General features: G+C 63.0%; 49 protein-coding genes and 2 pseudogenes (1 of these 51 running past the window's edge). 23 read left to right on the top strand and 28 right to left on the bottom strand.

The window, feature by feature from the left end; all coding sequences use genetic code 11:
- The 3 genes and pseudogenes from P0D70_RS15145 to P0D70_RS15135 form a co-directional block, all read right to left on the bottom strand.
- On the bottom strand, positions 1–775 hold a 775-nt coding region (locus tag P0D70_RS15145), incomplete at its 3' end, for an OmpA family protein (protein WP_408185090.1).
- 71 nt (positions 776–846) lie between these two features.
- Positions 847–2,064: pseudogene (locus tag P0D70_RS37105) on the bottom strand (YadA family autotransporter adhesin); the annotation flags it as partial.
- Between the two features lie 138 nt (positions 2,065–2,202).
- Positions 2,203–4,647: pseudogene (locus P0D70_RS15135) on the bottom strand (ESPR-type extended signal peptide-containing protein); the annotation flags it as partial.
- Between the two features lie 515 nt (positions 4,648–5,162).
- Here P0D70_RS15135 and P0D70_RS15130 point away from each other — a divergent pair.
- The 13 genes from P0D70_RS15130 to P0D70_RS15070 all read left to right on the top strand — a co-directional run bounded on the left by P0D70_RS15130 (position 5,163) and on the right by P0D70_RS15070 (position 17,418).
- Complete coding sequence (locus P0D70_RS15130; protein ID WP_091809009.1) at positions 5,163–5,444, top strand: Flp family type IVb pilin; 282 nt, start codon at positions 5,163–5,165, stop codon at positions 5,442–5,444.
- Between the two features lie 25 nt (positions 5,445–5,469).
- A complete protein-coding gene (locus tag P0D70_RS15125) occupies positions 5,470–7,002 on the top strand; it encodes a pilus assembly protein TadG-related protein (RefSeq protein WP_408185095.1) in 1,533 nt (510 codons plus the stop codon).
- Complete coding sequence (locus P0D70_RS15120) at positions 6,999–7,883, top strand: hypothetical protein (protein ID WP_091804930.1); 885 nt, start codon at positions 6,999–7,001, stop codon at positions 7,881–7,883. The genes P0D70_RS15125 and P0D70_RS15120 overlap by 4 nt, the downstream gene beginning before the upstream one ends.
- Positions 7,884–7,930: 47 nt before the next feature.
- Positions 7,931–8,599, top strand: a complete 669-nt coding sequence (locus tag P0D70_RS15115; protein ID WP_408185089.1) for a hypothetical protein — start codon at positions 7,931–7,933, stop codon at positions 8,597–8,599.
- Between the two features lies 1 nt (position 8,600).
- Positions 8,601–8,807 carry a hypothetical protein gene (locus P0D70_RS15110; protein ID WP_091804936.1) on the top strand — a complete coding sequence of 69 codons (207 nt, stop codon included), beginning with the start codon at positions 8,601–8,603 and terminating at the stop codon, positions 8,805–8,807.
- Positions 8,808–8,827: 20 nt separating this feature from the next.
- A complete protein-coding gene (gene cpaB, locus P0D70_RS15105) occupies positions 8,828–9,919 on the top strand; it encodes a Flp pilus assembly protein CpaB (protein WP_408185088.1) in 1,092 nt (363 codons plus the stop codon).
- 24 nt (positions 9,920–9,943) lie between these two features.
- The gene (locus tag P0D70_RS15100) at positions 9,944–11,731 is read left to right on the top strand and encodes a type II and III secretion system protein family protein (protein ID WP_408185087.1); all 1,788 of its coding nucleotides are present in this window, start codon (positions 9,944–9,946) and stop codon (positions 11,729–11,731) included.
- 22 nt (positions 11,732–11,753) lie between these two features.
- Complete coding sequence (locus tag P0D70_RS15095; RefSeq protein ID WP_408185086.1) at positions 11,754–13,655, top strand: TadA family conjugal transfer-associated ATPase; 1,902 nt, start codon at positions 11,754–11,756, stop codon at positions 13,653–13,655.
- A 10-nt stretch (positions 13,656–13,665) separates the two neighbouring features.
- Positions 13,666–14,514, top strand: coding sequence for a type II secretion system F family protein (locus P0D70_RS15090; RefSeq protein ID WP_091804949.1), 849 nt, complete (start codon positions 13,666–13,668; stop codon positions 14,512–14,514).
- Between the two features lie 3 nt (positions 14,515–14,517).
- On the top strand, positions 14,518–15,399 hold the full coding sequence (locus P0D70_RS15085; protein WP_408185085.1) for a type II secretion system F family protein: 882 nt from the start codon (positions 14,518–14,520) through the stop codon (positions 15,397–15,399).
- Positions 15,396–15,746: a DUF192 domain-containing protein gene (locus P0D70_RS15080; protein ID WP_408185084.1), complete on the top strand. Its 351-nt coding sequence runs from the start codon at positions 15,396–15,398 to the stop codon at positions 15,744–15,746. The genes P0D70_RS15085 and P0D70_RS15080 overlap by 4 nt, the downstream gene beginning before the upstream one ends.
- An 89-nt stretch (positions 15,747–15,835) precedes the next feature.
- On the top strand, positions 15,836–16,579 hold the full coding sequence (locus tag P0D70_RS15075) for a TadE family protein (protein WP_408185083.1): 744 nt from the start codon (positions 15,836–15,838) through the stop codon (positions 16,577–16,579).
- A 62-nt stretch (positions 16,580–16,641) separates the two neighbouring features.
- Positions 16,642–17,418: a lytic transglycosylase domain-containing protein gene (locus P0D70_RS15070; RefSeq protein WP_408185082.1), complete on the top strand. Its 777-nt coding sequence runs from the start codon at positions 16,642–16,644 to the stop codon at positions 17,416–17,418.
- A gap of 35 nt (positions 17,419–17,453) precedes the next feature.
- Here P0D70_RS15070 and P0D70_RS15065 read toward each other — a convergent pair whose 3' ends face one another.
- The 7 genes from P0D70_RS15065 to P0D70_RS15035 form a co-directional block, all read right to left on the bottom strand.
- Positions 17,454–17,840 (bottom strand): Hpt domain-containing protein, encoded by a 387-nt coding sequence (locus P0D70_RS15065; protein WP_408185081.1) that lies wholly within the window; start codon positions 17,838–17,840, stop codon positions 17,454–17,456.
- Positions 17,837–18,478: a response regulator gene (locus P0D70_RS15060; protein ID WP_408185080.1), complete on the bottom strand. Its 642-nt coding sequence runs from the start codon at positions 18,476–18,478 to the stop codon at positions 17,837–17,839. Before P0D70_RS15060 ends, P0D70_RS15065 begins: the two co-directional genes overlap by 4 nt.
- Positions 18,479–18,669: 191 nt before the next feature.
- The gene (locus P0D70_RS15055) at positions 18,670–19,737 is read right to left on the bottom strand and encodes an OmpA family protein (RefSeq protein ID WP_408185079.1); all 1,068 of its coding nucleotides are present in this window, start codon (positions 19,735–19,737) and stop codon (positions 18,670–18,672) included.
- 152 nt (positions 19,738–19,889) lie between these two features.
- Entirely contained in the window at positions 19,890–20,729 is an 840-nt protein-coding gene (locus P0D70_RS15050; protein WP_091805049.1) for an ABC transporter permease, read from the bottom strand.
- A 15-nt stretch (positions 20,730–20,744) separates the two neighbouring features.
- Complete coding sequence (locus tag P0D70_RS15045; protein ID WP_408185094.1) at positions 20,745–22,013, bottom strand: ABC transporter permease; 1,269 nt, start codon at positions 22,011–22,013, stop codon at positions 20,745–20,747.
- 127 nt (positions 22,014–22,140) lie between these two features.
- Complete coding sequence (locus P0D70_RS15040; protein WP_408185078.1) at positions 22,141–23,190, bottom strand: ABC transporter substrate-binding protein; 1,050 nt, start codon at positions 23,188–23,190, stop codon at positions 22,141–22,143.
- A 110-nt stretch (positions 23,191–23,300) separates the two neighbouring features.
- Positions 23,301–24,398 carry an ABC transporter ATP-binding protein gene (locus P0D70_RS15035; RefSeq protein ID WP_091805058.1) on the bottom strand — a complete coding sequence of 366 codons (1,098 nt, stop codon included), beginning with the start codon at positions 24,396–24,398 and terminating at the stop codon, positions 23,301–23,303.
- 129 nt (positions 24,399–24,527) lie between these two features.
- On the opposite strand from P0D70_RS15035, the gene pdxR reads away from it, so the two are divergent.
- A complete protein-coding gene (gene pdxR, locus P0D70_RS15030) occupies positions 24,528–26,078 on the top strand; it encodes a MocR-like pyridoxine biosynthesis transcription factor PdxR (RefSeq protein WP_408185077.1) in 1,551 nt (516 codons plus the stop codon).
- A 19-nt stretch (positions 26,079–26,097) separates the two neighbouring features.
- On the opposite strand, the gene P0D70_RS15025 is transcribed toward pdxR, so the two are convergent.
- Both P0D70_RS15025 and P0D70_RS15020 read right to left on the bottom strand, forming a co-directional pair.
- A complete protein-coding gene (locus P0D70_RS15025) occupies positions 26,098–29,844 on the bottom strand; it encodes a DUF748 domain-containing protein (protein ID WP_408185076.1) in 3,747 nt (1,248 codons plus the stop codon).
- Positions 29,845–30,108: 264 nt separating this feature from the next.
- The gene (locus P0D70_RS15020) at positions 30,109–31,527 is read right to left on the bottom strand and encodes a DUF1254 domain-containing protein (protein ID WP_408185075.1); all 1,419 of its coding nucleotides are present in this window, start codon (positions 31,525–31,527) and stop codon (positions 30,109–30,111) included.
- Between the two features lie 297 nt (positions 31,528–31,824).
- Here P0D70_RS15020 and P0D70_RS15015 point away from each other — a divergent pair, with 297 nt between their 5' ends.
- The 3 genes from P0D70_RS15015 (at position 31,825) to P0D70_RS15005 (ending at position 37,109) form a co-directional block, all read left to right on the top strand.
- Positions 31,825–32,496 (top strand): FMN-binding negative transcriptional regulator, encoded by a 672-nt coding sequence (locus P0D70_RS15015; RefSeq protein ID WP_408185074.1) that lies wholly within the window; start codon positions 31,825–31,827, stop codon positions 32,494–32,496.
- 139 nt (positions 32,497–32,635) lie between these two features.
- Complete coding sequence (locus P0D70_RS15010; RefSeq protein ID WP_408185073.1) at positions 32,636–34,972, top strand: heavy metal translocating P-type ATPase; 2,337 nt, start codon at positions 32,636–32,638, stop codon at positions 34,970–34,972.
- A 163-nt stretch (positions 34,973–35,135) separates the two neighbouring features.
- Positions 35,136–37,109 (top strand): methyl-accepting chemotaxis protein, encoded by a 1,974-nt coding sequence (locus P0D70_RS15005; protein ID WP_408185072.1) that lies wholly within the window; start codon positions 35,136–35,138, stop codon positions 37,107–37,109.
- A gap of 85 nt (positions 37,110–37,194) precedes the next feature.
- On the opposite strand, the gene P0D70_RS15000 is transcribed toward P0D70_RS15005, so the two are convergent.
- Positions 37,195–37,848, bottom strand: a complete 654-nt coding sequence (locus tag P0D70_RS15000) for a glutathione S-transferase family protein (protein WP_091805076.1) — start codon at positions 37,846–37,848, stop codon at positions 37,195–37,197.
- Between the two features lie 218 nt (positions 37,849–38,066).
- On the opposite strand from P0D70_RS15000, the gene P0D70_RS14995 reads away from it, so the two are divergent.
- The gene (locus P0D70_RS14995) at positions 38,067–39,527 is read left to right on the top strand and encodes a polyhydroxyalkanoate depolymerase (RefSeq protein WP_408185071.1); all 1,461 of its coding nucleotides are present in this window, start codon (positions 38,067–38,069) and stop codon (positions 39,525–39,527) included.
- A gap of 122 nt (positions 39,528–39,649) precedes the next feature.
- Here P0D70_RS14995 and P0D70_RS14990 read toward each other — a convergent pair whose 3' ends face one another.
- The 7 genes from P0D70_RS14990 to P0D70_RS14960 form a co-directional block, all read right to left on the bottom strand.
- Positions 39,650–40,084, bottom strand: a complete 435-nt coding sequence (locus P0D70_RS14990) for a cupin domain-containing protein (protein WP_091805079.1) — start codon at positions 40,082–40,084, stop codon at positions 39,650–39,652.
- A 169-nt stretch (positions 40,085–40,253) separates the two neighbouring features.
- Positions 40,254–40,865 (bottom strand): flavin reductase family protein, encoded by a 612-nt coding sequence (locus P0D70_RS14985; protein ID WP_091805081.1) that lies wholly within the window; start codon positions 40,863–40,865, stop codon positions 40,254–40,256.
- 190 nt (positions 40,866–41,055) lie between these two features.
- Positions 41,056–42,009, bottom strand: coding sequence for a 3-hydroxyacyl-CoA dehydrogenase family protein (locus P0D70_RS14980; protein WP_177205135.1), 954 nt, complete (start codon positions 42,007–42,009; stop codon positions 41,056–41,058).
- Positions 42,010–42,118: 109 nt separating this feature from the next.
- Positions 42,119–42,421: a hypothetical protein gene (locus tag P0D70_RS14975; protein WP_408185070.1), complete on the bottom strand. Its 303-nt coding sequence runs from the start codon at positions 42,419–42,421 to the stop codon at positions 42,119–42,121.
- 438 nt (positions 42,422–42,859) lie between these two features.
- A complete protein-coding gene (locus P0D70_RS14970) occupies positions 42,860–43,018 on the bottom strand; it encodes a hypothetical protein (RefSeq protein ID WP_177205136.1) in 159 nt (52 codons plus the stop codon).
- Positions 43,019–43,346: 328 nt separating this feature from the next.
- Entirely contained in the window at positions 43,347–44,657 is a 1,311-nt protein-coding gene (locus P0D70_RS14965) for a hypothetical protein (protein WP_408185069.1), read from the bottom strand.
- Between the two features lie 132 nt (positions 44,658–44,789).
- Complete coding sequence (locus P0D70_RS14960; protein ID WP_408185068.1) at positions 44,790–45,476, bottom strand: MgtC/SapB family protein; 687 nt, start codon at positions 45,474–45,476, stop codon at positions 44,790–44,792.
- A gap of 309 nt (positions 45,477–45,785) precedes the next feature.
- On the opposite strand from P0D70_RS14960, the gene P0D70_RS14955 reads away from it, so the two are divergent.
- Positions 45,786–46,895 (top strand): AGE family epimerase/isomerase, encoded by a 1,110-nt coding sequence (locus tag P0D70_RS14955; protein ID WP_408185093.1) that lies wholly within the window; start codon positions 45,786–45,788, stop codon positions 46,893–46,895.
- Between the two features lie 201 nt (positions 46,896–47,096).
- On the opposite strand, the gene P0D70_RS14950 is transcribed toward P0D70_RS14955, so the two are convergent.
- Positions 47,097–47,372 (bottom strand): hypothetical protein, encoded by a 276-nt coding sequence (locus tag P0D70_RS14950; RefSeq protein ID WP_408185067.1) that lies wholly within the window; start codon positions 47,370–47,372, stop codon positions 47,097–47,099.
- A 218-nt stretch (positions 47,373–47,590) separates the two neighbouring features.
- Here P0D70_RS14950 and P0D70_RS14945 point away from each other — a divergent pair, with 218 nt between their 5' ends.
- Positions 47,591–47,794, top strand: coding sequence for a cold-shock protein (locus P0D70_RS14945; protein WP_007178724.1), 204 nt, complete (start codon positions 47,591–47,593; stop codon positions 47,792–47,794).
- Between the two features lie 112 nt (positions 47,795–47,906).
- Here P0D70_RS14945 and P0D70_RS14940 read toward each other — a convergent pair whose 3' ends face one another.
- Positions 47,907–49,529, bottom strand: a complete 1,623-nt coding sequence (locus P0D70_RS14940) for a methyl-accepting chemotaxis protein (protein ID WP_408185066.1) — start codon at positions 49,527–49,529, stop codon at positions 47,907–47,909.
- A 269-nt stretch (positions 49,530–49,798) separates the two neighbouring features.
- Between P0D70_RS14940 and P0D70_RS14935 the strand changes: the two genes are divergently transcribed.
- The 3 genes from P0D70_RS14935 (at position 49,799) to P0D70_RS14925 (ending at position 52,059) form a co-directional block, all read left to right on the top strand.
- Positions 49,799–50,233, top strand: coding sequence for a PaaI family thioesterase (locus tag P0D70_RS14935; protein WP_091805101.1), 435 nt, complete (start codon positions 49,799–49,801; stop codon positions 50,231–50,233).
- 116 nt (positions 50,234–50,349) lie between these two features.
- Positions 50,350–50,652 (top strand): ArsR/SmtB family transcription factor, encoded by a 303-nt coding sequence (locus tag P0D70_RS14930; RefSeq protein WP_091805103.1) that lies wholly within the window; start codon positions 50,350–50,352, stop codon positions 50,650–50,652.
- A 54-nt stretch (positions 50,653–50,706) separates the two neighbouring features.
- Entirely contained in the window at positions 50,707–52,059 is a 1,353-nt protein-coding gene (locus P0D70_RS14925; RefSeq protein ID WP_408185065.1) for a pyridoxal phosphate-dependent decarboxylase family protein, read from the top strand.
- A gap of 160 nt (positions 52,060–52,219) precedes the next feature.
- Here P0D70_RS14925 and P0D70_RS14920 read toward each other — a convergent pair whose 3' ends face one another.
- The 6 genes from P0D70_RS14920 to P0D70_RS14895 all read right to left on the bottom strand — a co-directional run.
- Positions 52,220–53,068 (bottom strand): ureidoglycolate lyase, encoded by an 849-nt coding sequence (locus tag P0D70_RS14920; protein ID WP_091805109.1) that lies wholly within the window; start codon positions 53,066–53,068, stop codon positions 52,220–52,222.
- Between the two features lie 56 nt (positions 53,069–53,124).
- Entirely contained in the window at positions 53,125–53,868 is a 744-nt protein-coding gene (locus P0D70_RS14915) for an SDR family oxidoreductase (RefSeq protein WP_408185064.1), read from the bottom strand.
- Positions 53,869–53,932: 64 nt separating this feature from the next.
- Positions 53,933–54,763, bottom strand: coding sequence for an amidohydrolase family protein (locus tag P0D70_RS14910; protein ID WP_408185092.1), 831 nt, complete (start codon positions 54,761–54,763; stop codon positions 53,933–53,935).
- A 7-nt stretch (positions 54,764–54,770) separates the two neighbouring features.
- The gene (locus P0D70_RS14905; RefSeq protein ID WP_091805115.1) at positions 54,771–55,811 is read right to left on the bottom strand and encodes an aldo/keto reductase; all 1,041 of its coding nucleotides are present in this window, start codon (positions 55,809–55,811) and stop codon (positions 54,771–54,773) included.
- Positions 55,812–55,946: 135 nt separating this feature from the next.
- Positions 55,947–57,266, bottom strand: a complete 1,320-nt coding sequence (locus P0D70_RS14900; protein ID WP_408185063.1) for a UxaA family hydrolase — start codon at positions 57,264–57,266, stop codon at positions 55,947–55,949.
- A gap of 43 nt (positions 57,267–57,309) precedes the next feature.
- Positions 57,310–57,544, bottom strand: partial view of a UxaA family hydrolase gene (locus P0D70_RS14895; RefSeq protein ID WP_408185062.1) — the 3' portion only. It continues 92 nt past the right edge of the window; the window shows 235 of its 327 coding nt (coding positions 93–327); the start codon falls outside the window, past its right edge; the stop codon is at positions 57,310–57,312.

The following is a 57,544-nucleotide window of genomic DNA, read 5'->3' as shown; positions in this document are numbered from 1 at the left end:
TGCGGATCAGTTCGTCGAGCTTGGCCTTACCGGCCGGCAGCATGCCGGCGAGGTCGCCCCGATCGAATCTGAAAGTCGCGTCGGCTTGCAGCGTCATCTTCTGCGGAATCGCCGCGATTGGTGCGGCGGCCGGCGGCGGCGTGCAGGCCTCGAGCGCGGCACCGACGCCGGGCATGCTCTTTTCCACGCCATCGACCAGGCGCTTGCTCTCGTCGAAGTCACGCGTCCACGCCTCGTGGCCGGCGTGAATCAACTCGACTTCAGAGCATGCTGTCAGGCGCTGCGCTTCCTGACATTGCGGGAACAGCGGCGACGTCTTGACCGCAAGGATCTGCTTCCACAAATCCGGCCGGAGTACCGAAGCGGTCCGCAAGTCGGGATTGTCCGCTGAAAGACCCTGGCCACTTTCCAGTGCGGTGGTCAAGCGATTGGCCTGGGTCAACGCTTCTTCGACAAAACCCCAACCGTCGTGACTGGAGCGTTCATCGGCGGCCGCGTTGAGCCAACATTGCGCCTTGTCGCCAAAATAGTTGTTCTTGCGCTCACCCAGTGCGTTCAGGCGGGTCTGCACGGCGCTCAACATCGCACCGTTCTTGATGCCGCCATACGTTGCGATCCACTGCGGCGTCACGGCGCCGGCTGCCTGGCTCTGCGTCGCGCTGAACCCGTTCTGCAGAACGGTAGGGTCCTGAATCTGCAGCCGGTCACGCGTCGCGGACGACGAACATCCTGCGAGTATCGCGGCAAGCGCGATGGCAAATAACGAATACTTCATGTCTGTTTCTCATGGAAAGAGGGTCGCACGGAAACTTCCCGTGCGACCCAGACGGCTAACGTTTCGAGCCTCTAATCAAAGCCTCGCGGCCGTTGTTTAGTTGCCGAGGACGATACCGATACCAGCGCGAACGATGGTGCTATTGCCGCCCGAGGTGGACACGCCAAGGTTGTAGTTGATCGTGCCCTTCTCATTCCAGCGGGACACGCCCAGACCGACGGACTGGTAGCCGCGATAGTTGTACCACCCAGCGTCACCTTGGTTCGCGCCGTCGTGTCGTATTGCACGCCGTTGGCCGTGCCGGTCGATACTGCCGCGTTGATGGCCGACCCGACGTCGGTGTAGGTCTGACCGCCAATCGTGAAGTTCGGCTTCTTGATCGTACCGTCCGAGTTCACAGCCGCGCCGCCGCCAATGATGGAGGTCACGCCCGACAACTGGTTGACATTGACCGCGTCGGTGCCGCTCGTACCAGCCGCCACGTAGGTAATCTGGCTCTGCTTGCTCGAGCTACCCACCGACACGGCGTTAGCCCGATCCGCGACCGAGTTGTAGCCGATCGCGACGCCATTCACGGCGCTCACTGACGCATTCAGCCCCAATGCCAAACCGTTCGTGGCGGACTGGTTCACGAAGGCTGCGTACCCAAGCGCGACCGAACCGGCACTCGTGGCGCTGGCGAAGGAGCCAAGAGCCATGGTGTTGTTTGAATTCGCACGCGAGTTATAGCCGATCGCCAGCGAGTTGACCGAGTTGGCACCGACTATCGCGCTGTAACCGATTGCAGTCGAGGCCACCGACGCCACGCCAGCGCCCGTGCCGATTGCCGTGGAAGCATCGCTGCCGGCGGCGGAGCCCGAGCCTACAGCCAGCGCGCCAACACCGGTTGCAGCCGCGACCGGACCAATTGCCATTGCGTTCAGGTCGCTCGAAGCGGACGTGCTTCCGCCGCCGGTCACGTTCGAGCTCACTGCGATGTAGCTCGTCACCGGCACTGCGGCGCCCAGCAGCAAGGATTTCACACCGCTGCTTTGCTGCGTACTCTGCAGTTTTGACTGAAGCGCATTAAGCTGGGCCACCGTGGCTGCGTCGGTGTCGTTAAGACCGTTTGCCACGTGCGTGATGCGCATTTCCGCACCGCGGGCGCCAACGGACACAGTGTTGTCCGCGTCCGTGGTGGCGTTCACGCCGATCGCCGTCGAATTGTTGTACTTTGCAGTCGAGCCTGCGCCGAGCGCCAGCGAGTTGGAGCCGGTCGCCATTGCATTGCCGCCAATCGCAACGGATTCGCTGCCGCTTGCCGATGCCGCACCCGCCGATGAGACCACCTTGACGTACTTCGCCGCGCCGACCAGATCGCCGGCGGCCGTATTGAGCGCGTTCAGCGCGTCGCCAACATTGCCGTATGTCGCACCGCTGATCGTGTAACCCGGTGCCGAGACCGTGCCGTCCTTGTTGACCGTCGAGCCAGCGCCGAGTGCGGCAGCCACGCTGTTGGACACGTTGTACAACTGAGCGCCGTTCACTGCGTCGGTGCTGCCCGATGCGATCCGGCCGGCCGCCACGTTCGTCAGCGCTACCGGAGCCAAAGCACCCACGCCGCCCAGCGTAAGGCTGGTATGCGAGGACGAATCATAGACCACCGCGTCAGGCGAACCGCCGCCGCTAATCGAGGCGTTGGTAATTGCCGTGTTCATCTGCGCCAGGTTCACCGCGTCGGTATCTTGCGTACCCGCCGCGACGTTGATGATCTGGCGTTCAGCGCCGGTCGCGCCTACCGATACCGCGTTCGCACGGCCCGCTACCGAGTTGGCGCCCAGTGCGACCGAGTTGGCTGCCGACGCATTCGCTGCACCGCCGATCGCCACGGCATTCGCGCCCGTTGCCGACGAATCGGCCAGCGACGAATTCGCGTGGAAATATTTGATGCCGCCACCGTTCTGGATATTGTTGACGGTGTTGGTCACGTACGTGACGTCGCCCGCGACGTTTGCGACATTGCCGGCGACATTCGCCACGTTCGCGTTTGTCTGGTACAGCTGGCTGCCGTTTACCGCGTCCAGGCTCGATGCCGTCAGTACACCTGCCTTCAGGTTCGTGATCGTCGATCCGCTCGCGCCCTTCAGCGTGACCGAGCCCTTGGTCGAGTCGTCATAGGCAACGAAGCTGTCTGTCACCGTGCTGCTGCTGATGCTTGCTGCCACGGCCTGCAACTGCTGCAGGTTGACCGCGTCAGTGGCACTCGTACCGTTCGCCACATTGATGATCTGGCGTTCCGAACCGGTCGCGCCCACGGACACCGAGTTCGCACGGTCGGACAACGAGTTGGCACCCAGCGCCACCGAGTTGGCTGCCGTCGCGATCGCCGCACCGCCGATCGCCACCGCATTCGTACCGACTGCCGACGAATCGGCCAGCGACGAATTCGTGTGGAAGTACTTGGCGCCGCGGTTGTACAGATTCACCACAATGTCACCGACATTGCTTGCCAGCGCGCTAACGTTCTGGTTCGTCGCGTACAACTGCGCGCCGTTCACCGCGTCCGTACTCAAGGCCGACGAAATATCGCCCGGCGCCACGTTCGTGAGCTTGACCGTCGTCGTGTGGTCGGTGCCGCCGAGCGTGACCTTGTCACGCGCCGATGTGTCGTAGGTCACCACGAGCGGCGAGCCCGCAATGCCGTTGTTCACGATGTTGTTGACGACGTTCGTCACGTTGGCAAGATTGCCCGCCACGTTCGCAACGTTATTGACGACGTTCGTTACGTTCTGATTCGTCTGGTACAGCTGCGAGCCATTCACCGCATCCGTACTCCAGATGGACGAGATGTCGCCAGCCGTCAGGTTCGTGATCTTGGTGCCGCCCGCTCCCTTGAGCGTGATCTGCGTCGATGCCGAAGTGTCGTACGTCACGGCGTTGGGAGTGACCTCACCGCCCCCACCACCGCTGACGCTTGCGATCGCGGCGTTCAGCTGGTCGACGTTGACAGCGTCCGTGCCCGCGGCGCCCGCGGTCACGTTGACGATCTGTCTCGTGTACTGCGATTTTCCATCCGCCGACAGATAGCCCACCGACACAGCGTCACTGCGGCTGGCGACCGAACCGGCGCCGAGCGCAACTGAATTGGTGCCGATCGCGGAGGTGTTTGCACCGTATGCGCTGGAATTTTTGCCAATCGCCAACGACGACGGTCCGGAAGCAACGGAACTCGTGCCAATCGCTCGCGCGTCTGTAGACGGGTCGCTCGACGGAGAGTTAGCCTGGAAATACCGCGTGCGCTGATAGACCTGAGCGCCGTTCACCGCGTCCGTGCTCGTCGACGATATGTCGCCGGGCGCCAACGCGGTGATCTTGTTGCCGCTCATGTTGACATCGTTGATCATGTAGATGCCAGTCTCGGCCGCGAGCTCCAGGTGGCCATCCTGATAGCCCGTTACGCGGGCAGTGATTTGACCACTGTTGAAACCCCATGCACCGTCGGTGGAGGCCGCGTTGTTCAACGAGAACGACATGCCGTCACCGGACGCATTCCCGCCACCATAAGGAGCACAACTCATGAAACCGACGGCGCTCGACAGCGGTCCCCACGAAGACCCCAAGCCTCCTACGCCTGCGGGGCACAACTCCAGACCGCCGTTTCCGGTGACCGCCTGGGCGGCTGCCGTGCCCGGCAGCATGGCCACGCCGATTGCCATGGCAAGCGGCATGAACGCTGTTTTCAACGGGGCTCCCTGACGGCTCGCCACGTCACTCGCGGACGAGATCGTGCAGGAAGACGCAGAGCCCGAACCGCTGTGCACCTTGGCAGTCTCGGGCGCAGCCACCCACGTTCCTGAAGCGTCGTTCCAGACGCTGATATAAGACTTATTCATAAATTTCCCAGTATGACTAACGGGCCAGCCCCGCTCTTTCATGCGGTGCAAATCTAACCGTCAGCCCTATCCCTAAAAATCAGAGCACGCGAAATGCGCGTAGGAATTTTCTGAATTGGCGCAAGATAAGTCATAGCTCGCCTAATTACCGCAGCCAGCTTGAATCTGCAGTGCTTTCACTACCTATAAGCCAAGCCGTCTTCTTGCATTTCTGTGGCGTCGCCGCGACAAAACAAGCGGCTATACAGCACCGCATTTGCCTGCCGGCCCGCCTGATTCATGAATTGAAAGCCTCTTCCGGATATGCAGCTCGGCATGCGGAATTACGCCGCCAAGCCTCAGAAACTTCGCAACCCTAAGAAGTCCACAGATTCTTATACTCCGCCCCGACACCATTGCCCGTGCGTTTTGAACAGTGAATTTATATTTTCTATTTCTGTTCAAGACACGAAGGATCGCAAAACCGTGTCCAGGCATTACTCAATCATCTGTTTCACCTTTTCAATAACGAGATTATGAAAATTTCTCCAATCTGTCGCAAAAATAAGCAACTCGGTCAAGGCATGACCGAGTACATCATCATCGTCGCTCTGATCGCCGTGTCGGCAATCGGCGTGTATTCGCTGTTCGGCCAAACGCTGCGTAACCAGACCTCCGGCCTCGCGATTGAAATGTCCGGCAAGGACGCCAAGAGCAACATCTCGACGGCGCAGACCAACGCCGACACGGCGACCACCAACGCCAATCACACGAAGAACATGGGTACGTATAACGACAGCAACAACACGGGCAACTAATCTTTTCAGATTAGCCATATCCATGATGAAACGCTCTGCCCGCAAGGGCAGGGCCAGGGTCGCCGGCGCTAGCGGGCAGGCGCTGGTCCCTGCGCTGATTTTTCTTCTGGCCGGCTGTATCGGCCTCTATGTGGCATTCAACTCGTTCCAGATGACGAGCGCCAGGATCAAACTTCAGAACACTGCCGACGCCGCCGCCTATAGCGCCGCCGTATTGCAGGCGCGCGACTACAACTTCTCCGCATACACCAACCGGGCAATGATCGCCAATCAGGTCACGGCCGCCCAGGTGGTCGCACTGAAGTCGTGGATCGACGAACTCGACGCCACTTACTCGCAGTCGGAACTCGACAATGTGGTCAATTCGCTAGCGGATCATCCGGCTCAATGGAGCACGCCCAAACAACTCGGCAAGGCCGACATCGCGCCGGTGCGCGCAGCGCTGGACGCACTGCTGCCCACAGTGGCCAGGAATATCGGCTCGCTCAATCGAGCGTTGAGCGTTGCGCAGGCCAACTACCACGCGGCGGTCGTGACCACGGTCCCCGACACCGCGGAAGCGGTCGCGCAACTCAATCAACCCGACACGCACGTCACGAGCGGATATTTCACGGGTTCGCGCAACGCGGCGCAGCTCGCGGCGTGGACCTCCTACACGGCCACGGTCACTCCCGCGGGTACGCTCGGACCCAATGAATTCGCCGACGTGGTGACGGCTCCGACCACCCTCGACGGCTTCGTTAAGAACCGCAACTCCAATCGCAGCGTCGCGCCCAATTTCCAGCAACTGAACGACACGGCCATTCGCATATGCGGCAGCGCGAATAGCACGATTACCGTGAACGTCACGCATGCCGGGGGCACCCAATTACGCAGCGACAAATCCGGCTGGCAATCCATCGACGCGAGTACTGCGCAACTGAGCGTGAGCTGTTTCGGGGCCTTTGGCGACGTAGCCGGCTCAGGCGGCAGCGCCAACGGCAACATCACCAGTTTCATGACCAACCCGCCCTTTGCCGCGTGGCAAGACTGGCAAGGCTATGGCGGCTATTTCAACTTCGGTTATCAGGGTAGTCTGTCGCCGGGATGGCAAGTGCCCGAAGCGATGGCGGAGCAATTCCGCGCCGGCCCCGGCCCCTCGCTCGACCCGGCCAACGGCGGCCTGCTGCCGTATCAGGAAATGACTGGCGCAACCCTTGCCAGTGAGGCCCCACGCATCACCATCGAAGTCACGCGCAACAGCAACACGCTGGTGAAGACCATAGGTCTGCAAGGCGGTGGGCGAATGGAGCTTGCCGACAACGCGGCAGCGGGTGCCATGCGCGCGCTGTCCAGCGCCAACGCCTATTTTGTGCGACCCGATGAGACCTCCTTCGGCGGCTCGCTCATGGGCGGCCTGCTGAACAGCAGTCAATGGGCGCGCGCCGATCATGCCACCGAATATCCAAGCCTCTTCAGTCCTTACTGGCAAGCGCGGCTTGCACCGGTCAGCGCCAGTGAACGCGCAGCCGCCCAGGCGAGCCAGATCTCCGCAGCAACGCAGGCCCAGAAACCATGAAGCGAATCGACATGAGAAGCACGGCGCAGTCGGGCCAGGCGATGGTGGAGTTCCTTATTTCCATGACCATGGTCATGAGCGTGCTGTTGCTCGGCATCGCCATGCTCGGCAAATTCAACGACATCCGCAACCGAACGCTCATGGGCTCGCGTTACCTCGCATGGGAACGCACCGTGTGGTCGGACGGCGACGCCTCGAAGAATCTCGCCAGCGATCCGAGCACCACGGAAGGCTGGTCGAGCACCTATGGCGGCTCGGCCCTGGCGGCGAACAAACTGGACACCGAACTCAAGGGCGAGCTGATGCAGCGCCTGATGGCACACGACAGCTCGCCAATTTCCAGCGCCGATCTCAAGCAAAACCAACTACCCGCTTCACTGCCTGCCATGTGGAACGACTATGGTGGCAATCCGCTGCTCGCCTCGTCGTCCGATATCGCGGTCAGTACCGGCGTGGCCGCCGATCCCGCGAGTAGTCTGAACGGCACCGCGCTCTCCCAGTGGTCCGTCTCGACCGCAGCCGGCGGCCAGTATCTCGCCCACCTGAGCTTGCCAACGAGCACGATGCGATCCGGCACGCTCAGCGTCTCGGTCGGCCGGAACAGCGACGTGCTCAAGCGGTTCTGGCCGAAAGACGACCCGCTGCCGGCATTCAGCGGCCTTACGTTCTCTGACACCAATGTGCTGATCACCAACAGCTGGACGCCGGACGGCTCCGCCAGCAACAAGGCTCTGTTCAGTCAGGCCGTGCCGGCCGCCAAGGTCGCACTGGTGCCATCGAACGGCTACCAGAGTTTGCGGAAGTACGCGCCGGAGATTTCATCGCTCCAGTTCGGTGTCGTCCAGCAAGACGTCGTACCTGCAAGCCGGCTGAAACAATGAATCGACATGTCTATCACCTCGCGCGAGGCGTGTGCATCGGCAGCGCGTTGCTGTTCGTCGGCAACGCGGTGGCGGGCAATGCGTGCAACAAAACACCCGTGCAGCCGCAAAGCGTCCAGGCGATCGGGCGCGACATGATCGTGAACGGTGTGCCCACGTCGGTAGTCGGCATGCAATTCGCAGGAACAACCGAAGACGTATCCAAAGCCTTTCGCGAATTCTGGATTCTTGAAGATGTGCCGGCGAAGGGCCGTAGCAATGCCTCCGGACTGCTGCTCAGCGCGCTGGACGATCAGTGCCTGTACATACTCAGTATCCCGCCTCAAAACGAGGGCGATCACACCCGTGGACTCATGAGCGTGGTCCGCCTCGGCAGCGACCAGGCCAACCATCGGATTCCCGACTCCGCGATTCCGCTGCCCGAAGAAAGCGCGATCCTCTCGGACGTCGAAAGCCATGATCCTGACCAGACGGGACGCACCTGGCTCCTCGATATGCCGGGAGATCCGCAATGGAATGCACAACGATATCGCAACACGCTCGCCGCGCGAGGTTGGGTGAACGTTGCCCGCCAACCGGATTATCGGTCCACCGGCACCCGCGCCGCGCAAGGAACAGCATTCGCCATGCAGCACGGCGCTGACAGTGTGGATGTCAGTTTTTCGGATCGCGGCGGCAGAACGGCCGCCGTCGTCAATGCAATCAGGAATCGTTGAAATGTCAAAAGCAGAACGTCTTTCTTCCTTTGCGACGCAGCGCAGCCGGCAGCGTGGCCAGGCTTACGCGGAGTATCTCGTGGTCACCTCTGTTCTTGCCGGGGCGTTGCTGCTGGCGGATACCAACTCCATAGCGCCGTTCGCTGCTCTTGTCTCGAGCCTTAAGTCGTTCTTCAGCGCCTACAGCTTCACCCTTTCGCTTCCCTGACCCGCAACGGTCAATTTGTCATGCTTAAGAAAATAAAACTCCGCTCACTTCTCGCGAATTCATGGGTACTGCTGTTTCTCGCCGTCTTGGTTGCGGGTGGGCTCACGTTCCTCCTCTACAAATACCTCAACGACCGCGAGAAAAAACTCAAGGCGGACCTGGACGCGCACCGCGTGCGCGCAGGCGTGGTAGTCGTGGTTCCGGCGCAGGATGTTCCTGTCGGCACGCCTTTGTCCAGCGGCGACTTCGTCGCGCGCGAGATTTCCGGCGATCTGGTCTATGACGACACGATCCGCGCGGACAACTTCGACCAATACCGCACGTCGCATCTCGTGAAACCGGTACGCCGCGGCCTGCCTTTGCGCGCCGGCGACATCGACGCGTTGCGTGGCCGCGATTTTTCCGACGTCCTGCGACCCGGTACGCGCGCGCTCACGGTGGAAATCGACACGGTCAACTCCACGGCTCTGTTGCTTCGTCCCGGCAATCGTGTCGACGTGTACTGGGTCGGCAAGGTCTTCCATCAGGATCGCGCCTCGGATGAAAAGAAAGTGGCGCAACTGGTCATGCCCAACGTGCTGGTTCTCGCGACCGGCGAGGACATGCGCCCGCGCGACGCGGGCGAGGCCGCCCAGCAGGATCAGGCGAACGCCAACAGCAGCGCCATGAGCCGGCAGGCGGGCATGGGCTACACCACGGTCACGCTGGAAGTGCCGGTAGACGACGTCCCGCGCGTCGCCCTTGCGCAGAAGATCGGCGGTTTGCGACTGATCTTGCGCAATTCGGACGACAAAGGCGCCGACGGCCCGTCCCTGGTTCAGGAAAGCGACGTGTTCATCGACCCGGCCCGCGGACGCGTCACCGGCGGCACGGGCCCCGCGCCCCAAACGGTCGAAGTGATTTCGGGCGGCGGTGCGAATAGCACTAACGTGCTCGTCTCCCAAGGCCCACCGAGCGCATCCGCCCAGCAACCGCAGGCGGCCGCGCCGGCCGATGCAGGCCAGCCGGCGCCCGCTTCGCCGCAGCGTCAGCCGAGCCTGTATGAGCAGGCCAACGCCATTGCCCAACAACTGCAGAAGGCCGCTGCGCCCGGCACGTCGAAGCAGAACTAAAGTACTGAGCCCAGGTTTCACACCATGAAAGTCAAAAACAATGCGGCGCAATGGCGCCGCCGGGTCCTGCCGTCTGTCCTCGCCGGCATGTTGTTGTGCGAGGCCGCCCCGGCGGCGCTCGCCCAGACAGGGTCAACCGCAGCCATGGACAGCGCGTCGGCGAGCACCCGTGTGCTCGAAATGTTTCGTGGCGAAGTGCGCATCCTGCATATTCCCGGCACGATCAAGCGCATTGCCATCGGCAACGGCAAGCTGCTGACCGCGAATGTAGTCGACGGCAGCCTGATGCTGCTCGGCGAGCAGGACGGCATCACGTCGCTCGTGGTGTGGAACGACAAGGGCATTGCGTTGCAGACCACGGTGCGCATCGCCAAAGCGGAAGTGAACGCTTCGCTGGAACAGTTGCGGGCCGTGCTCAAGTCCGTCGCGGGGCTGCGTATCGACGCAATCGGTTCGAATATCGTGCTGTCGGGCGTCGTTCACCGCGACATGGCGGGCATCGTCAAGGCGGCCACGCAAGAGATGAAGAACGTGGTCGACACGACCACGGTCGACGAAGGCGACGCGTTGCGCAAGACCGTCCACTTCAAGGTGCAGATCATGGAAGTGACCCGCACCGGCCAGCGCAATCTCGGTATTGCGTGGGACAGCGCCTTCAAGGGTCCACAGATCGGCGGCGCCGCGAGCGTCGCAACGGGCGCCGCCAAAGCCATCACGGCGGGCACGAGCTACTTTCTTGCCGGCATCGCTTCGAACATCACCTCGCAAATCAACTTCGCGGTGGAGAACGGCGACGCGTACGTTCTCGCCGCGCCCGAGCTCAATACGAAGAGCGGCGGGACGGCGAGCTTTCTGGCGGGCGGCCAGGTGCCGATTCCGCAGTCGGGCGCGCTCGGCACGACCAGCATTGAATACAAGGACTACGGTATCAAGCTGAGCATCGTTCCCGTTGTCGACGCGAACAACATCATCTCCGCGCATCTCACCACGGAGATCAGTCAGATCGACCCCTCGGTGACATACGCCGGCATGCCAGGCTTCCTGACACGCAACACGAGTTCCGACATTTCCATGCGGGCCGGCGAGACGCTGGCCATTTCCGGGCTGGTCAGCGCGGACGCCGCCAACGATTCCAATGGCATGCCCTTTCTCAGCCAGGTGCCGATCATCGGGCAGCTGTTCCGCTCGGACAGCTTCCGTGCGAAGAAAAGCGATCTCGTGATTTTCGTGACGCCGGTCATTTCGGATCCCGATCTTTCGCCCAATACGGATTTGCTCGCGCGTGCCGATAAGCTCGACGAAAACTTCCGCAAAGAGTATGGCAATACCGACCCGCTTGTCGCGGACGACGACAAGGCGAAACATGTCACCACGCCGCGTCAGCCGATCGGGGCCACGCCCGCGCTTCTTCCCACGCCTATCCGCAGCACGCCGCAAGTACCGGCGATGCCGCAGGCGAGCGCATCAGTCGGGGCTGGCGTTGAAGGTCCAGCGCAGATGCAGGTTCCGGTGTCACGTCAAACACCAGCCCGGATTTCGTCGCAGATCCCAGCACCGGCAACGGAACAAGTCCCGGCTCAGGCTCCGGCCAAGACACAGGCCGAGACACAGGCCGCCAGCGCGCCGGCTCAACTGCCGCCGCCACAGCCGCCGGCCAGCATGCCGCCAGCCGGCGTCGCCGAAGCGCTGCGTATGTTGAACGACACGCAGCAGCATCCGCAAGCCGTGCCGACACATGACGCCGTGCAACCCGCTTCGAACGGCAAGGTGCCGCAGCAGCAAATCGGCGTGCTCGGCACGTCGAACAACTGAACGGACTTCGCGGAGAAGCATCATGCTCAATCTTCAGGTACACGCGCGAAATGCGCCCGTTCGCGCACTACAGGTCGAACAGGGTTGCACGATCGGCAAGGACGCGAGCTGCGACGTGATCGTCAAGGGCATGCTGATCGGCAAGCTGCAGGCGCGCATCGTCAGAGAACACAACGCTTATTACATCGAAGACCAGGGCGGCATCGCGGCCACGCTCGTCAACGGTTCGCCGATCACCCGTTATGGCCCGTTGACCGAGGCGGATCAGATTGAAATCGGCGTGACGACGATCAGGATCGTTCGTGCCGCGGTCGCGACGCCGCCAGCGCATCAAGTGGTTGAGCAAGGGCAACAGGCGCAGCAGCCGGTTGCGGCGGGTCATGCCGACCAGAGCGCGCCGCCAGCCCCGTTGCCGCTGCAAGCTCATGCATTGGCGCATAGGGAGCCCTCGTTTGCCGTTACGGCTCCGGTGTCTTCGTCGTCACAGCCTTCTTATGCGCACAACGTCGCGACCGCCGGCCAACCCACGCCCGCGCGGCACGAGAGTCTACCTACGCCGAAGCAGCCCGCAGCCGAAGCCCCGCTGCGCATGCAACCCGCCCAGGCGAAGAAGACCGCCGCGGCGGCGTTGCCGGTTGCGCCGATCAACAGTCCGCTCGGTATCGAACTGCGCAAACAGGCGCACATGAAGGTGATCGCGGCACTCGACCTGCGTCGCCTGAATGTTGCGCGTATGGAAGAGGACGAATTGCGTAAGACTGTCGGCGCGGCGCTCGACGACATTCTGAATCACGACCCCAGCTTTCGGACAGCGGACATTCCGCTCGCCGACCTGAAGAAGAGTGTGTTCGATGAAATCATCGGACTCGGGCCGCTTGAGGAACTGATCGCCGATCCGACGGTGTCGGAAATCATGGTCAATTGCCACGACGAGATTTTCATCGAGCAGAACGGCCAGCTCACCCGTTCGCCCGTGATCTTCACCGACGACCGCGCGGTGCTCGGCGCAATCGAACGGATCGTCGCGCCTATCGGCCGCCGTATCGACGAAAGCTCGCCAATGGTCGACGCCCGGCTCGCCGACGGCTCACGGGTCAACGCCGTGATTCCTCCGCTCGCGCTGAAAGGCCCCAGCATCACGATCCGGAAGTTCTCCAGGCAGAAACTCGGCGGCGAAGACCTGATCAGGTTCGGCTCGATGTCGGCCAGCATGCTGGAGTTCCTGCACACGGCCGTCAAGCAGGGCGCCAACATTGTCATTTCGGGCGGCACGGGCTCGGGCAAGACCACCTTGCTGAACGTGCTGTCGAGCTACATTCCCGACGACGAGCGCATCGTCACCGTGGAAGACGCCGCGGAACTTCAACTCTCGCAACCGAACCTCGTCTCGCTCGAAGCGCGCCCCGCGAACATGGAGGGCAAAGGCGCCGTCCCGATACGCGATCTGGTGAAAAACTGCCTGCGGATGCGTCCGGACCGGATCGTGATCGGCGAGTGCCGCGGCGGCGAAGCGCTGGACATGTTGCAGGCCATGAACACGGGCCACGACGGTTCGCTCACCACCGCCCACGCGAACACGCCGCGCGACTGTATTGCGCGTCTCGAAGTGATGACGCTCATGGCGGGTCTCGATCTTCCGGTGCAGGCCATTCGCGAACAGATCTGCTCCGCTGTCGACATCATCGTGCAACAGTCGCGGTTCTCCTGCGGCTCGCGCCGCGTCACGCACGTCACCGAAGTAAGTGGCATGGAATCGGGCGTCATCACGTTGCAAGACGTGTTCGTGTTCAAGGAGGAAGGTTTCAGCGAGCACGGCAAGATTCAGGGCAAATTCGTCCCCACGGCCTATGTGCCCGATTTCTATCAGGAGCTGATTCGCAGGCGCATCCCGGTGAATACCGACATCTTCACGCGCGCCGAATGAGCGCTTCGTCATGAGCCTTCCCATTATTCTTGCGCTGGCGTTCTTCAGCACCCTGTTCCTGATATTTCTGCTCTCGCGCATGGGCACGTCCACTATCAGGGCCGGCTCTCGCCAGATGGCGGGCGAAATCGAGTCGTCGCTCGCCGACGCCTTCGTGTTCGTCAACCGCCAGAAAGCCGCGACGTGGAGCATGGTTGTCATGGTCGGCTTGCCGGCCATTGTCTTGGTGTTCAGCCATAGCATCCTGTTGGCGCTGGCGTCGGTGCCACTCGCCATGATGCTGCCGAAGAAGTACTTCAAGCGCATGCGCAAGAAGCGGATCGAAGCGCTGGAAAAACAGCTGCCAGATGCGCTGCTGATGATGTCCGGCGCGCTGCGTGCCGGCGCGAGCTTTCCCTCCGCGCTCGAGGCAGTCGTCTACGAGACGACGCCGCCTATTTCCCAGGAATTCGACCTGTTGATGCGGGAAATCCGTCTCGGCATCGATCTCGACATCGCCATGCGCAACCTCGAAAAGCGCATGCCGATTCCCGACTTGCTGATGATGACCGCGGCCGTCACGATCGCGCGTGAAGTGGGCGGCAATCTCGCTGAGGCGCTCGAGTCCGTTGCGCGCACCTTGCGCGAGAAGCTGCAGATGGAAGGCAAGATCAGGGCACTGACATCGCAAGGCCGCATGCAAGGCATCGTGATGACCTGTCTGCCGCTCTTCCTGATGCTGGTATTGCGCTTCATGGAAGCCAAGGCCATGGCGCCGCTTTTCAACGAGCCGGTCGGCTGGGCCACGTTGGCGGTCATCGGGGTGATGGAGCTCCTCGGCTACATCTGGATTACCAAGATCACCAACATCGACGTGTGACCTATGCTGCTATTCATTGCCTTTATGGTCAGCTTCGGCTTGATCGTATTTATCGCCGTCGGCTACAAGTCGCTCAACGGCCTGGCCGGCGCCGTGCCCGAAGAGGACCGCATCTTCCTCGACCCATTGCCGAAATCGCTTCGTCCGCTGTGGCCACTCGTCAATTTTGTGGTTCACCATTTCGGCAACTCGTTCAGCGCAAAGCTGGTGGAAAAGACCGATCTGCAATTGCGGCTCACCTCGCTCACATTCCTGATGAACGCGCGCCAGTTCATCGCGTTGTCGATTATCGCTTCGGTTCTGGCGTCGCTCGTTACGCTGTTGCTGATGCTATTGGTAGGCTGGTTCTCGCTGCTGGTGCTGATTTCCGTCGCCGTCCTCGGCTACTTCTATCCGCGCATCTGGACGCGCGACGTGCGCCGCCGTCGCGTCGGTCAGATTCTCAAACATCTGCCGATCTATCTCGACTTTCTGACGCTCGCCGTCGAAGCCGGCTTGAATATCAATGGTGCAATTCAGAAGGCCGTTGAAAAAGGCCCGGAAGGTCCGTTGCGCCGGGAGCTCGAACACGTGCTGCGTGACCTCAAGTCCGGCCTGAACCGCATGGAAGCACTGCGCCGACTCGACGACCGGTTGCGCATCAAGGAAGTCACGAATCTGGTGGGCACCGTCGTGCAAGCGGAACGAATGGGTTCAGGGCTCGCGAAGTCGTTGCGCTTCCAGTCCGAACAGCGCCGCTCGGAACGCTTCCAGCGGGCCGAAAAACAGGCGATGGAAGCACCCGTGAAACTCGTGTTCCCGCTGCTGGCGTTCATTTTTCCTATCACGTTCATTGTGCTGGGATTCCCGATCGCGATGAAGTTTGTCCAGGAGGGTTTGCTGTGAAGTCAGCCCGCCTTCTCGTTAATGGACGCGACATCGGCATCGAAGTGTCGATCACCGAGACCGCGGGGGAACGCATGCGCGGTCTGCTGGGGCGCGCCGCGCTCGCGTCCGGCGAGGCGCTGCTACTCAATCGTTGCGGATCGGTCCACACCTTCGGCATGCGCTTTGCCATCGACGTGGTGTTTCTCGACCGCCAGCAGCGCGTGGTCGCGATCCATCACTGCGTCCCCAAGCGGCGCATGGTGTTCAGCCTGCGCGCGAGCCACATCCTGGAAATGTCGGCCGACTCGGCGCGCCGGCATGGACTGGCTATCGGCGACCCACTTGTTTTCGAGGCGACCTCGTGAAACGTCCATCTTTAAATTTGATGCGGATTCTGAGCCGCCACACGAGACTGATCGGCAATGCACGCAGGACCACGCAGTCGGGTCAGTCGATGACAGAATTCATCATCGTCGCACCCGCTCTGCTGTTCGTCTGTTTTGGCATTCTGCAGTTCGTGCTGCTCTATCAGGCGAAGTCGACGCTGGACGTGGCCGTTCTGGAGGCCGCGCGCGAAGGCGCGGTCAACCACGGCTCGATGCAGTCCATGCGCAGCGGTCTCGCACGCGGACTAGCGCCCATTTACGCGCATCAGGCAAGCGCCGACGGCGTCGCAGCGGCGCTCGCGAGCGCGCAAGCCGACGCCGCCAGATTCAGCAGCATCACCGTGCTCAACCCGACTCCCGCGGCCATTCAGGACTATTCGCGACCGCGCTACTATGCGGACCAGGCGGCGACCTATTCGGAGATACCCAACGACTCGCTGATGTATCGCGATTCCTCCGTACCACCGGGTGCAACGTCGCACATGAACATCCAGGACGCCAACCTGCTGAAAATTCATGTGCATTACTGCTACAACATGTACGTGCCCGTGGTGAACAAAGTGATCTATTACGCCACCAACGTGATCGGCACGATCGGTGCGGGAGGCATTCTGACTCGCGAACCGGCCAACGTGAATCAGGATCCGTACGGCGATCCGCAACAGGGTGACTATCTCTGCAAGACCAAACTCGCTGACGGTATCGCAACCGGCCACTGGCCGATCGCGCTCGATTCGGAGGCGATGGTGCGTATGCAGTCGCCGCTTAGGGCATCCGCATTGAACGACGCTCCGAACCCGACAGGCAATTGATGTCGCATCACGTTGAAGACGAACTACCTGCGTTGCGAGGCCCAAGGGCAAAGAGATGCCGCATGGCGCCGAGCCGTGCACTGCTGCTCGGCGGCCTGATCGCCGCGAGTGCGTATGTGCCGCTCGGAGCCAAGGCCGCCGACGTCGCCACCGCCGCGCGCGAACGTCGTTCGACTGGCGTGGTCATGATGATTGGTGGAATGACACGCGGCGAAAATGCCATCGCGCTGCCGGCGCGCGCGGCAACGATCGCACCCGTTGCGGCATCCGGCGACGCCGGCTCGCAGTCTGTCGTGATCCAGCCAGGCAGCGTGGCACGGAACGACGGGGTGCGGCAAACTTCCCCTTCGGCCGCTTCGCGTGTCATGGCGCTTTCGCCGATCATCAGCGAAGCCGCCCACGCCGCCGATGTCGACAGCGCGCTGCTGATGGCGGTCATCGAGGTGGAGTCCGGCGGCAATCCACTAGCCGTGTCGCCCAGGGGCGCGACAGGCCTCATGCAGTTGATGCCCGCCACGGGCGCGCAGCACGGCGCGTCCAATCTGTTTGATCCGCGCCAGAACATCGCGGCCGGAGCACGCTATCTGAAAGAACTGATGCGCCAGTTCGGCGGCCTTCCACTTGCCTTGGCGGCATACAACGCAGGTGAAGGTGCCGTACAAAAATACGGCGGACAGATACCGCCGTATGCGGAAACCATGGCTTACGTGCCCAAAGTGATCGCGCGATACCGGTGGTATCGGGACGCCTCGTCTTCTCCCGGACCGGCATTGGTGCAAGCGGTGTCCAGCGGCACTCGGGGACGCTTTCTACTGGTTGGCTCAGGCGGTGCCGACTGAACGTAACCTGGCGAAGAAGCGCTCCCGGATCCCGGCTAGTCGGTACTGGTCAGCGCTTTTCCGATCGACGTGTCGAACTCTCCAAGCGCGTCGGCCACGCGTGGCAGCAGTGCCGCTGCGAGCACGATATCGCGCTTACGCGCCGCCGCTTCCAGTCGCGTCAGCAGCGTAATCCCCTCGTGGCATTCGAGCATACGCGCCGATCCCGCAATCCGATGTGCCGCGCTGCCCACGCTATCCCATGAAGCCGCCCTGAAACTGTCGTGCAACGCGGCGAGCGTCGTTCGATTGGTCTGCGCGATCATTTCGAGCAGACGCCGAGCGGTGACCTGGTCGCCACCCGCCAGTTCCAGCGCTTTCTGCCGGAACATGGAGGGGTCGCCGGCAGGCACGACCTGGTTTGTCGCACCAGTGACTTTCATTGCACGGAGGCGATCCGGCAACGCCGCGCCAGATCGATGAGTTCAACGAGCGATTTGACACTGAGCTTTTGCATGATGCGCGTCTTGTGGCTGCTGACGGTTTTGTTGCTAATGAACAAGGCATCTCCAATCGCCTTGTTCGACATGCCTTTCGAGAGCATCTGCAGTATCACGAGTTCTTTATCCGACAGCAGTCCGATCCTTTGCTCTTCCCCGCCGGCACCAGCGGCCGCCGCTATGCCGGCTCCGTTGGCCGCCACGGGGAACACGGTATAGCCGGCCAGCACCGCCTCCACGCCGCGCATGATCTCTTTCATTTCCTGCGACTTGCCGACGAAACCGTGGACGCCCGAGCGCATTGCGCGCGGCGCGAACGTGGCCGGGTCGTGGCCCGACAACACCATCACTCGAATGGGTGGATGAACGAGCCTGAGACGGGGAATCACATCGAGCCCACTAATGCGCGGAATGTCGAGATCCAGTATGGCGAGTTCCGGGGTGTGCACCCGAGCCATCTCCACGGCGGTCTGGCCGTTGTCGGCCTCGATCACTTCTTCCACGCCGAGCAATTGCATGAGCTGCATTTTGATGACCATACGGAACGCCGGATGGTCATCGATAACCAGAATAGTTGACATATCTCCTAATCCTTCTGAACACGCGTTGCGACGCCGATTGTTGTCAGCGTCAAGCTTGAGAACGCACGTATGTGTGCGGGCACAATTGCCCGTGGCGAATGGTGGTACGACACGGACTCGTCGAAACGATCGACCTTCTGCGCGCTGTTGTTGGCACGCCGGAACGCAGGATCGTGTTAGCTGCAAGGGCACTAGGAACGCGCCGAGACAAGTTCGATCTCGACGCGGCGATTGGGCGCGAGGCATCGCCTCAAGGCATCACGCCGGGTCTGCCGGCAATCGACCAGCGGGTCCGCACTGCCTCTGCCCAGCGCGGTCATCGGCAAGCTCACGCCATGCGCTCGCAGATATCGCTCGACCGTGCGCGCACGTCGCAACGACAAGCCAAAGTTGTATGACTTGTCGCCGAGGCGGTCGGCGTAGCCGGTGATTTTCAGCGCGTGCAAAGCGGGAACGGCTCTAAGGTCGGTCGCCAGGTCATCAAGCTGGCGCTTGCCGGCAGGCAAGATGGCGGCTTCTTCGCCGCCGTTGGAGCGGAAAAGCGAATCGGCCTTTAGTGTGATCTTTTGCGGCGACTTTGCAGCAGAGGCAGCAGCCGTTGGCGGGGTTGGTATTGGCTGCCCGCATTGCAGAGCCCGTTGCGCCGATTGGCGCAAGTTGTCCTGTACCTCCGGCAAGCGCTTCTCGGCGTTGGTGAAGCTGCGGCGCCATGCGTCATGCCCGGCTTGCATCAGTTCGACTTCAGCGCATGCGAGCGGCAGCTGCGCCGGCGGACATGAAGCGACGGCGGGATCCGACTTGATGGTATTGACGATTTTCCACAGATCGGGGCGCACCGTGGACACCGTGCGCAGGGCGGGATTGGCTGCGGATAACGGCGTGCCATTCTCCAGACTGAGCGTGATCGTGGCCGCCTGGCCGATCGCTTCTTCGACGAAGCCCCAGTGGTCGTTAGCTTGGTGCGCCTGTTGGGCGGCAGTGATCCAGCATTGCGCCTTGGCGTGAAAATAGCCGTTCTTGTCGCCCGGCAACCGATCGAGCCGCGCTTGCAGACTGGTCAGCGCCGCACTACTGCTTGCGATGGGTGCGTAGGTGCTGACCCATTGCGCGTTGACCGCGCCTGCGGCTTCGTCTTGCGTGGCGCCGAAGCCGGTTTGCAGCAACGTGGCATCCTGGATGCCGAGCCGTTCACGCGCGGCGTGGTCCGCGCAGGCTGTCAAGGCCAGCGCGCACACAAGCACCGTTAGCTGGTGTTTCATTGATTCTCTGCGACGAGCGCATCTTCTTATCGACGGCTACGAGTATGAAGAGACGCTGATACGCAGGGAATGGGAACAATCTTAGAATATCGTCTGAAATTTGTTGCGCATCATGCGATGCGAACAACAACGCGTTGCCGTTCGCATTGCATTCAGGCCTTGACCGCCCGTGCTGCGTTTCGCCCACGCAGCCACTCGAGCGCCAGCAACAGGCTGGTCGAGAACACAATCAGAATTGTCGCCAGCGCCGCGATAGTCGGGCTGATATTTTCCCGAATGCCGGTGAACATCTGACGGGGCAACGTAGTCTGATCCGCGCCCGCAAGAAACAGTGTCACGACGACTTCGTCGAATGAAGTCGCGAATGCGAACAGTGCACCCGAAATCACGCCCGGCGCGATCACAGGCAACGTGATGCGGAAAAACGTCTTCAACGGATTCGCGCCCAGCGACAAACTCGCCCGCACCAGGTTGTAATTGAACCCCTGCAACGTCGCCGCGACCGTCGTCACGACAAAGGGCACACCGAGCGACGCATGCGCGAGAATCAGCCCGATGTACGTATTGGCCAGCCCGAGCGGCGCAAAGAACAGATACATGCCCACGCCGACCACCACCACCGGCACGATCATCGGCGAGATCAGGATCGCCATGAGCAAGCCTTTGCCGCGAAAATTCGCTTTGGTCAGTCCGATTGCCGCGAGCGTGCCGAGCACGGTTGCGACCACCGTCGCCGAGGGCGCGACGATAAAGCTGTTCTTGGCGGCCATGCGCCATTCATCGGATGCGATCAGGTTCTGATACCAGCGCAGCGACCAGCCCGGAATCGGATACACCAGGAACGTGCTCGACGAAAACGAGAGTGGCACGATCGCCAGCACGGGCAAGATGAGATACAGCAACGTCAGCACGGCGAGACCGCGCAGCGCGAAATACCAGACGCGCTCGACCCATGACGTATGCGGCGCGAACAATGGCTTGGCAAGTTTCATCGCAATAAGCTCCGTTCAGCCGAGGCTCAGTGACGAACGCGTGAAGCGCCCGTAAATGACATACAGCACGAGTGTCGCGGCGAGCAGCAGACCGCCGAGCGCGCACGCCATGCCCCAGTTGATCGTCACGTTGGTGTAGTACGCGACGTAGTAGCTGACCATCTGATCGTTCGGTCCGCCGAGCAAGGCCGGCGTGATGTAGTAGCCGATTGCCAGAATGAAGACCAGCAGCGCACCCGCGCCGATGCCCGGATAAGTCTGGGGCACATACACGCGCCAGAATGCGGCGAACGGATGGCTGCCGAGCGAGACCGCGGCGCGCTGATAGGTCGGCGGGATCGACTTCATTACGCTATAGAGCGGCAGGATCATGAACGGCAGCAGAATATGCGTCATCGAAATGTAGACGCCGGTGCGGTTGAACAGCAGCGACAGCGGGTCATGCAACAGTCCGCTGCCGATCAACGCTTTGTTCACCAGCCCCTCGCTTTGCAGAATCACGATCCATGCCGCCACGCGCACGAGGATCGAGGTCCAGAACGGAATCAGCACGAGAATCATCACCAGATTCGCGCGACGTTCGGGTAGCGTGGAAATCCAGTATGCAAGCGGGTAGCCGAGCAGCAGCGCGAAGACCGTTACCGCGGCGCCGATAACAAAGGTGCGGCTGAACACGGCGAGATAGATCTGTTGATCGGGATCGGTCGGGATGATGTGGCCGAACGCGTCCTGTTTGTGATCCAGTGAAGCAAGCAAATAGAACGGCGAATACGCGCCGGCGTTTTTGGCTATCGCTTGCCAGTACGTAATGTCGTTCCAGCGTTCGTCCAGTTCGACGAATTTGGCGTGGACCTGGGCGGGCGTCAGCTGCAAGGGTTTGCTGTTGTCGTCGGCGAACGGCATGGCGTGCGCGGATTTGGCGATCAGCGAGCGATAACCCGGAATCTCGACGTTCAGGCGTCGCGCGAGTGCGCCCATGCCGTCGCTGTCGGCGACTGCGGCAAGGTCGACGGCCAGGGCAGTATAGGCGGCGTCTGGTGGCGTGCTCTTGCGATCCCAGGCGCTCAACGCCGCGAGGGTATGCGGCAGCGCGTTGACCACTTCGGGATTCTGCGCGGCACGCGTGAGCAGCGCGCCGATTGGCACGACAAAGATCAGCAGCAGAAAGATCGCGAGCGGCGCGATCAGCAGCAGGGCCATGGCCCGCTTTCTGGATTCCGCGGCCTTCAGCTCGCGCTTGAGCCGGCCACTTGATTCAGGCGTCGAATCGGCAGCAATGGTCATCGAGGTCAAACCCGTCTCCTTTGTCGGCGGGAGTTAGCGCTTCAGCGCTTACTCCTGCCCCATGCGTTCACTACAACAACCCAGCGCGGGTTCACCCCAAGTCAACCCGCGCCTTCACACCCACTCCCTACTTCGAAGCCCACGACGAAAAGCGTTGCTCCAGTTCATCGCCATGATCGGTCCAGAACGCGAGGTTCTGCAGCACCGCGTTCTTGCCGTTAGCCGGCGAGTTCGGCAGATTGGAGAGCGTCTTCGCATCGAGCGCCTTGATAGCCGTCACGTTCACCGGACCGTACGCAATGTTGTGCGCGTAGTCCTGTTGCGGCTTCGACGAAATCGAATAGGCGATGTACTTCTCGGCCAGCGCCTTGTTCGGCGTGCCCTTCGGAATCGCCCAGTAGTCGAGGTCGTAGATGCTGCCGTTCCACACCACCTTCAGGTTCTTGCCTTCCTTCTGCGCCGCATCGATCCGGCCGTTATACGCGGTGGACATCACCACGTCGCCCGCCACGAGGAATTGCGGCGGCTGCGCGCCTGCTTCCCACCACTGAATGTTCGGCTTCAGTTCGTCGAGCTTCTTGAACGCGCGGTCCTGGCCTGCCTTGGTGGCGAGCACCTTGTAGACTTCCTTCGGCGGCACGCCGTCGGCCATCAACGCGAATTCGAGGTTATAGCGCGCGCCCTTGCGCATCGCGCGCTTGCCCGGGAATTTCTTGACGTCCCAGAAATCGGCCCAGCCGGTCGGCGCCGTTTTCAGTTTGTCGGCGTTGTACGCGAGCGCCGTCGACCACACGAAGAAGCCCACGCCGCAGGTTTGCGGTGCTTCGGGAATCAGATCGGACTTCTTGCCGATCTTCGACCAGTCGAGTTTCTCGTACAGCCCTTCATCACAGCCGCGGCCGATATCGCCCGATTCGACTTCCACCACATCCCAGTTCACATGCTTGGCTTCGACCATCGCTTTCACTTTGGCCTGCTCACCGTTGTATTCGACAGCGGTGACTTTATTGCTGGTCTCCTTTTCGAACGGCTGGTTGAAGGCGACCTTTTGCGCGTCGCCATTCGCGCCGCCGAAATTGACGACCGTCAATTCGGCCGCATTGACTTGCGCGGCGCCCAGCGCGAGCGCCACAGCACCGACAGCGATGGCGCAGCGCGATTTCCCGATCTTGCTCATGGTGTGTTGCTCTCCTTTGGTGGTGTGCTTCCAGCTCAATACAGTGCGACTTTGTTATGTGCTGCCTGATCTGACCTGCCCGCGTCGAACACAGTGCGTATCCGGCGCATTCACGCCCCTGCGAATACCCGCAGATGCTCGGGTGCGAACTCCAGTGCGACCGGCGCGCCGGGCGCGAAGGTGTCGAGCGCGTCGGTGCCGAGCGGCACCTTGACGAAGCACTCGTCCTGTTCATGCAAACCACAGCGCATGCGCACGTGGTCGCCGAAATAGATCAGCCCGCGTGCCTCGCCGGCCAGCGCATTGGCGCCTGGCCGTGACAGGCCGTTGGCGAGCTTCATGCGCTCGGGGCGAATACACGCGACCGCCGGCGTACCCGCCCGCGCGCCGCCGATATTGCGACCGGTGAGCCGCGTGCCGTCGCTCAGACGGAATTCGCAGAACTCACCCTCGACATTCGCGATCGTGCCGCGCAGCTTGTTGCTGTCGCCGATGAAGTTCGCCACGAACTCATTGCATGGCGATTCGTACAGCCGATCGACGGTATCGAGTTGCTGCACGATGCCTTTATCGAACACGGCGACGCGGTCGGACATGGTCAGTGCCTCGCCCTGATCGTGCGTGACGTACACGAACGTCACGCCGAGTTTCTCGTGCAATGATTTAAGTTCGTACTGCATGTGTTCGCGCAACTGTTTGTCCAGCGCGCCGAGCGGCTCGTCCATCAGCACGAGCTTCGGTTCGAACACCAGCGCGCGGGCGAGCGCGATGCGCTGCTGTTGTCCGCCTGAAAGTTGCGCCGGATAGCGCTTTGCGAAGCTCTCCATGCGCACCATCTTCAACGCGTTATGGGTGCGTTCCGCGCGCTCCTGCGCCGAAATCTTGCGCACGGTCAATGGATAGGCAACGTTCTGTTCGACTGTCAGATGCGGAAACAACGCATAGTTCTGAAACACCATGCCAATGTTGCGCTTATGCGGTGGCACTGTGTTGAGCAGCGTGCCGTCCAGCCAGATCTCGCCGCCGGTGGGAAACTCAAAACCCGCCAGCATCATCAGGCAGGTGGTTTTCCCGGATCCGGACGGCCCGAGCAGGGTCAGAAATTCGCCCTGATAGATATCCAGATCAAGTTGTTTGACGACCAGCGTTTCGCCGTCGTACGTCTTGCGCACACCCCGAAAGCTGACGATCACGTCATCGGTTTTCATCGGTTAAGTCTCCTCTGCGGTCCGGCTGGCTCCCCCGCAAAGCAGCGGGATTGCATCCATTGCGTGGCTCACTATAGACCGTTACGGTTCTACAATATGGAACCATTTCATTATTCCGGATAGAACCACTTGGACACCGTGATCTTGTCGGATTGGCTGGCCGCGAGGCTCGACCGCACGGCCGCCGAACCGGTCTACAGGCAGACGTTGCGGCTCATGCAGCAAGCCATTCTGACCGGCCAGTTGCCGCCGGGCACCAAACTGCCCAGTTCGCGCACGCTCGCCGAAGACCTCGGCATTGCGCGCAACACGGTCCTGCACGTCTACGATCAGTTGACCGCTGAGGGCTACGTGATCTCGACCACCGGCAGCGGCACTTACGTCGCCGACACGAGGCCGGACACGGCAGCCGTGAATACGCGCAAGAAGCCGGCGGTGGCGAGCGTCGACAAGGCAGGCAGCAGTACGGCCACGGAAACCCCGAAGCCGCCGAAGCGCGATCTGGGCGACCTGTCGACTCGCGGACGGCGCCTGATCGATAAAGCCGGCGTGTCCGCCAAACAATGGGGCGCGTTCATGCCGGGTGTGCCCGACGTCGCGGAATTTCCAGCGCGCACGTGGAGCCGCTTGCAGGCGCGTTTGTGGAAGGAGGCCAATCCCGATCTGCTGACCTACGCGCCCGGCGGCGGCTACCGGCCATTGCGGCGGGCATTGTCGGATTACCTGCGCGTCGCGCGCTCGGTGAATTGCACGCCGGATCAGATCATCATCACCACCGGCATTCATCAATCGATCGATCTGGCTGTGCGCCTGTTGACCGATGTCGGCGACCGCGCGTGGGTCGAAGAACCCTGCTATTGGGGCGCGCGTAGTGTGCTGCAGTCATCGGGGATTACCCTTGTGCCGGTGCCGGTGGATGACGAAGGTCTGAATCCGCGCGAACAGGATTTGCAACAGCCGCCGCGCCTCGCACTCGTCACGCCGTCGCATCAATATCCGCTCGGCATGGTGATGAGCCTCGCGCGCCGCCGCACGCTGCTCGAATACGCGCGCCAGCACAACGTGTGGATCATCGAGGACGATTACGACAGCGAGTTCCGCTACGGCAGCCGTCCGCTCGCCTCGCTGCAAGGACTCGACGATGCCGGCCAGGTGATCTACGTCGGCAGTCTGGGGAAGATGCTGTTTCCAGGCCTGCGGATCGGCTACATGATCGCGCCGGAGCATCTGGTGGACACGTTCCGCACGGGCGTGGCCGAGTTATACCGCGAAGGTCAGTTGATGCAGCAAGCGGTGATGACCGACTTCATCATGGACGGCCACCTCACCTCGCACGTTCGGCGCATGCGTGCGCTATACGGCGAGCGCCGGCAGATTCTGATCGACGCGATTACCGCGCGTTTCGGCACCGAGTTGCCGGTAATGGGCGATGAAGCCGGGCTGCATCTGGTGCTCGGCCTGCCGGATCACGCGAACGATCGCGCGGTGACGGCCGCCGCTTTCGACGCCGGCGTGATCGTGCGCCCGCTCGCGAGCTACTACAGCAGCGACCCGCCCGCGCGGCGCGGACTGCTTCTCGGCTATGCCTGTGTGCCGAACGACAAGATTGGTCCCGCGTTCGACACCCTTGCGCGCGTCATCGAGCAAACCGCATTGAAGACGCCGACGCGCGCCGCTTGAGCGCCAGGTCTGAGTTCGCTCACTTCAGGCCGAAGTCGACTCGCGTCGTCGCGCCCTTGTCCTTGATGCCGTCCGCGGTCAGCTTCGGCGCGACGATGAACACGCGGCTGCTGTCGATCTTGCCGTCCAGATACTGCTGCACGCTCTGCGCCCGCTGTTGCGCGAGCTGGCGCAGGCTGGCGTCATCGATCGGTGCGTTGGCGGCGAGCGCGCTCTTCATGTCGTCGTCCGGCAAGCTCTTGGTCAGGCCGACAAAGTTACGCGGTTTCTTGAAGTCCGCCGATTTGTAGGCCTTGCTCAGGTACTTGTCGTACTCCTTCGGATCAACGGTGACGGTCGAGAGATCGACGCTCTCGCCATTGCCCACCACGTCCTTGATCTTTTGCTGCTTGACGAGGCGGTCCACATAGCCGGTGCGCAACGCGGGTTCGTCCACAGCCGGATCGACGCGGCCGATCAGGTCCATGCGAATCGACGGCTTGTCGCTCAACGCCTTCACGATCGTGTCGAGCTTCTGGGTGTCGGCGTCCGTGAGTTTCGCCGAGCCCGGCTCGAACTCGACATAACCCAACTCCTCGCCCTTGCCGCCGAACGCATTGGCGATCAGAGAGAACGGCGCAGTCACCGCTTTTTCGAGCAGATTGAGCACCGCATGCCAGATCAGGCCGCCAATGCTGAATTCCGGATTCGACAGCGAGCCGGACACCGGCAGGTTCACGTCGATTTCGCCGCGCGAGTTCTTCAGAAGCGAGATCGCTAGACGCACGGGCAGTTTGGTCGCCGTATTGTTGTCGACGTGATCGCCGAACGTGAGTTGATCGATGAAAATGTGATTGTTCGCGTTCAGTTGATCGTTTTCGAGCTGGTAGTGCAGATCGACATTCAGCTTGCCCTTGGTGATCGGATAACCGGCGTATTTCGCCGAATACGGCGTGAGATTGGTCAGCTCGATATCGTGCGCGACCGCCGTGAGATCGAGCGCCGGTTTCGCAATCAGCGGATTGACCGTGCCGCGAATCGACAGCGGACCGTTGGCGGCCAGTTTCGCGGCGATGTCGACCGGCGCGGATGTGGTGGATTGCGTGCCGAACGCGCCGACGGTGCCCTGAATGCCGACCAGGTTCGCCGTGAAATTCGGCTTGATGAAATTGTCCGTGTACGTCACGCGGCCCTGTTGCAGAACCAGTTGGCCGAAGTGCAGCTTGACCGGGCTTTGCGGCGGCGTAGCAGCCGTGACCGTGGCGTTTGCGGCCGACGCCGGCGGCGGTGCGGATGCGGCCGCCACCGTCGAAGCCGCTTGCGGCGTCAGCGGCACGGGTTCGGCGCCGCTCTTGTCACGCGTCAGCGATTGCGCGGCGCCGGATTCGCGCGCGACGACGTCCTTGAGGTTGAGCTTGCCCTGCGCGTCGAGCAGCACGCGACCATAGAACTTCGTGAACGTGACGCGGCCCGCGTCGACCACGGTGCCATGCTCGTCGTAATCGGCTTTCAGGTTGGACAACGCGAGCGAGCCCCATCCCGCGAATGGATCCGAGGTCGCCTTGTCTAGCATGCGCACTTCGACGAGCGCCATGTCGCCGCGATAGGTCGCCTTCAGCGACTTCGCCTGGCTCAACGCGAGATCGCCGTCCGCATTGAGCAGCGCGCTCGCGATCACCGCATTCAGCTTGCTGCCGAAGTACGGTTCGAAGGCCGCCGCGTCGAGCCGGTTGGCATTCACTTTGACGGCCACCTTGAGCGGCGTCGCCGTCACGTCACCCTTGACGCCCAGCGTGCCCTTCTTGTTCAGCGTGGCCTGCAGATCGACCGGCAGCGGACGGCTCAGGTCGTCGCTGATGTTCTGCACCTTCAGTTGCAGCGGCGTGATGTTCAGTTTCACCGGCTGCGGCGTGGTGTTGTCCGTGAAATTGGCGGTGGCGTCCTTCAGGCTCAACTCGCCGATCTTGTAACGCCACGCGGGCCCTTCCGCGTGCGCCTTCTTGACCGCATGGATCGCGGTGCGCTCCGGCGTGGCTTCGTGCTGTCCGCCAAGCGCGGCGAGGTTGATGCTGCCGTCTTTCAGACGCTGGGCATCGACCGCTAGCCCGGTCGTGTCGATGCTGGTCACTTCGGCGGTGCGCGCCGTCACATCCACCTGCTTGACCTTTACGCTGCCTTGCGTGAGCGCAATCACCGGATCCTTGCTGCCGCGCGCCGCGAGCTTCAGCGACTGCAGGTTCACCTGTGTGTCGGTGACCATCACGGCCGCCGGCAACTTCGACCAGTTCGCGCCGATATTGGCCGTGGCGGAGAGCGTGCCGTCCATGACTTGCGCCGCGGTCGCGGTGTCGAGGTACGGTTGCAACCTGGGCAGGTTCAACGCCTTCAGGTCGAGCTTCGCGCTCGCCGTTTTCGCCACGAAGCCGAACGCGCCGGCCACACCAAGGGATCCACCGCTGTCCTTGAAATCGGTATTGAGCGTGTAATGAGCGGGTGCGGTGGCGAGCGTCGAAAAATCGGTCAGCGTCACGGCCAGCTTTTGCATACCGACATCGACGGGACGCGAGGCGGCGTTGTCGCGAACATTGACGGTGCCGTCATTGAGCACGAAGCGCTTGATCGCCAGGTCCAGTGGCGGCGCGGCCTTCGCGGCGGCGGCATTGGCGGCGGATGCGGCAAGCGGCGCGCTTGCGGCCGGTTGTGCGGCAGCAGCAGCCGGTTCCGGCGCGAACATCTTCTCGACGCTCAGCACGCCGTCTTTATCACGCGCGAGATTGGCGGTGGGCGCGTCGATACGGATCTCGTCCAAGTGATAAAGGCTCTTGAACGGCTCCAGCGTGGCGGCGGCCACATGCACGGCGCGCGCCGCGAAGAACGGCGCCTTGCTTTGATCCTGCACGCCCACGTCGTTCATATCCACGGTGCCCGCCACGCGCAGCGAAGGCGCGTCGTTGGAGACCACGAAGTTGAGCTTGAGATCAGTGGACAGTTTGCCGGACTGCACGATCACCGGCAGTTTGGTCGGCACGTAGGAGATGAGACGCGGCACATCGAGCCCGTCGAAGCGCAACGACACCTCGGACTCACGCGACGCGGCAAACGGCTTGGTCTTACCGTCGATGGCAAGCGGACTGCCGTCGATGCGCGCCCGCAGCAGCGGCTCGACGAAGATATCGGTTTTCGAAGGCAGCGTAGCGATGAACGGAATGCCGAGCTTCCATTGATCGATTACGTGCGTGGCGCCGAGGAGTTTGTCGTCGAATGTGATCTGGCCGTTTTCGAGGCGAATATTCGATACGGAAAATAGCGTCGGTTTGCTATCCGGCTTGGCCGGCTGCTTCGAGAATTTCTCGATCAGGTCCGTGAAATTGAAACGCTGCGCGTCGTAACGAACAATATGGAAGCGCGGCGAATCGAGCTGCACTTCGTCGATGATCGGTGCCGCGCGAAACAGCGAACTCCATGACGGCTGCACGATGAGCCGCGAAATATCCACGAAGTCGCCCGCGCCGCCGCGCTCGCCGATATGCACGCGATCGGCTTCGAGCCGGAGCGTATACGGATTGAGCGCAATGCGGCCGATGGTGGCGGGACGGTCCAGTTGTTTGCTGAGCTGCTGCTCGGCAATGTGGCGAATCAGCGGCGGTGCAGCAAAGAAGCCCAGCAGACCGAACAATACGAGGACGATCAGCAGGCCGGTAATGACACGCCGGGTGCGGCGTGACTGCGCGACATCGCGCACGGTCTGCATGGACGATGCTAGTGATGCTTTATTAAGGCTTGCCATGCTCGGTCTTGGGTAGTGCGGCGGCAAGCCCGCCGCGAAAACGAAAATCCCGCAAGCGGCAGTATAAGTCTTGAATGTTTCGCGGGATATAAATGTAAGGCGAGGCTTACACATTCCCCTGCGCGATAGCGCCGCATGTCCGCCGCGGTGAATTGGCGGACATGCTTTGCTCGATGCGTTAGCGGGTTGTTAGCGAGTAGTCCGCGGGTCGTCTCTAGCCGGCCGCTATTGAAGCACGGCTGTCACGTCACGGACACGCTGCTATCACTGACGCACGACGGCCGGCGGTTGCCAACTGCCGTCGGTGGCTTGCGCCTTGGGCGCGTACAGACGCAGCACGAGTTGCAGATCGGCGCGCGGCGCCGGCAGCCAGTTGCCGCTCTTGCTGCGAGCGGACGACACGGTCACGTCGAGCGAGCCATCGCGATTGCGGCGCGCGCCATTGCGGTCGCCGACCGCGAGACGCGCCGGCGCGCTTTCGCCCAACGCGCCGTCCTTCGTGTAGGCGGTGATCGACCAGAAGCCGCGCACCGGCGGCAACTGATTCGGCGCGAAGTGGATCACGTAGCGGTTTGCGCCGTTGAGCGCACGACCGTCGCTGTCCTGGGTGACGACCGCGCGAACTTCGTCGTCTTTCGTGCCGATACCCGGTTGCGCGTATGCGGCATAGGCGCGCAGCGCGTAGTCGGGACCGTAGGTGCCCACGCCGTCGCCGAACCAGCTCCAGCCGTTGCCGTTCAGCAGATTGGACGGCGGCGTGACGACGCGCTCATGACCGTCGGCAAGACCCGCCGTAATGGCTTCTGGCGCATTCGGCAGCTTGACCGGCTCGCCGGGCGTCACGCCGAGGTCGGAAAGGAATTTGAGCGCGTGCGGATCGGCCGGCGTCGGCGGATTGTCGGGCAAGGCCTGCGCGAGCCGGTTGAAGAACCCATTGGCATCGAGCGCGGCGACTTGCGCGGCCGGCGTGCCGGAAGCAGGCACGCCGGCATCGGCGGCATTGCTGCGCGCGGGTGCGATGGAGGCAGAACGCGTGTCGCCCGCGTAGACGCTCAGCGGCGCGACGCGAATGGCGCGCTGCAGCTTGCGGACTGCCGTCAGATCACGTGTGCCGTTCGACTGGATACGCACGCTCACCCATGCATTGCGAGTCGGCACGTCGACCCGCTTCACGCCTTTGGGCAACTCGCCCTGCCAGCCCGGGCCGACGAAGGCGATCGCCTGCGGCTTGATGCCAGCCGCACGAGTGGCGAACTGCGAGCTGGTCGACCAGACCACGTTAGTCCACATGTCGAGCACGCGGGCATCCACGTAGCGGCCGTGCGAGTCGGGCAGCGCCACGATCACCGGTTCACTGCCGAGGTCCAGCCAGCCGGTCGAATCGAACGTATCGAGGCTCGGCTGCATCGGATTGGCTGCGCCGATCGGCGGCAATGCCTGAGCGTGGCGCAGGGTATTGAGCGGCGCGCGGCCCGGATCGGTGCCGACCGCCGCGTCGCGCGCGACACCCATCAGTACCAATGGATAGCCGAATACGTACGAATCGGCGACTTCGTCCTTGATCCAACCGGTGGATTTCTGCGTCGCGGTGTGAGTCGACGCGCAACCCGCCAGAAATACGAGGCCTGCGAGCGATGCGCAGGTCCAATGACTCGAGTACAGCTCTCGGCGATTTTTTATCATTCGTTCAGGTGGCGGAACGTGTGGTCCTAAGGGAGACGCCGGTGCGCGACGAACCCTGCTTGCGCGGCCTCCGAAAGCCCAACGCATCCAGTCCGCGGTTCGCGATGCCGACAACACCGGGTTGTATCGTATCCTTGGTCACCAGGCAAGCGCAAAGGCAGCAATAGCGCCGGTTCGCGCGCGCATACAGTCCTTTTTGCAGTACCGTTGACGTTTTTTTATTACATCCGCCCGGGCGTCGAAGCCTCGGGCGACTTTCATCGCTGCTCTTTCGCCCCCTCGTATCCGGAGCGCTTCATGTACATGCCTGCCCATTTCGAAGAGAACCGTTCAGAGGTTCTCCACCGCCTGATCGCCGAGCAGCCTTTCGGCGCGTTGATTACCCACGGACCGACCGGACTCGACGCGAATCATTTGCCGTTCGAATTCGAAGCGCCCGCTGCGGGGAGCCAGTCCGATGCGGCGACGGGTGAGACGCACGGCATCCTCCGCGCTCACGTCGCCCGCGCCAATCCCGTGTGGCAGGAAGCCGCGGCGAACCCGGAAGCGCTCGTGATCTTTCAGGGCCCGGCCGCCTACATCTCGCCGAACTGGTATCCGAGCAAGCACGAGGCGCATCGGCAGGTGCCGACTTATAACTATATGGTGGTGCATGCGCACGGCCGGATCGTCGTGCGCGACGACGAGTCGTTCGTGCGCGGACTCGTCGCGCGCCTGACCCGCAAGATGGAAGCCGGCGAACCGGTGCCGTGGAAAATGGGCGACGCTCCCGCCGACTTCATCGCGCAGATGCTCGGTGCGATCGTCGGCATCGAAATCGAGGTGACGCGCCTCGTCGGCAAGTGGAAACTCGGTCAGAACAAGGCGGCGGCCGACCGTCGCGGCGCGGCCGACACCCTGCTGGCGCGCTCAAGCGACGAACAGCAGGCGGTCGGCCAAGCCATGCTGGACGCGCCGCCCGCCTTCTGAGCGGACGTTTCCGCGATGAATCAGCGCCATACCGGCGCGGTTAAAGCACGCACTGCAATTCGTCCTTGACCTTCCCATTATGGGAAGGTCAATACTGGCCTCATGATGCGGCCTGATGCCGCCACGAGCCTTGCCTACCATGACCGAACTTGCCACCGCCCGGCGCCCCGCGGATGCCGCCGACGCTTCCGCCCACACCACCGAACTCGACATCGGCGGCATGACTTGCGCCTCGTGCGCGATGCGCGTCGAAAAGGCGCTCGCCAAAGTGCCGGGCGTCGTGAGCGCGTCGGTGAATCTGGCGACTGAAACCGCGACTGTCGATCTGGACGGCGCAGCCGCCGGCCCGGACGCGCTGATCGCCGCCGTCAGGAAAGCGGGCTACGAAGCGACGTTGAGCGCACCGCCGGATACCTCCACCGCCGCCGACGAGGCCGCGTCCGCCGACCGCAAGCTCGATCAAACCCGCCGCGAGTTGGCCGCCGTGCTCGCCTCCGCCGCGCTGACGCTGCCTCTGGCCGTGCCGATGGCTGGCGAATGGTTCGGTTTCCACGCAATGCTGTCGCCCTGGCTGCAATTCGCGCTCGCCTCGATCGTGCAGTTCGTGTTCGGCGCACGCTTCTATCGCGCGGCCTATCGAGCGGTGCGGGCCGGCGCGGGCAACATGGACTTGCTGGTGGCACTCGGCACATCGGCGGCGTATGGCATCAGCGTCTACGAACTGGCGACCCATCCCGGCGACATGATGCATCTGTATTTCGAAGCGTCGGCGGTCGTGATTACGCTGGTGCGCTTCGGCAAGTGGCTCGAAGCACGCGCCAAACGCCAGACGACCGACGCCATCCGCGCCCTCAACGCGCTGCGCCCCGATCGCGCGCGCATTCGTGTCGGCGCCGACGAGCGCGACGTGCCGCTCGCGCAAGTGCGGGTCGGCACGGTGGTGCTCGTGCGTCCTGGCGAGCGCGTGCCGGTCGACGGCGCGGTGCTCGAAGGCCGCACGCATATCGACGAATCCCTGATCACCGGCGAAAGCCTGCCGGTGCCGAAGCAGGTGGCCGACCCGGTCACTGCCGGCTCGATCAACGGTGAAGGCGCGATTGCCGTGACGACCACGGCGATCGGCGCGGAAACCACGCTTGCGCGCATTATCCGCCTCGTGGAAAGCGCGCAGGCCGAGAAGGCGCCGATCCAGCGGCTGGTCGATCGGGTCAGCGAAATCTTCGTGCCGGCGATCCTGGCGATTGCCGCGCTCACATTGGTGGGCTGGCTGATCGCCGGCGCGGACGGCGAAACCGCGATTCTGAATGCGGTTGCCGTGCTGGTGATCGCGTGCCCGTGCGCGCTCGGACTGGCCACGCCGGCGGCCATCATGGCCGGCACCGGCGTCGCGGCGCGGCGCGGCGTGCTGATCAAAGACGCCGAGGCACTGGAAACCGCGCATCGGGTGACGATTGTCGCGTTCGACAAAACCGGCACGCTGACGCTCGGCCAGCCGTCCGTCACCGCGTTCGAGCCGATTGGCGACATCAGCCGCGTAGAGGCGCTGGAGCTTGCGGCAGCGGTTCAGCGCAACAGCGATCATCCGCTGGCTCGCGCGGTGGTCAAAGCCTATGAAGCAGCTGCGACGCAGCCCGCCGACATGCCCGCGGCGATTGGCGACACCGTTGCGGCTCCCACGCAGACGCGCGCGCTGCACGCCAGCGCCGCACGCGCGGTCGCGGGCCGCGGCGTCGAAGCGGAAGTCGACGGCCGCACGCTCGCGCTGGGCAGCGGACGCTGGCTCAACGAACTCGGCATCGAATTGCCGCCTGAACTTGCCGCGCGGGCTCACGAACTCGAAGCCGCCGGCAACACCGTCTCCTGGCTCATGCAGCGCGATCCGCAAGCGCCCGCGGCTCTGGCATTGATCGCGTTCGGCGACACCGTCAAACCGACGGCGCGCGCAGCCATCGAACGGCTGGCACGCATGGGCATCACGAGCGTGCTGGTCACCGGCGACAACCGCGGCAGCGCGGCGAGCGTCGCCAAGGCGCTCGGCATCGACGAATTCCACGCGGAAGTGCTGCCCGACGACAAAGCCCGCGTTATCCGCGACCTGAAAATTCGCAGCGCCGGCATTGTCGCGATGGCCGGCGACGGCATCAACGACGCGCCCGCGCTCGCCGCCGCCGACATCGGCATTGCCATGGCGACCGGCACCGACGTCGCCATGCATGCAGCCGGCATCACGCTGATGCGCGGCGATCCGGCGCTGGTGGCCGACGCCATCGACATCTCACGCAGGACCTGGCGCAAGATCCAGCAGAACCTGTTCTGGGCCTTCGTCTATAACCTGATCGGCATTCCGCTGGCCGCCTTCGGCCTGCTGAACCCGATGCTGGCCGGCGCGGCAATGGCGTTTTCGAGCGTCAGCGTAGTCACCAATGCGCTGCTGCTGCGCACGTGGCGCGGTGCGCAGGATGGTTCGGCACGCTAAGCGAGTACGAGCCTAAATACCCTGTGCGCCGTACGGTTATTACGAACTACTTTCGAATTTTTAAAGAAGGCGGACGCAGCGGCCGTAAACCAGCCATCGATGCCGGTCATGCCTATGCATGGACCAGGCATTCCGCTTGTGCTTCTTTACTCCGCAACCGCCCATGGAATTTCTCTCTTTGCGCCGTGCCAGCGTTGGCGCGCGGCTCGCTATCCTGTCGTGCGTGCTGGTCGCGTTGATCTTCGCCGCGTTCACTTGGGCGCTCACCCGCACCGCCGGCAAGCAGATCAGCGACCAGGTGCTCGAACGCATCGCCGATAAAGACCGCTCGATCGCCGCGATGATCAAGTTGTTCGACAAGGCCTTATCGAACGAGGTCGACCGCTCGATGTCGCTGTTCGCGAGTTTCCTGCCCACCGAATACACGCTCGACGAGACCCAGAAAGTCGATATCGGCGGTGTCGCCACGCCGACCATCAAGGCGGGCGACAAAGTCCTGAACCTGGACTTTTCCATCCCCGATCTGTTTCTCGAACGCAGCGGCGCGGTCGCCACCGTATTCGCGCGCAATGGCGACGACTTCGTACGCGTTACCACTTCGCTGAAGAAACAGGACGGCTCGCGCGCCATCGGCACGCTGCTCGACCGCAAGGCACCGGCCTACGCACTGCTCCTCGCGAACAAACCCTATACGGGACTCGCCGCGCTCTTCGGCAAACGTTTGATCACGCAATACCGCCCGATCACCGACGCGAGCGGCCGCGTGATCGGCGCGCTGTTTGTCGGCGTCAATGTGGACAAGGAAATTCAGTCGGTCGAAGACGGCATTCGCAATCTGAAGATCGGCGACAGCGGTTACTACTTTGTTGTCGATGCGTCGAAGGGCGCGGAGCGCGGCAAGCTGATCGTGCATCCGGCAGCGGCCGGCCAGAACGCCGACAACGCGAACGCACCGTATCAGCAGATGCTCGACATGAAGGACGGCCAGCTCGAATACAGCTCGGCCGACGCCACGCTCGGCGAGCGCGGCTCGCGCGACAAGTTCGTGTCGTTCGTTACCGTGCCGGAATGGCAATGGCTGGTTGGCGGCGTCGCGCCGCGCGACGAAGTGATGGCCGACGTCGTCGCCACCCGCAATGAATTTCTACTGCTCGGCTTCATCCTCGTCGGCGTATTCGCGGTGGTGTTCCTGATTGCGGTGCGGCGCCTCGTGAGCCGTCCGCTCGAAGAAGCCGCCAAGGCGTCCGAACGTTTCGCCTCGGGCGATCTGAGCGTGCGCGTGGCGAATGGCGCAAACGCGCGCGCCGATGAAATTGGCCGCCTGATGCAGTCGATCGACGGCATCGGCGAAGGACTCGCGCGCATTGTTTCGCAAGTGCGCAATGCGTCGACGGACATGTCCCACGGCACCGAAAAGATCGCCACCGGCAGCGGCAACATCGCCGCGCGAATCGCCACGCAGGCGAGCAGCCTCGAAGAAACGGCGGCGAGCATGGAAGAGATCACCTCGACGGTGCAGCAGAACGCCGACCATGCCGCGCAAGCCAACACGCTCGTCACCCGCGCCGCCGACGCCGCGCTCGAAGGCGGCCGCGCGGTTGAACGCGTGGTGTCGACCATGGGCGAGATCAGCCGCTCGTCGCAGAAAATCGCCGAGATCACGACCGTGATCGAGGGTATCGCCTTCCAGACCAATATCCTCGCGCTGAACGCCGCCGTGGAAGCGGCGCGCGCCGGCGAGCACGGCAAGGGCTTCGCGGTCGTGGCCTCGGAAGTGCGCGCGCTGGCGCAGCGCAGCGCGGCCTCGGTGAAGGAGATCGAGAGCCTGATCGCGAGTTCCACGGCGACCGTGCAAAGCGGCTTCCGGATCGCCGAAGAAGCCAGTTCGACGATGCAGGGCATCGTTCAACAGGTCGGCCAGGTTCGCGCGATCATGGGCGAAATCAGCGTCGCTTCGCGCGAGCAATCGGGCGGCATCGAACAGGTGAATCTCGCCGTCACGCAGATCGGCGAAGCCACGCAGCAGAACGCTACGATTGTCGGCGAAGCGGAACTTGCAGCGGCCGAGTTGCGCGATCAGGCCGCGCGCCTTGCGCAGGTGGTCAGCGTGTTCAAGCTGGAAAGCGCGCGCGATTGAGGGTGAGCATCGCGGCACGGCGTTGCGTGCCGCAGCGCGCCGCGCGCCGTTGCAGCAGCAACAGCGTTTCTTCAATACACCCGCTTCAGAATTCGACGTCCAGCTCGTCGATCTCTTCCACTTCCTGTTGCGCGTCGGCGATCCACTCCTGCATCTCGGGCAGCGCCATGATCCGCTGTCCGTATTCGACGATTTCCGGATCGAGTTTGACGTCGTAGGTGACGAATCGCGTCACCACGGGCGCGTACATCGCGTCCGCCGTGGTCCGCTCGCCGAACAGAAACGGCCCGCCATATTGCTTCAGGCACTCGCTCCAGATCGTCACGATCCGGTCGATGTCCGATTGAGCCCGCGCCCACACCTTGAAGCCTGGAAAATGCGCTTTGAGGTTCATCGGCAAGGCCGAGCGCAGGGAGCCGAAACCCGAATGCATCTCGCCGCAAATCGAGCGGCAATGCGCGCGTGCGCGAATGTCTTCTGGCAGCAGCTTTGCGTCCGGTTTGAGTTCGTTCAGATATTCGGCAATCGCCAGCGTGTCCCAGATCTCGATGCCGTCGTGAACGAGGCACGGCACCAATATCGACGGTGACAGCAGCAGCAGTTCGGCGCGTGCCGCTGGATCGTCGATCGGCATGACGACTTCTTCGAAAGGCAATCCGCTGAACCGGGTCAACAGCCAGCCGCGCAACGACCACGACGAATAATTCTTGCTGCTGATAGTGAGCGTGGTATTCGCCATACGATTCTCCTCCAGATGAGGCGTTCGGTCGGCGCCTGACGCCATGCGTGCACGTTGCCGTGCGCGCGCGCACCAAAGCGCGGCAATTTCGGCCCGTTGCCCTGACTCGCGCAAATGCTATGCCAACGTGCAGGCAGGGCCGCCCCCGTGCTTATGCTGATTGGCACATGACTTGCCTCTATTTGGGTTCCATCCTCTTCAGCATTCGTGCGAAGGTTATGAACCTGTTCGCATATCCCACATATCAGGCTTTCGCCGACATGATGCTGCCCATGCGACACGGCGCAGCACTGATGAATCATTCGCTCGACGCATGGCCCGCGTTCGGCGAAACGTCGCATGGCCGATCGATCCGCGCCGCCTGCGAATTGTTGACACTCGCCGGTCTCACGCCCGTGCGGCCGCCGTTCGACATCGATAGCGTGGTGTCAGAGGGCAAATCCGTGGCGATCGTCGAAGAAGTCGCGGCGCACACGCCATTCTGCTCGCTGCTGCATTTCCGTAAGCAGACTCCGCCGTCGGTGCCGCAGCCCCGTGTACTGGTGATCGCGCCCATGTCCGGTCACTTTGCGACACTGCTGCGTGGCACTGTGCGCACCATGCTGACCGAACACGACGTCTACATCACCGACTGGCACAACCCGCGCGACGTTCCATTGAGCCAGGGCCGCTTCGGCTTCGACGAATTCGTGCAGCACGTGATCGACTTCACTGAAGCGATCGGGCCCGGCGCGCATCTGCTGGCCGTGTGCCAGCCGACAGTCGCCGCGCTGGCCGCGGTCGCGCTCATGGCCGCCGACGATCATCCCGCGCAGCCTGCGAGCATGACGCTGATGGCCGGTCCACTCGACACCCGCATCAACCCGACCCGCGTCAACGACCTCGCGAAGAGCAAGCCGATCGAGTGGTTCGAGCAGAATCTGATCAGCGCGGTGCCGTTCGGTTTTGCGGGCGCGCACCGGCGCGTGTATCCGGGCTTCGTGCAGTTGACCGCGTTCATGGCGATGAATCTCAACCGCCATCTCGATTCGTTCGAGACGATGCATTACGAACGCGCCAAAGGCGATCCTGCGAAAGCCGACACGATTCACACGTTCTACGAAGAATACTTCGCGACGATGGACCTGACGGCCGACTTCTATCTGGAGACTGTCGATACGGTTTTTCAGCGGCATGCGCTGCCGTTGCATGCGCTCGAAGTTCGGGGGCGTCTCGTCGAGCCATCGAAAATTCGCCGCACGGCCTTGCTCACGGTGGAAGGCGAGAAGGACGATATCTGCGCCGTCGGGCAGACGCTCGCGGCGCAAGACATGTGCGACAAATTGCGGCCCTATCTGAAGACGCACCACGTGCAGACCGGCGTCGGGCATTACGGCGTTTTCAATGGACACCGCTGGGAGCGGCAAATCTATCCGCGCGTACGGGCCGTGATTTACGACAATGAACCGCGCGCGGTGTTGGTCGGATCGCGGGCGCGCACGATCCAGCCAGTGCCCGCGGCCAAGGCTGCCGAGGTCACGGCGGCAGCGCCGGCCGCGACGGCGGTGGTCGATGTGGAAGTGGATGCGGCGGTGAGGGTCGGGTCGAATGGATCGGGCGCTGCGCCGAGTGAAAGTTCGGCCGCTGCGATCAAGCCGCAGACGCCACGCGCTCCGCGTAGGCGGCCGCCTGCAGCGTAATGCGCGTTTCTTGGTGCTTTCTTAGCGCTTTCCCAGCACCTTTAGCGGCGCTGTGTCGGCGGGAGGTCTGCGTGCGTGGCCGCGCGTTGATGCGCGCTGCACACGCAGACGCGTTCCCTTCGCTATGCCGCGACGCCCTTCCAGGGCGTCACCGCCGGCACGTCACACGGCCCTTCGACGTCGATCGATTTGAAATCGGCCGGTGAGACGATTTCGATGTACTCCATATCTTCCGAATAATCGAACAGATAGTGAACGATGCCCGGCGCCTGATGCACGCAATCGCCGGCGGCAACGAGGGTCTCCTTGTCGCCGTACATGAAGCGCGCCCAGCCCTTCAGCATGATCACAATGTGGAAGTCGGCCTCATGACGGTGCCAGCCGGTGCCTTGCTCTGGTGCGTGATTCGCCTTGACGAGTTGCGCGAGCACCTTGCCGCCGGTCGCCTGCGCGATGCCTAAATCACGGTAGAGAAAAAAGTCGCGTAAGCCCTGATCCACGTAGGACGTGTCTTGCGGACGGACATGGCTGAATTGCGTGGCGAATTCGGTGGACATGATCGCGCTCCTCGCGAGTGAGCCGGCAGTTGAAAACGACGCATTGGAGCGTCGGTTGCAAGCATCAAGCGGGCCAGTCCACTGGAGCCGGTTTTGCACGATTCGCAGGCGCTGCGCTGATTGCCGCGCCGCCTCGCGCGGCGCGATCTGGTTTCAAACGCTGCGGTGCTTAGGCGCTCGGGCGGAACATCTGGAACATGTCGCCGATTTCCGCATAGTCCCCGCGATAGCCGGCGCGCATGATCGGCTGCGCCGCATGCGTGTCGAACAGGCCGTCTTTCAGATAGGCCTCGTTGATGTGCACGCCGACCACCTGGCCGAGCGACAGGTAGTTGTCCATCGGTTTGCCGTCGAGTGTATGCAGACGCACCACTTGCAGCAACTTGCACTCGAGCGCGGCCGGCGATTCGGCGACGTGCGGCACGGCGACGTTACGGCCCGGCGCAGGCGTGAGACCCGCGAGTGCGAATTCGTCGACAGACGGCGCGACCGGCGCCGACGAACGGTTCATCTGCTCGGCGAGCGGTTTGGTGGCCAGGTTCCAGACGAATTCGCCGGTGGCTTCTATGTTGGTGACGCTGTCTTTACGACCTTCGCTGCAAAAACCGATGATCGCCGGGAAGGTGGCGAACGCGCCGAAGAAACTGTATGGCGCGAGATTCAAAGTACCTTCGGCGTCGCGCGACGAAATCCAGCCGATCAGCCGCGGTGCGACGATGGCTTTGAAGGGATCGTGCGCAAGGCCGTGGCCCGTGGCGGGATCGTAGAAGTAGTGGGACATGGCGCTGAGTCGGCTTGACGGATTGAGCCTGGATTGTGGGCTAGAGGGCATTTATACAGCAGAGCGGCGGCCGCTGCTGGGCATGGCATTTCCCGCAAGGCACCCCGCGCCATTTCCGGTGAGGCCGTGATGATGCGCAAGAAGCCTCGCCCCCGTTCCGGCAATCAGCCGCCGTCGCCGTGTCCGTTCATCAACCGCGACTGATCACGCGGCGGCGTCCTTCTTTCACCTGCGCCAGATGCGCGTCGTCCCATTCGTAGAAACCGGCGCCGCTGCGCACGCCGACGCGCCCTGCGTCGACCTGCTCGCGCAATAAGTCGAGCACGTCTTCGTCTTTGGCCAGTTCGGGCATCAGATGCGTGGAGATATCGAGGAAGGTGTCGAGCCCGCCCATATCCGCACCCTCGAGCGGCCCAACGATCCCCCAGCGGCGTCCGAGCGACGCCTTCATCACGCGGTCGACCACGTCAGGCGTCGCCGCCCCGGATCGGACAATGTTCAACGCCTCGCGCAGCACCGCGAACTGCAAGCGGTTGCCGACAAAGCCCGGAATCGCCTTCGCCAGCACCACCGGCTCCATGCCGATCGCGCTCATCAACGCGGCGGTCTGCTGGGTCACTTCCGGCGCGGTCGCCGTGCCCGGCACGACTTCGACGAGCGGAATCATGTGCGGCGGGTTCCAGAAATGCGCGATCACGAAGCGCTCTTTCGCGCGCAACGGCGTGACCAGTTGATCAGGCGGGAAACCGCTGGTATTGCTCGCGAGAATCGCGTCATCGGAGAGCAACTCAGTCAGCGCCGCATACAGGCGATGCTTCAGTTCGAGCACTTCGGGAATGGCCTCGATCACGAATTGCGCCGACGCCATCACGTCGAGTTGCGCATGGGTTTCGATGCGCGCCAACGCCGCTTGCCGTGCCGCCTGATCGATGCGCCCGGCGTCGATCAGCTCGTCGAGCACCGCTTCCGCTTTCGAAGCAACGCTCGCAAGACGCGCCGGATCGACGTCGTGGACGATCGTTCTGTGTCCGTGCAGCGCGCTTTGCGTCGCAATGCCGACGCCCATCAATCCTGTGCCAACTACCCCTATGACTGCCTTGTCCACGCCGCTCTCCCGCTGCCGTCGATAAAAGCTTCGAAGCATAGCGCAGCGCGCCGATTCTTAAGGCCGAACGCGACAAAGCCGGTCTTCCGCGAGGAAGGACCGGCTTTGTGCACGTCACGCCGCGTCGCGCGGCGCGGTCATGCGGCCATCAGTAGCGCGGCGGCGGCGGACGATGGTCGCCGTGGTGGTGCGGGTCGTAATCGTGCGGGTGATGGCGCATCCAGTCGTCATGAGCCCAGTAGCGGTGGCCGTCGTAGTAACGATCGCCATGCCAGCCGATATTGATCGACACGCCAACAGGCGTCATGTGCGGCTGACCGTACACCGCCGGTCCCGGACCGTTCTCCACGACCACCCGTTCCTGGGCGAATGCGCTGCCGGCTGCGAGCAGCGCGCCGCCCGCCAGCAGCGTTGCAATGATCGAACGCGATGTCTTGTTAAAGGTTTTCATAGTGACCTCCCATCAAAGTTTTGTATCAAGCCGGCGTCCGTGCTCGATCGGCCTCGAACTGCAATCTCAGGCTCGAACCAGACGCCGTACGCTTGAGACCAACTCTAGCGGCGCAAACCGCGTGAAGACGTGAGCACTTGTAAGCGCTCATTTCAAAGAAGGGGACGGATGAAAGATCCGCGTTTTAGCGGTCAACGCCCGTCCGTCAGGCCATGCGAGATGATTTGACCGTGCGGCAAACCGGCGCAGTGTCAGCCGCCGTTACATTCATTTCGGGGTAGAAATATTCGGACAGCGGGCCTGCGGGCGAAAAATGGGCCCCAAAAAACAAAAGCCACGGTACGCGTTTCGCGAACTGTGGCTTCAATCATGCGATGCGCACCCGAAGTGCGCGCCCGAACGCGGTAATCCGCGCTTCAGGCCGGTGCAGCGTGGCTTTTAGTCGGTCAGCTTGATGCCAAACAACGTGGCTTGTGCCCTGCGCACGCGTTCTGCTTCGCGGCTGCGTGCTTCGTACGAGTACTCAGCGTCCAGCGGCAGATGGGGCGACGCAAAGAGGTCGCTGACCTTTTGGAACAATGCAAAAATGAAGCTCATGGCGACTCCCGGTTGGTTACTGCATTAGCTAGGGTTTTCCCTTAAGAAGCATTATAGGGTTTTCCCTAGAGTAACGCTAGTGCAATGCAGCAATTTTTTGGCGTGGCGTCTTGTCACGGCGCATTTCCCACATTGTGCGTCGCATCATGACAACGTCCCCGTTTTCGGGCATTCAGGGCCGGAAGGGAGAGCCGCGCGCAGCGCGGTCTTTACGCGATTTCTGTTGAAACCGGCTTTGAGAGGGGAAGGGAGCAAGAACACCGCTGGTCGGCGATCGTTGTTCGGATCGCCGCGGCCGGTGCGTTACCGGCGCGGCGGTCACTGACCATCACTGCGGAATAACCGCTTTCGGCCTATGCGAATGCTGCGCCCGCGCGGCGCGTTTGGTATGCGCCGCCGTGACGGCAGCTTGCGGAGCAGTGGCGGCGGCGGCCGCGGCCGCGCCGGAAGCGGCACTGGCGGCCGCGGCATTCGCCATCGCCATATGCGTGTCGAGCAAACTGGCCATCGCCGCTTGCTGGTTCTGCATCATCTGTTCGATGCGATGCTGCTGGGCAGTGGTTTCACGCGTCAGGCGCATCAGCAACACGGTCTGCGTGATGCCGATCGCAACCGTCACCAGCAACGCGCCCACCACGATCGACAGCATCCACTTCATGCGGCGCGAATGATCGGTCGCGGCGCGGCGCTGATCGGCGATCACGCCATACAGCGCGTCGACGGTATCGGCAAAGGCGGTGGCCCGCGCGCGATCGAGTTCCGGCGCGGCGCGCAGCGCGGCCGCGGCCGCTTCGGCGCGCCGGGCTTCGCGCCACGGCGCGGCGAACTCGGCGCTCGCTTGTGCGGATGCCGATGAATTCGTCGATGTCTGCGCGGCAGGCATCGGCTCGGCGGATGCAGCGCTCGCCTGCGCCGAAGCGGTTTCATCCACCGTATTCGGGGGTTCAACTGAAGTCGCTTCTCGCGATGCCGAAGCCGAAGCCGATGCCGCCTTGGCGAAAGTCGCAGCAAAACGTTGCGGCGCCTTGCTGCCACCCAGCGTCTGCGCGGACGCGGCATCCGTCGACGCCCCCGCCTCGGACGCCTGGCGCAGCGCGGTCACGCTGCGCGCCACGGTTGCTGCCGCCATGGCTGGCGTCAACGGGGCCGCCGGTTTCTCGTCGGCATTAGCATCCGTTGCCGGCTTCGTGTCGCACAAAGCCAGTTCGCCGACCGGCGAAGCCGTCGTCGCCAGCGGCTCCATTTCAAGCCCGCTCAGTTGCGCGTTGACCGGCATCGGTTCATCGGACTTCGCGGCGCGGGGCGCGCGGCGCGCCGAGCGCGCGTCGAGCGGCCCGCTGTCGCCGGCATCGATCGCGCCGACCGCCGCCAGCACTACATCGGGTAACTCGAAACCGTGCAGCGTGCCTTGCCGGATGTCGATATTCATCGCTTCCAGCGTGGCGCGGGTGGGATCGTCGGGGAACAGGTCGAGCGTGCTGTCGTCGCGAGAGGCGTCGCTCAGTTGCGCGAGACGTTGTGCAGAGCGCGCGGCGCGCGCCAGCTTGTTTTCAGTTTCGGTCGAGACGGTGGCCTGACGCCGCTTCTTCGAAGCTGTGCGCGAAGGCCGGGACTGCGTGGATGCTACGGAATCTGCCATAGAGAAAAAAGCGGTCGTCGCCGGAAAGCGGGCGCCGAGCACCGCTCGTCAATGCCGTTGGAATTTTTCGAGACCGCATTGTCGCATGGCCGCCCGCGCCCGCCGAAGCCATTCGCCGAGGATTTTCCGTTTTCACGAAGTCGCGTCGTCCTGTCGGAACTGCTTCACGCCGTGCAGTTGTCGCAAGCGGCCGCAGATCGCGTGATATTCCGTATTCGACACGCGATGCAAGGTGATCATCACCTCGTCGCACTCGGGCGCGTCCTCGCTTTGCTGCATCACGAACTGTTTGACGCGCGGGCTTGCGGCGCCGAGTTCGTCGTGCAGCGAGTGGAAGGTCATGGTGCCGCGCTCGACGATCATCGTCAGTTGGCGCCGCTGCTTGACCGTGATGAAGCGGCGCTCGAGCGGCTTGATGCCGGCAAGGATGATCAGAATGATGATGGTCGCCGCGATCGACGCCGTGTACAGCCCGCCGCCCACCGCCAGACCGATGGCGGCGACCGACCAGAGGCTCGCCGCCGTCGTCAGGCCGCGCACGATCTCGCCGCGCAGCAGGATCGAACCCGCGCCGAGAAAGCCGATGCCCGACACGACCTGCGCGGCCATCCGCGACGGGTCGAGCACCACGTGCTCCCCGCCCAGCACTTCGGCAAAACCGTAGGCCGAGACGATCATGATGAGCGTCGAACCGACGCACACCAGCATGTGCGTTCGTAGACCCGCGGCCCACGAAAGCCGCTCCCGCTCGAAGCCGATGACACTGCCGAGCGCCGCGGCCAGCCCCAGACGGGCGATGAGTTCGATATTCCCCAGCATTGTTTTTCCTCCTTATCGGCAATTATTTGAGATGTTTTCCGCACCGGCGCCGGAGTGCCGGCGGGACCTGTTTGCTTTATGCTAGGCCGCACGCCGCGAGGCGGGTTGCCGGGCGGGTTGCCAGGCGGGTTGCCAGGCAGGTTGAGCCGGTCGCACTGCGAGTCGTGGTGCTGATTTCGGCTTGGCGGCCGGCAAAGCAGGTAGCATCCGCGCTCACCAACAGGTTGGCCGGCGAATGCGCCGCGCTGCGACTTTGGCTACGGCACTAACCCGTAGGCCCTTCGAAATACGCGTTTGACCAATTTGACTATGCAGAGCACGAACCCTTCCGCCGCTTCCACCATCGCCCTCGCGAAGAGGCTGCGCGACCACTTCACAGGCGTGGTGCTGCCCATGTGGCGGGGCGCGGGTTTCAACGCCGCACTGAAGCTGCCCTACGAAGCGGTTAGCGCTGAAGGCCATCAGCCGCTACCTGCCGAGCGTTACCGGGCCATGGCCTGCGCGCGGCAATTGTTCGTCTTCTCCCAAGCGGGCGACGAAGCTCACGCGCAGGTGCTGTTCGATTCGTTGACGCGTACCTTTCAGGACACCCGCCACGGCGGATGGTTCTTCAGCGTCGATCCGCAAGGCGCACCGCTCGACACCACCAAGGATCTATACACGCACGCATTCGTCGTGTTTGCCTGCGCGGAATTTGGCCGGCGCTCCGGCAATCCCGACGCGCTGGAGCTCGTGCATCGCACGTCGGCGGTGATCCAGTCGAACTTCGCCGCCGAAGGCGATCTGTTCAACGCCGCGCTGACCGCGGACTTCGCCGGCGTGACGGGCACGCCGATCCAGAATCCTTTGATGCACCTGACCGAAGCCTGGCTGGCCGCTCGCGAAGCCACGCACGACAACGCTTTCGACGCCGCATTGCGGCGCCTCGCCGGCGCGGTCGCCCGTCACTTCCTGCACGCGCCCACGGGTTGCATCGCGGAACTGCCGATCGGTGCGGCCGAGAACCGTCTGGAACCCGGTCATCAGTTCGAATGGTTCTGGCTGGTCAAGCAGGCGGGCGCCTTGTTCGAAGGTTCCGGTCTTGCCGAAGCGATGCCGCGAGCGTTCAGCTTTGCGCAGCAACATGGGGTGGACGGGGAGACAGGCGGCGTGTGCGCCTCGCTTGACGAAACCGGGCAGGTGAAGGACGCGACCCAGCGGATCTGGGCGCAAACCGAGTATCTGCGTGCGCTGGCAAGCCAGGACGAACAGACGGCGCTCGCCGCGCTGCCCCGGCAAATCGAACGGTTCCAACAACGGTTCCTGCGTCCGCAGGGCTGGTTCGAATGCAAAACGCCGGCCGGTGAGGTGGCCCGGGCAGACATGCCGTCGACCACGCCCTACCACCTCGCGACCGCCTATGAGGCCTTGCCGGCGTGAGGCTCCCGGTGAGGCGCGCATCGTGCGGCCTTCTCGCGTCCGCTAACGAACCTGTCCGACGCTCCCGAGGCCGCTAAAAACTCGACCAACCCCGGTTGCGACCGCGACTTGGGCACCCGAACGATCGCGAAGCCGGCTGGCGCCGGCCGCGATCTCACGACGTCATGACGGGCCCGGACAAAAAGCCGACCGCCTGGCCGATCAGTACTCTTCGCGCTGCCAGGTGCTCCAACCGGTGTCGGCAGATTTAAAACGCATATAAGTTGCGCTTTGCCCGGTGGGGGTGTCCGACACGTCGCCATGCGGCTTGCGATCGGTCGTGTGGAGGGCGAAAGCCTGGCGGTCCGCGGTATCGACCGTAATACGGCCGATCGGGTCCGGAGCGCCTTCTTGAGGGGATTTAGACTCCAATATCGCCAGATAGGGGGTCAAACGACTCCAGAACGAGGTAAGTTCTTCTTGCAAATAATGTGTCAATGTTTTTCCTGGAAGAGTAATACAAGCAGTTTACCCTACCGGGCGGAGCGGCCTTCCAATTGCTTCCCAAGCCGGAAAAATGCCGATGCGGGGGAATACCCGAATACTGGTTGGTTGGCGTCCGTCATAAAGACGTGATACAACTCCTACTTCGCGCTCGATCTCGCGTTGAGAAATAGCGGTCGCGAATGCAACACACAACATTTACTGGATTAAAAATGGCAACAGGTACTGTGAAGTGGTTTAACGATGCAAAGGGCTTTGGCTTCATCACGCCGGACGACGGCGGCGAAGACCTGTTCGCGCACTTTTCGGAAGTTCAAGGCAGCGGCTTCAAGTCCCTGCAGGAAAACCAAAAAGTGACGTTTGAAGTTAAGCAAGGCCCGAAGGGCAAGCAAGCTGCGAACATCCAGCCGGCCTAAGTACCGTCAGGTACGTTGAGGCACCCTTAGGCGCTTGCGTCTAATGCAAAATGGCCCGCTTTGGCGGGCCATTTTCTTTGTCTGACGGTTTGGTTTTTAGCGCTTGCGCGGGCTAAATCGAGCGCATGCCGGACAACGAAAAATCGGCTGATGGGCCACGTGCTTCGTCGAATTGTTGCGTGCGCAACACAGATTCCGAAATTTCGAACACGGAAACCGCCTGCTTCAACTGCTGCGTCTGCTGATGCAGCGATGCCGCCGCTGCCGCGGCCTGTTCGACGAGCGCCGCGTTCTGCTGCGTCATCTCATCCATCTGTACTACCGCCTGGTTGACCTGTTCGATACCCGTGCTCTGCTCGAGCGACGATGCGCTGATTTCCGCCATCATCTGCGTGACGCGCGAAATGGAGGCGGACACGTTGCTCATCGCTTCCCCGGCATGCTCGACCAGCGCCGAACCGCCCTGAATCTCGGCGACCGATTCGCTGATCAGCGTTTTGATTTCCTTCGCCGATTGCGCGCTGCGCTGCGCGAGGCCGCGCACCTCGCCCGCCACCACGGCGAAGCCGCGCCCCTGCTCGCCGGCGCGGGCCGCTTCCACGGCCGCGTTGAGCGCGAGAATATTGGTCTGGAACGCGATGCCGTCGATCACCGAAATGATCTCGGCGATCTTGTCCGAGCTCTGCGCGATGCCGCGCATCTTGTCGACCACCTCGTTGACCACTTCGCTGCCGCGCGAGGTCGCCTCAAGCGCGGTTTCGGCGAGCGCATTGGCCTCCCGGGCGTGCTCGGCGTTCTGACGCACGGTGGCGGTCAATTCCTCCATGCTCGACGCGGTTTCTTCCAGCGACGCCGCCTGGCTTTCCGTGCGCGCCGACAAGTCGGCGTTGCCGGTCGCGATTTCGTCGGCGCCGAGGTGGATCGAGTCCGCGGATTCGCGCACGGTTTGCACGGTACGCGCGACGCTCGCCTGCATTTTCGCGAGGCCCGAGAACAGCCGGCCGATCTCATTGGTGCCGCGCGCGGCGATCGGCTGGTCGAGGCGGCCTTGCGCGATACGGTCGAAGTGTCGGCCCGCCTCGTCCAACGGCGCCACCACGCCCCGGCGCAACGCCGCATACACGACGAACGTGCCGGCCACCAGCGCCAGCAGGATCACGATGCTGACGGCGCGAAACGTGGCCATGCGCGTATCGATCGAATCGAGCGATGCGCGGCTCGCCGCGTTGCCGAACTGCACGAAGTTATGCGACTCGCCGAGGTAGGCGTCCTGGAACGACTGGGTCGGCTGGTCGAGGAACGCCTGAATGTTGTTCGCGTCGAGAAACTGCACCAGTTCCGCGAGCGCGTCGTGCAGCTTCTTGTAGCGCTCGGCGAGGGCCGCGGCACGGGCGCCGTTCTCGTCGCCGGTCTTGGGGGCGCTCATGAAGGCCGCGAACGACTGGTCGGCGGCCGTCAACTGTTCGCGAGCGTGCTGCACGATGTCGGTCGGCTCGGAGCCACCCCGCACCATGCGCGTGCCGGCGCGCGAGAGATTGATGCGCGCGTCCATCAGATGCTGGGTCGTTTCGTTGACCGCGTCCACCTGCTTCAAGGCGATGTTGGACAGATCGTTCACGTCGTCATGGGTACGCGTGAGCGACCAGAACCCCAAACCGACCGTGACAAGCTGGAAAACGCAGAAAGCGGCCAGAACACACAACAGGCCGGATGCGACCTTGATCTTGCTGAACATCGTGAATACCTGAAGGCAAAGAATAACGGGAGCTACGTCAGGGTTAACGGCATCGCCGAGCCGCGCTTGAGACCAATTCCATCAAAGATCGTCTTACGCCCCCTTTACATCGGCCAACTTCACCATTGCAATCACTTCGCACAACAATGCATGGAGCAAATTACCGATTCCCCTTGACGCGGCGCGTGCGCGCTTCCTAGAGTGGGTAGGGACTGCACGACGCAGGCCAGTGCAGATTGCCACCGCGGGCTATGCCCGAAGGACTCACAATGACCGACCTCCTCGACCGGGCGCGCGGCGCACTGCATGCCCAGCCGTTCAGCATGCTGTTGGGCGCAGAGTTGATGCACACGGGCACCAACGAACTCACGCTGAGTCTGCCGATCCGCGACGAGTTGCGGCAACAGCACGGCTTCGTGCATGGCGGCGTCATCAGCTATCTCGTCGACAATGCACTGACGTTCGCCGGTGCGCTGCTACTCGGGCCCAAAGTCGTGACCGGGGAATACAAGATCAATTACCTGCGCCCGGCCATCAACGGCACGCTGATCGCGCGCGCAAAGGTCGTCTATGCGGGCCAGCATCAGGCCACCTGCCAATGCAACGTGTTCGTGATGGAAGGCAACCGCGAAAAGCTGATTGCCGTCGCGCAGGGCACCGTGAACCGGATCAGCGAAAGCGGCGAACACGAACACGGCAACTGAGACCGTAGCCTTTCCTGAAGCACATCGCGCCGCCATGGAGGCGCTTGTTCACGCTTTGTCATTTAGCTAATATACGAAACGTTATCCACCGATGGCTCCATTCGGCGCACTGCCTCATGACAGACGACCTCACGCGCATCAACGCGCTCGCGAATGCCAGCCGGCTCGCCGTCATGCGCTGGCTGAAAGAGCCGACGCTGCATTTCCCGTATCAGGACCACGCCGATATCGAAACGGTCGGCGTGTGCTGCACGTTCATCACCGACAAGCTCGGCATCGCACCCGCCACGACCACGCGCCACATGCGCATCCTCGCCGATGCGGGACTCGTTCGCGCGCAGCGGATCGGCAAATTCACCTATTACAAACGCATCGACGCCGAGCTGCAGAAGCTCGGCCGCGACCTCGCCAATCTGTAGGCGCGCGGTGTTCACGAGACCGCGCCGCCACCTTCCCGACAGCTTAGGAGCCACATGGACGAACTCGCACTTGCCACCGACGCGGACCAGCGCGCGCACGCTTACCTTGCCGGTATCGGCAAACGCAGGGTGTTTCCAGATGCGGCCGCGCTCCAGCAACTCGCGGCCTTCGATGAAGCCTTCCCGCAACACGGCCACGCGCCCGCCGACGTACTGCGCCTGCTCGACGAAAGCGGATCGCCCGGCACGGTCGCGTCGAACGATCCGCGCTACTACGGCTTCGTGATCGGCGCGGTGTTGCCGGCCGCGGCGGCGGCCGAACGTTTGATGGGCGCGTGGGACCAGTGCGCGTCGACCTTCGACAACTCGCCGGCCGCGGCCACGATCGAGAAGATCGCGGCGCGCTGGGTGCTCGACGCCCTCGATTTGCCGCGCGAAGCGGCGATCGGCTTTGGCACCAGCGCAACGGCCTGCACGCTTGTGTGCATCGCGGCCGCGCGGCGCGCGCTGCTCGCACGCAAGGGTTGGGATTTCGACAACGACGGCCTGGACGGCGCGCCGCCGGTGCGCGTCGTGATCTCCGAGATGGCGCATATCACGGTGAAAAAGGCGTTGCGCGTGCTCGGCTTCGGCATGAAGCGCGTGATCGCCGCGCCCGTGGATGCGCATGGTCGCATCGATCCCGCGCAGTTGCCGCCGCTCGACGACATGACGATCTTCTGCGTGCAAGCCGGCGAAGTGAACACCGGTGAATTCGATCCGTTCGCGGAAGTGATTCCTCGCGCCAAGGCGGCCGGCGCGTGGGTCCACGTGGATGGCGCGTTCGGCCTGTGGGCGCGCGCCTCGTCGAAACGGGCGCTGACCGAGGGCATCGACGGCGCGGATAGCTGGACCACCGACGGCCACAAGTGGCTCAACACGCCGTACGACGGCGCAATGGCGATCTGCCGCGACGCGCGCGCGATCTCGGCGGCGATGAACAGTGACGCGGTCTATCTGAGCGGCGCCCATGACGCGCAGAAGAATTTGAACCTGGAGTTCTCGCGCCGCGCGCGCGGCATTCCAATTTGGGCTGCCTTGCGTTCGCTCGGGCGCAGCGGCGTGCAGGAGATGGTCGACCGGCATTGCGCGCAGGCTTTGCGAATTGCCGAAGGTCTGCGCGCCGCCGGCTTCGAGGTGTTGAACCGTGTCGTGCTGAACCAGGTGCTGGCGCGGGCGAAGACCGACGCGCAGACCGTCGCGATTCGCGAAGCGGCGCAGGCGTCGGGCGAAACGTGGTTCGGCCAGACTGTCTGGCAAGGCCGGCCGGCATTTCGCATCAGCGTGTCGTCGTGGCGCACGGAAGACAAGCACGTCGATCAGTTGGTGGCGCTGCTTGCGCGTTTGCTCGCCGAGCAGCGCGCCTGAGCGACGCGCCGGCTGCACGCCTGTCGATCGTCGAGCGGCTCCGCTCGCGCAACGGCTCACGGAGCAGCGCCATCAAACCGCAGCGGCGCACACAAAAAAGGCGGTTCCTGCTCAACACAGGAACCGCCTTTCTTCATGCAGCCAAACTCGCCAGCGAGACTTACTCCGCCGCGTAGGTCTTCTGCGTTTGCTCGCCCAGACCTTCAATTCCCAGGCGAATCGTCTGGCCCGGCTTCAGGTACACCGGATTCGGCTTCACGCCCATGCCGACGCCCGGTGGCGTGCCGGTCGAAATCACGTCGCCCGGTTGCAGGCTCATGCACTGCGATACGTACGAGACCAGCTTCGCGACGCCGAACACCATCGTCTTGGTGCTGCCGTTCTGATAGCGATGGCCGTCCACTTCGAGCCACAGGCTCAGGTTCTGCGGGTCTGCGACTTCATCGCGCGTCACCACCCACGGGCCGATCGGGCCGAACGTGTCGAAGCCCTTGCCTTTGTCCCACGTGCCGCCCTTTTCGATCTGCCACTCGCGTTCCGACACGTCGTTGATCACGCAGTAACCGGCGACGTAATCGAGCGCGTTGGCTTCGTCGATATATTTCGCCGGCTTGCCGATCACCACGCCGAGTTCCACTTCCCAATCGGTCTTTTTCGAGCCGCGCGGAATTTCTACGTCGTCGTTCGGGCCGCTGATCGCGCTCGTCCACTTGTTGAAGATGACCGGTTCGGCCGGCACCGGCAGATTCGATTCCGCCGCGTGATCGGCGTAATTCAAGCCGATACAGATGAACTTGCCGATCTTGCCGACGCACGGACCCATGCGCGGATTGCCTTCGACCAGCGGCAGCGAGGCCGGATCGAGCGCGCGCAGCCTGGCGAGACCTTCGTCGGTTAGCGCGGCGCCGTCGATATCGGCGACCACTTTCGACAGATCGCGAATCTTGCCTTGTGCGTCGAGCAAGCCCGGCTTTTCCTGGCCCTTCGGCCCATAACGAAGCAGTTTCATCCTGACACTTCCTTTGAGTGGTGTTCGGTTCGTGGTTCAGCTTGGGTCGGCGTACCTCAGTTCGACCAGCCGCCGTCGATCACATGCGCGTGACCCGTGGTGAACGACGATTCGTCGGACGCAAGATACAGCGCCAACGCGGCGATCTCTTCCGGCCTGCCGATACGGCCCATCGGCTGACGGGCGACAAAAGCCGCCTGCACGGCGTCCAGCGTCGCGCCCTGTGCCTGAGCCTGGTCGACGATCCGCTGTTCGAGCGACGGCGAAGCCACCGTGCCCGGGCAGATCGCGTTACAGCGTACACCACGCGTGATGAAGTCGGCAGCAACGGATTTGGTCAGCCCGATCACCGCGGCCTTGGAGGCGCTGTACGCGAAGCGGTTCGGCACGCCCTTCACGCTCGACGCCGCCGACGACATATTGATGATCGAACCGCCGCCGTTGTCCAGCATGGCGGGCAGGAACGCGCGGATCGTGCGGTACATCGCCTTCGCGTTCAGGTCGAACGCGAAGTCCCAATCCTCTTCGCTGCATTCGAGAATGTTGCCCGCATGCACGAAGCCCGCGCAGTTGAACAGCACGTCGATCGCGCCCAGTTCGGCGGCCAGCGCCTTGATCGCCGCGTTGTCACGCACGTCGAGCTTGCGGGCGTCGACCGGCTTGCCGGCAAGTCCGTCGATGCGGATGTCAGTGGCGATCACACGCGCGCCTTCGCGTGCGAAGAGTTCGGCGGTGGCGAGTCCGATGCCTTGTCCTGCCGCCGTGATCAGGGCCGTCTTGCCGGCCAGTCTTTGTGTCATCTACGACTCCAGTTGAATGGGCTGTGCATTTGCTTTTGCTTCTGCTGCTTGTCTCTTCCAGAAATCAAAGTCGATAAAACGCAGCGGCATTGCCGCCGAAAACGGCTTCGCGCTCGCCTTCGCTCAAGGAGCCGAGCAGCGTATTCGCCACCGAATGCCAGAGCAGATAGTCGCCGTTCAGATCGAGCACCGGCCAGTCGCTGCCCCACATCAACCGCGCCGGCCCGAACGACCTCAACAGATGCTCGACATACGGCTGTAGCGTTGCCTCGGTCCAGCCGGGCGAGGCCTCGGTCACCAGACCCGACAGTTTGCAATGCACATTCGGCAGTTTCGCGAGCCGCGTAATCGCGTCGGCCCAGCCTGGATAACCGGCGTGCCCGTAGCGGATGGGCGGCTTCGCCCCATGATCGACCACGATACGCAGCGCCGGAAAGCGCGCCGCGAACGTTTCGAAAGGCTCGACGTGTCGCGCGTAAATCAAGCCGTCGAACGCGAGGTCGTGTGCGATCAGCGCTTCGATCGCGGGGGCGAGATCGGGGTTGGTGATCCAGGTATCGTCGGGCAAATCCTGCAGCATCGGCCGCACGCCCTTGAACTTCGGCTCGTGCGCCAGCGCTTCGATCACGGCCGGCGCCGTGGGCAACAATAACGGCACCCAGCCGACCACCCCGGCAATCGACGGCTCATGCCGCGCGAGGTCCAGCAAATAGCGTGTTTCGTCGATGGTCGGGGCCGCCTGCACCACCACCGTCCGTTCAATGCCCACGCGCTCTCGCAACGGTTTGAGATCCGCCGGGCCAAACGTCCGGTACAAAATCTTCAGTTCCGGCGTGAGCCACTCGTAGTCGCCGCGAGCGGGGTCCCAATAGTGCTGGTGGGCATCGATAAGCATCGTCAAATCAACTCTCCGGCGCGGGCGCGCGGTTGTCGAGCAAGCCTTCGTCACGCAACGCGGACCACAAGCCCGCGGGGATCGGCTGCTCGAACGACGCCGCGTTCTCGCGCAATTCGTCGGCACTGCGCGCGCCGGTCAACACCGTGGCGACCGCCGGATGCGCATACGGAAACTGCAAGGCGGCGGCCGCCAGCGGCACACCGTGCGCACGGCACACCGCTTCGAGCCGCGCGACGCGCTCGATCACTTCGCGCGGCGCCTCGCCGTAATTGAATTTCAGATCACCTTCGACGCCGCGCGCCAGAATGCCCGAGTTGAACGCGCCGCCTAACAGGATGCTGACGCCGCGTTCTTCACAGGCCGGCAACAGGTCGTCGAGCGTGGTCTGTTCGAGCAGCGTATAACGGCCCGCGAGCAACGCGCAATCGATATCGAACTCGGCCATCGCATCGAGTATTACCGCGCCTTCATTGACGCCGAGTCCGACGGCCTTGATCGCGCCCGCCGAGCGCAATTTGTCCAGCGCGCGAAACCCGCCGCCTTCGGTCAGTTGCCGCCAGTAATGGGGATGATTGTCGCCATGCGTGGCGCGGCCGATATCGTGCACCAGCAGAATGTCGATATCGACGATACCGAGGCGCTGCTGGCTGTCTTCGAACGAGCGCAGAATGCCGTCGTGCGTGTAGTCGTAAATGGCTTCGAAAGGGAGCGGGTTTTGCCAGCCTTCCTTGTCGTCGAAAGGCGTGGTGCGCGGCACGAAGCGGCGGCCCACCTTGGTGGACAGCACGTAGTCACCACGCGGATAGCGCCGCAAGACGTCGCCCAGGCGATGCTCGGCCTTCGTATTGCCGTAATGCGGCGCGGTGTCGAAATAACGCACGCCGGCGTCCCACGCGGCGGCGATGGTGGCGTGGGCTTCTTCATCGGACAGGTCGCGGTAGAGGCCGCCCAAGGGCGCCGTGCCGAGTCCCAATCCGCTCACCTGCACCGCCCCACGGCCGATGCGGCGCCGTTGCCCGATCTTCGATGCGATCGTTGCCGTCATTCAGCGCGTCTCCAGTATCGACCGGAGTTGACGCTTCAGCGCTGACTCCGGTCCCATTCGTGTTTTACCATGCACGCGCAGCATGTGCCCGCAGCGTGTACGACCTGCTTGCCGGAAGGCCTGCGGACAAACCGCTCAGTGCGGCTCGATCGCGACGACCCGGTGCTGCGGCGCGGCGCTCGACGGCAAGCAAGCCGGGCCGACCGGATCGAACGTCTTGTAGGTCAGGATGAATTCCTGATGGCCGAGCGTTTCCGACTTGGAGGCCGCGCCACCCGACACCGCCACGGTTTGCTCGAACACTTCGCGGCCGACTTCGTCGAGTGTGCCGCGGCCCTCGAGAATACGACCCGCGTCGACATCCATGTCGCCGGCGAGGTTGCGATACGTCGCCGGATTCGCGCACACCTTGATGACCGGCGAGATCGCCGAGCCGACCACCGAGCCGCGCCCGGTCGTGAACAGAATCACATGCGCGCCACAGGCGATCAGCTCGCCGATCTCGGCGTTGTCGCTGATGTTCGGAAAGCCGAAGCGCGGTTCGCCGTCGGGCACCACGTCGAGCAGATACAGGCCGCCGGTCGGCGGAATGTCGCCGGGTTTGACGATGCCGACAATCGGCGACGCCCCGCTCTTGGCATAGGCGCCCAGCGACTTTTCTTCCTGCGTGGTGAGGCCGCCGTCCGCGTTGCCGACCGCAAAACTGCCGTGGCCGAGAATCGAGTAATAGCGCGCTGCCTTCGCGACACAGGCAACGATCTCTTCACCAAGTTCGGGCCGTGACGCGCGCGTTTTCATATGGAACTCGCAACCCACCAGCTCGCCGGTTTCTTCGAAAATGCACGTCGCGCCCGCGTCGATCAGATGGTCGAACGCGCGGCCCACGGCCGGATTCGCGGTGATGCCGCTGGTCCCGTCCGAGCCGCCGCAAATGGTGCCGATCACCAGTTCGCTCAGCGCCATCGGTACTTTCTCTTGCGCGGCGAGTTGCCCGCGCACACTGCGAATCCAGTCGACGCCGTATTGAATCGTGCTGCGCGTGCCGCCCTTTTCCTGGATGGTCAGCACTTCGACCGGACGGCCGCTTGCGCGCACCACGTCCACCAGATAGTGCTTGTTCATGCTCTCGCAACCGAGCGAGACGAACAACACCGCGCCCACGTTGGGATGCGTGGTGAGCCGCTCGAGCATTTTTTCGGCGTAGCTGTTCGGATAGCAGCCGGGAAAGCCGATCAGATGCACTGGCGGTTCGCGTTCGGCGGAAGGATCGTCGAACGCATCGAGCGGTTCGCGAAACTGCGTGACGATCTCGCGCGCGACGTGATGCGCGCATTCGACCAGGTAAGCCACCGCCACCACATTGCGGATGCCCTTGCGGCCGTCGCGGCGCAGGTAACCCTGCAGCGTGGGATGCTGCGATGCGGCGGATGGAGATGCTACGGAAGTGTCAGTCATGATCATTCCAGCGCGGCGTCAAGGCCACGACATTGTGCTCACATCAGTGATGGACGAACTCGTGGCCCGCGTCGTGCGTATAGGTGGGCAGGTAGTCGCTCTCGAGATTGTGCGTATGCAGATGCGCACCGCGCGCCACTGCTTCCGTCACGTGACCGATCACTGCGCCGTAGCGCAGCACCTTGTCGTCTTTCGCGAGTTCATGGCGCGCCACCTTGTGACCGAGTTCGATGGTTTTGGTGAGCGTCACGCGCTGGCCTTCAATCTCGACCTGCGTG

Origin of the sequence: Paraburkholderia sp. RL17-381-BIF-C (assembly GCF_046026435.1) — a bacterium.
In the GTDB taxonomy this organism is placed as follows: domain Bacteria; phylum Pseudomonadota; class Gammaproteobacteria; order Burkholderiales; family Burkholderiaceae; genus Paraburkholderia.
Note: the sequence above shows the minus strand (reverse complement) of the source record. Positions and strands in the feature narration are given on the sequence as shown.

What these genes read in the sequence shown, in the direction of transcription:
- P0D70_RS14935 (WP_091805101.1), top strand. Translation starts at nt 49,799, where the DNA reads ATGACCGACCTCCTCGACCGGGCGCGCGGCGCACTGCATGCCCAGCCG.
- P0D70_RS15070 (WP_408185082.1), top strand. Translation starts at nt 16,642, where the DNA reads ATGGCGCCGAGCCGTGCACTGCTGCTCGGCGGCCTGATCGCCGCGAGT.
- P0D70_RS15045 (WP_408185094.1), bottom strand. Translation starts at nt 22,013, where the DNA reads ATGACCATTGCTGCCGATTCGACGCCTGAATCAAGTGGCCGGCTCAAG.
- P0D70_RS15020 (WP_408185075.1), bottom strand. Translation starts at nt 31,527, where the DNA reads ATGATAAAAAATCGCCGAGAGCTGTACTCGAGTCATTGGACCTGCGCA.
- P0D70_RS15010 (WP_408185073.1), top strand. Translation starts at nt 32,636, where the DNA reads ATGACCGAACTTGCCACCGCCCGGCGCCCCGCGGATGCCGCCGACGCT.
- P0D70_RS15065 (WP_408185081.1), bottom strand. Translation starts at nt 17,840, where the DNA reads ATGAAAGTCACTGGTGCGACAAACCAGGTCGTGCCTGCCGGCGACCCC.
- P0D70_RS14900 (WP_408185063.1), bottom strand. Translation starts at nt 57,266, where the DNA reads ATGACTGACACTTCCGTAGCATCTCCATCCGCCGCATCGCAGCATCCC.
- P0D70_RS14940 (WP_408185066.1), bottom strand. Translation starts at nt 49,529, where the DNA reads ATGTTCAGCAAGATCAAGGTCGCATCCGGCCTGTTGTGTGTTCTGGCC.
- P0D70_RS14925 (WP_408185065.1), top strand. Translation starts at nt 50,707, where the DNA reads ATGGACGAACTCGCACTTGCCACCGACGCGGACCAGCGCGCGCACGCT.
- P0D70_RS15100 (WP_408185087.1), top strand. Translation starts at nt 9,944, where the DNA reads ATGAAAGTCAAAAACAATGCGGCGCAATGGCGCCGCCGGGTCCTGCCG.
- P0D70_RS14945 (WP_007178724.1), top strand. Translation starts at nt 47,591, where the DNA reads ATGGCAACAGGTACTGTGAAGTGGTTTAACGATGCAAAGGGCTTTGGC.
- P0D70_RS14930 (WP_091805103.1), top strand. Translation starts at nt 50,350, where the DNA reads ATGACAGACGACCTCACGCGCATCAACGCGCTCGCGAATGCCAGCCGG.
- P0D70_RS15000 (WP_091805076.1), bottom strand. Translation starts at nt 37,848, where the DNA reads ATGGCGAATACCACGCTCACTATCAGCAGCAAGAATTATTCGTCGTGG.
- P0D70_RS14915 (WP_408185064.1), bottom strand. Translation starts at nt 53,868, where the DNA reads ATGACACAAAGACTGGCCGGCAAGACGGCCCTGATCACGGCGGCAGGA.
- P0D70_RS15005 (WP_408185072.1), top strand. Translation starts at nt 35,136, where the DNA reads ATGGAATTTCTCTCTTTGCGCCGTGCCAGCGTTGGCGCGCGGCTCGCT.
- P0D70_RS15055 (WP_408185079.1), bottom strand. Translation starts at nt 19,737, where the DNA reads ATGAAACACCAGCTAACGGTGCTTGTGTGCGCGCTGGCCTTGACAGCC.
- P0D70_RS14980 (WP_177205135.1), bottom strand. Translation starts at nt 42,009, where the DNA reads ATGCTTCGAAGCTTTTATCGACGGCAGCGGGAGAGCGGCGTGGACAAG.
- P0D70_RS14970 (WP_177205136.1), bottom strand. Translation starts at nt 43,018, where the DNA reads ATGAGCTTCATTTTTGCATTGTTCCAAAAGGTCAGCGACCTCTTTGCG.
- P0D70_RS15120 (WP_091804930.1), top strand. Translation starts at nt 6,999, where the DNA reads ATGAAGCGAATCGACATGAGAAGCACGGCGCAGTCGGGCCAGGCGATG.
- P0D70_RS15075 (WP_408185083.1), top strand. Translation starts at nt 15,836, where the DNA reads ATGACAGAATTCATCATCGTCGCACCCGCTCTGCTGTTCGTCTGTTTT.
- P0D70_RS15125 (WP_408185095.1), top strand. Translation starts at nt 5,470, where the DNA reads ATGAAACGCTCTGCCCGCAAGGGCAGGGCCAGGGTCGCCGGCGCTAGC.
- P0D70_RS14995 (WP_408185071.1), top strand. Translation starts at nt 38,067, where the DNA reads ATGAACCTGTTCGCATATCCCACATATCAGGCTTTCGCCGACATGATG.
- cpaB (WP_408185088.1), top strand. Translation starts at nt 8,828, where the DNA reads ATGCTTAAGAAAATAAAACTCCGCTCACTTCTCGCGAATTCATGGGTA.
- P0D70_RS14905 (WP_091805115.1), bottom strand. Translation starts at nt 55,811, where the DNA reads ATGACGGCAACGATCGCATCGAAGATCGGGCAACGGCGCCGCATCGGC.
- P0D70_RS15090 (WP_091804949.1), top strand. Translation starts at nt 13,666, where the DNA reads ATGAGCCTTCCCATTATTCTTGCGCTGGCGTTCTTCAGCACCCTGTTC.
- P0D70_RS15095 (WP_408185086.1), top strand. Translation starts at nt 11,754, where the DNA reads ATGCTCAATCTTCAGGTACACGCGCGAAATGCGCCCGTTCGCGCACTA.
- P0D70_RS15130 (WP_091809009.1), top strand. Translation starts at nt 5,163, where the DNA reads ATGAAAATTTCTCCAATCTGTCGCAAAAATAAGCAACTCGGTCAAGGC.
- P0D70_RS14910 (WP_408185092.1), bottom strand. Translation starts at nt 54,763, where the DNA reads ATGCTTATCGATGCCCACCAGCACTATTGGGACCCCGCTCGCGGCGAC.
- P0D70_RS14990 (WP_091805079.1), bottom strand. Translation starts at nt 40,084, where the DNA reads ATGTCCACCGAATTCGCCACGCAATTCAGCCATGTCCGTCCGCAAGAC.
- P0D70_RS14985 (WP_091805081.1), bottom strand. Translation starts at nt 40,865, where the DNA reads ATGTCCCACTACTTCTACGATCCCGCCACGGGCCACGGCCTTGCGCAC.
- P0D70_RS14955 (WP_408185093.1), top strand. Translation starts at nt 45,786, where the DNA reads ATGCAGAGCACGAACCCTTCCGCCGCTTCCACCATCGCCCTCGCGAAG.
- P0D70_RS15015 (WP_408185074.1), top strand. Translation starts at nt 31,825, where the DNA reads ATGTACATGCCTGCCCATTTCGAAGAGAACCGTTCAGAGGTTCTCCAC.
- P0D70_RS14975 (WP_408185070.1), bottom strand. Translation starts at nt 42,421, where the DNA reads ATGAAAACCTTTAACAAGACATCGCGTTCGATCATTGCAACGCTGCTG.
- P0D70_RS15085 (WP_408185085.1), top strand. Translation starts at nt 14,518, where the DNA reads ATGCTGCTATTCATTGCCTTTATGGTCAGCTTCGGCTTGATCGTATTT.
- P0D70_RS14960 (WP_408185068.1), bottom strand. Translation starts at nt 45,476, where the DNA reads ATGCTGGGGAATATCGAACTCATCGCCCGTCTGGGGCTGGCCGCGGCG.
- P0D70_RS15040 (WP_408185078.1), bottom strand. Translation starts at nt 23,190, where the DNA reads ATGAGCAAGATCGGGAAATCGCGCTGCGCCATCGCTGTCGGTGCTGTG.
- P0D70_RS15025 (WP_408185076.1), bottom strand. Translation starts at nt 29,844, where the DNA reads ATGGCAAGCCTTAATAAAGCATCACTAGCATCGTCCATGCAGACCGTG.
- P0D70_RS14920 (WP_091805109.1), bottom strand. Translation starts at nt 53,068, where the DNA reads ATGAAACTGCTTCGTTATGGGCCGAAGGGCCAGGAAAAGCCGGGCTTG.
- P0D70_RS15060 (WP_408185080.1), bottom strand. Translation starts at nt 18,478, where the DNA reads ATGTCAACTATTCTGGTTATCGATGACCATCCGGCGTTCCGTATGGTC.
- P0D70_RS14965 (WP_408185069.1), bottom strand. Translation starts at nt 44,657, where the DNA reads ATGGCAGATTCCGTAGCATCCACGCAGTCCCGGCCTTCGCGCACAGCT.
- P0D70_RS15110 (WP_091804936.1), top strand. Translation starts at nt 8,601, where the DNA reads ATGTCAAAAGCAGAACGTCTTTCTTCCTTTGCGACGCAGCGCAGCCGG.
- P0D70_RS15035 (WP_091805058.1), bottom strand. Translation starts at nt 24,398, where the DNA reads ATGAAAACCGATGACGTGATCGTCAGCTTTCGGGGTGTGCGCAAGACG.
- P0D70_RS15050 (WP_091805049.1), bottom strand. Translation starts at nt 20,729, where the DNA reads ATGAAACTTGCCAAGCCATTGTTCGCGCCGCATACGTCATGGGTCGAG.